The sequence below is a fragment of the Streptomyces sp. NPDC018964 genome (assembly GCF_044390325.1).
GTDB lineage: Bacteria > Actinomycetota > Actinomycetes > Streptomycetales > Streptomycetaceae > Streptomyces.
The window spans coordinates 284049-341719 of the sequence record NZ_JBIRYZ010000008.1; the positions used below are offsets into that span (position 1 = coordinate 284049).

A 57671-nucleotide genomic window follows, 5' to 3' on the forward strand; every position below is an offset into this window, starting at 1 on the left:
TTGGCGGTGAACGGGTGTCAACTACGTCTCAGTACCGTCACCGGGCGAGGCGTTCACCCCATGGTTGGCGTTTAACTCATACGAGTACAACGCAGCATGGAGGTGGCAGGGTGAACGGGCGAACCGTGCTCGAACGCTTTCCCGCAGGTGGACCGCGTGGCTCATGGCCGGCGGAGGAGTTCGCCCACGCGCGCCGCCTGGAGGGTCTGCCCGCCGAGGTTGTCATGGACCTCGCGACCGACATGTTCCTGGTGATCGTCCGGGGGGACGGCGGAGGCGGTGACGCCGCGGCGTAGCGGGGCCGGGGGTGTCCGGGGGGTGCGCGGCTACGCGGTGACGGGGCGTGACCAGGTGGGGGTCGTGCCCGTCAGACGGCACAGGGCGAGATAGAGCGGTATCGGCGGCGTGTAGGGGAGCGTGCCGGCGGGACGGTGGATCAGCCCGGGGAGGTCCCGGGCGCCGGGGGCGTCCGAGGGGCCGGGAAGGACCGCGCCGGTGGCGTACCGGGCGGGGGCCGGCCACTCCAGGGCGTAGTCGGAATCGGACGGGACCAGCCACCACCAGTGCGCCTCGTCGGCGTACACGCAGCCCACACGGGGCAGCCGGGGCATCACCAGCGGGCCGAGGCGCGCCGGTACCGCCACGGCGTCGCAGCCCATGGGAGCGGTCATGCCGTCGGGGACCGGGAGCCGGCGGGGGGCGGCGGGGGTGTGCCGTCCGCGCTGGATCCGCACCAGCGAGTCCAGGTTCAGTGCGCGGATGCCGGGTGTGCCCGTCACGCCCGGCCCCGGGGGTGGGGGACACGCTGGTGCGGGGGGAGCGACGGGGCGTGGGTCCGGTTCTCCGCCGGGCCGTGGGACTGGTCCGGTTCGTTGCCGGTGTCGTCGTCCGGGGTGCCGGGCGGGCCCGGCTTCGGACGGGCGCCCCAGCCCAGGTCGCCGGTGGGCTCCGCGGGACCGTGTCCGGTGTCACCGGTGTCCGCCGTGCGGGGGAGGTCGGCCCAGACCAGCAGTCCGGGTCCGTTCTCGTGCGCGCCCCACGAGTGACACAGGGCGTCGACGAGGAGCAGTCCCCTGCCGTGCTCGTCCTCCGGGCACTGCCGGGGGTTCGCACGCGGCTGGCCCGGCGCGCACCCCTCGTCGCGCACGGCTATGCGCACCAGCTCGCCACCGTCGTGCAGCTCGCAGACCACATGGCTGCTCGCCGTGTGCACGATGGCGTTGGTGACCAGTTCGGAGACGACGAGAGCCGCGGTGTCACAGGTGTCCTCGCACACCGACCAGCCGGTCAGCCGTGCCCTCGTCAGGCGTCTGGCCTGAGCCGGGGAACCCGGATGAGCGGCCAGTTCGAAACGGAACCGGCGCTCGGCGGCGGACCCCGAGGGGGCGGCTTCCGAGGCGGCGCCGAGGCCGATGGACCTTGCGGCGGCGTCTGTTCCTAAGGGCGCGGACGGAATCACGCTTGCCACTATCGCCCCGCCGTGAACACTTGGCAAGTGTCACTCTGAAAAATGCAGAGTGTGGTGTGACGGTCTGGACGGGCGTGGCACACTGCTCACAACAGCACCCCGCGCGGCGCCAGTTGGAATCACCGAAGATTTGTCCGGATGTGAGTTCGGGCAGAACGGGTCTTCGGGCGGTCTTCGAGTGGCGCCGCCGGGCTGTCAGCTTTTGTTCGAGTCGTGTCCGAGGGAGGTGGAGCGTGAGCGAACCCCGGTCCGCGCCGACGGTGGGGCAGGTCGTCCTCGGCCGGCGCCTGCTGGACCTGCGGGAACGCGCGGGGCTCAAGCGTGAGGAGGCGGCCCGCGTCCTCCGCGTCGCGCCCGCCACCGTCCGCCGCATGGAGATGGCCGAGGTCGCGCTCAAGATCCCCTACCTCCAGCTCCTGCTGAAGGCGTACGGCGTCTCCGACGAGGAGGCCGACGCCTTCGTGCAGCTGGCGGAGGACGCCAACCGGCCCGGCTGGTGGCAGCGCTTCCACGACATCCTGCCCGGCTGGTTCTCGATGTACGTCAGCCTGGAGGGCGCGGCCTCCCTCATCCGCAGCTACGAACCCCACTTCGTCCCCGGACTGCTCCAGACCGAGGACTACGCGCGCGGCGTGCTGCGCTCCGGGGCCGTCGGGCAGACCCGGCCCGAGGACATGGAGCGCCACGTCGACCTGCGCATGCAACGGCAGGAACTGCTCACCCGCGAGGACGCGCCCCGGGTGTGGGTCGTGATGGACGAGACCGCGCTCCGCCGCCCGGTCGGCGGCCCGGAGGTGATGCGTGCGCAGATCGACAAGTTGCTCGAGGCCACGAAGCTGTCCAATGTGACGCTGCAGATCGCGACGTTCGCCGGCGGGCCCCATCCCGGCACGTACGGGCCGTTCGTGCTGTTCCGATTCGCCATGCCCGAACTTCCGGACATGGTCTACAGCGAGTACCTGACCGGCGCCGTCTACCTGGACGCGCGCGAAGAGGTGGCGACCCACCTCGAGGTCATGGACCGCATGGCGGCGCAGGCCGCTACGGCACATCGCACGAAGGAGATCCTCCGGGATCTCCGCAAGGAGCTGTGAATGGAACTCATCAAGCCCCTGAAGTCCCCGCCCCGCCCACGGGCGCGCACCGGAAGGATCTACAACGGCATGCCCGCGCGGGAACTGGGCAGCGAGGGCTGGCACAAGCCGTGGAGCGGCGGCAACGGAGGCAACTGCCTGGAGGCGATGAAGCTCGAGGACGGCCGGATCGCCGTACGCCAGTCCACCGACCCGGACGGGCCGGCACTCATCTACACCTCCGCCGAGATGACGGCCTTCATCGAGGGAGCGAAGGCGGGAGAGGCGGATTTCCTGCTGTCCTGAGCCCTGTTGCCCGCTCCACCTTTTTGTTTCCCCCTTCTGAACGTGGCACCGACTTGATCACTAACAATTGCAGAGACTTATGGAGTCCCTCATGACCGGGCAGCACCCCGTGGAGATCGACACGAGCAGGCCGCACCCCGCGCGGATGTACGACTGGTATCTCGGAGGCAAGGACAACTACCCGGTCGACGAGGCCATGGGCAAGCAGATGCTGGCCCTCGACCCCCGGGTGCCGGTGATGGCGCGGGTGAACCGCGCGTTCATGCAGCGGGCCACGCGCTGGCTGGCCGGACAGGGGGTACGGCAGTTCCTCGACGTCGGCACCGGCATCCCGACCGAGCCCAACCTGCACCAGGTGGCTCAGCAGGTCGTGCCCGACGCCCGCGTCGTGTACTGCGACAACGACCCCATCGTGCTCGCCCACGCGGCGGCCCTGCTGCGCGGCACGGACGAGGGGGTGACCGAGTACCTCCAGGCCGATGTGCGCGAACCGGACACCATCCTGGAGGGTGCGCGGAAGATCCTCGACTTCGACCAGCCGATCGCGCTGTCGCTCATCGCGCTGCTGCACTTCGTCTCCGACGAGGACGGGGCGCACGAACTGGTCGGGCGACTGCTGGGCGCGCTGCCCCCGGGCAGCTACCTGGTCGTCACCCACGCGACGTCCGACTTCACCCCGGAGGAGTCGAAGGCGGCCACGGACAAGCTCAAGGCGGCGGGCGTCACCCTGGCGCTCCGCTCCCGCGAGGAGTTCACCCGCTTCTTCGACGGCCTGGACCTGATCGACCCCGGCGTCCAGGTCCCCCACCAGTGGCATCCGGAACTGGGCGACCCGGTCCCGGGCCAGGACGACGGCGTCATTCCGGGCTACGGCGCGGTGGCCCGCAAGTCGTGACCCGGCTGGAGTGGTGGGACCACGGGTCCTTCGTTCCGGCACCACTCCACCGGCGGCGGCCCGCCGTACCCCACGGCGGCCCGCCGTACCCCACGGCGGGCCGTCGTCGCGTGCGCCGCTCCCGCGGGCAGCCGTGCCTCCCTCCGTGTTCCAAGGGCCTGGGAGGTGCCCCGGGGTGATGGGCGTGGGCGGGCGGTGGGGTACCTTCCGCTCATGGGAGCCTCCCCGCTCAAGCGAAGCCGGGAACGGGAGAGGCACCCCGGCAAGCACCGGGCCGCGCGACCCCCACCCCCGCCGACGTGGCGCACCCCGCAAGCGCCGGCCCCACCGGCACCGGGCAGCGCGGGATCACACCCGCATCGGACGATCGTCCGGAGCGATCGGTGCCGGCAGACGGCTGGACGCACCGGTCAGATAGCCGTCGACCGCCGCCGCGACCGCCCGCCCCTCGGCGATGGCCCACACGATCAGGGACTGGCCGCGAGCGGCATCCCCGGCAGCGAAGACACCCGGCACGTTCGTGGCGAAGCACGCATCCCGCGCGACCGTGCCACGAGGCGACAGCTCCACTCCCAACCGGTCGACGAGCCCGTCCCCCCGGTCCGGCCCGGAGAACCCGAGCGCGAGCAGAACGAGATCCGCCGGCAGCACCCGCTCCGTGCCCGGCACGGTCCGGCGCCCGGCGTCCACCTCGACCAGGTGCAGCGCACACACCCGCCCGCCCCCGTCACCGGTGAAGCGCAGCGTGGACGCCGCGAACAGCCGCGCGTCCGCGTCCGCCGCCGGCGCCGTCCGCAACTCACCGGCCTCCTCGTGCGCCGCGGACAGCCGGTACAGCCTCGGGTACGTCGGCCACGGCTCGGCGTCCTCGTCGCGCTCGGAGCCCGGCCGGGCATAGATGTCGAGCTGGGTGACCGACGCGGCCCCCTCCCGCACCGCCGTACCCAGACAGTCCGCCCCCGTGTCACCGCCACCGACGATGACGACATGCCGGCCCGCGGCCGACAGCGGTGACGACTCCAGATCCCCCTCGCACACCCGGTTCGCGAGCGGCAGGTACTCCATCGCCTGGTGGATCCCCGCCAGTTCGCGCCCCGGCACGGCGAGCTCCCGCCACGCCGTCGCCCCCGTCGCGATCACCACCGCGTCGTACCGCGCCCGCAGCTCCGCCGCGTCCACATCGCGCCCGACCGTCGTGGACGTACGGAACTTCGTCCCCTCGGCCCGCATCTGCTCCACCCGCCGCTCCAGATGCCGCTTCTCCATCTTGAACTCGGGGATGCCGTACCGCATCAGCCCGCCGATCCGGTCGTCCCGCTCGTACACGGCGACCGTGTGCCCCGCCCGGGTGAGCTGCTGGGCCGCGGCCAGCCCGGCCGGGCCCGAACCGATGACCGCGACCGTCCGGCCGGAGAGCCGCTCCGGTGGCGCCGGTGGCGCGAAACCCTCCTCCCAGGCCCGGTCGGCGATGGCACACTCGACGTTCTTGATGGTGACCGCCGGCTGGTTGATGGCGAGCACACAGCCCGCCTCGCAGGGCGCCGGACACAACCGGCCGGTGAACTCCGGGAAGTTGTTGGTGGCGTGCAACCGCTCCGCCGCCGCCCGCCAGTCCTCCCGTGAGACCAGGTCGTTCCACTCGGGGATGAGATTGCCGAGCGGGCAGGCCTGGTGGCAGAACGGCACACCGCAGTCCATGCAGCGGTCGGCCTGCGCGCTGACGATGGGCAGCAGCGCCCCCGGGACGTACACCTCGTTCCAGTCGCGGACCCGTTCCTCGACGGGCCGGCGCGGCCACTCCTCGCGGGGCGTGGTCAGGAAACCCTTGGGATCGGCCATGGCCGTGGTCCTTGCGTGCGTGGGTGACAGGCCGTGCGTCGTCGGGCGGCACTCCTCGGGCCACGATACGTCCGCTCACCCGCCCCCGCAGAGCGCCGGGACAGCGCTTTCCGGGGCTTGCCGGCCGAGTTCCTCAGACGAGGGCCAGGAGGTACGCCACCGCCGCCCCGGCCGAGGCGAGCGCGCGGACGTGGTTCCACGCCGTCCACTCGCGCACGTAGACCGGCCAGTACGCGACCGCCTCCGGGCCGTCCGGTTCGAGCCGGGCCAGCGCCTCGTTGCGCGGTATGTTCGCGACCACGGTCAGCCCGGACGACCCCGCCAGATACAGGACACCGCCCACCAGCATCTCGACCGCCCCCTCGTCCGGCCACAGCACGAACGTCACCACCGTGACCACCGCGCACAGCACCGCCGTACCGAGGAACAGCAGCATGAAGGCCGGACGCACCGCGGGCACGTTGACCGCCCGCATCGCGGCCACCCCCTGCGCCGGCGGCAGCGTCGCGAGCCCTCTCATCACGAACGTCGAGAAGGCGCAGAAGACCCCGGCCGTCAGCCCGGTCCCGAGCACCCCCAGCACCGTCAGCGCGAAGTACGGCCCGTCGATCACGTCGTCACCCCCGTTTCCTGGCCGGGACCCTTCCCGGCCACCACCCTCGCCATCAGTGAACGCGCCCCTCGGCACCCCGGCCATGCCCCAGGAGCGCGGGCGCATGCGCGAACGTCCAGGGACGTCGGACGCCCCGGGCACCCCGGTCCGCCGGGCACCCCGGTCCGCCGGGAGACCCGCGCGGCCGGACGGGCCGTCGGCGCATCATGGCCGTGTGCGACTCGAAGCGATCACCTGGGACCGGCTCGGCGACCTCCTCGCCGAGCGCCTGCTGGAACTGAAGACGGCCGACGGCGGACCCTGGCCGCGGGTCGCCCTCGACGGCGCCCCCGCCGCACGTCCGGGGGATCTCGCCGAGCGGGTCGCCGAGGCGCTGCGGCTACGCGGCCGGCCCTCCCTGGTCGTCGGCACCGAGGGCTTCCTGCGGCCCGCCTCCGTCCGGCTCGAGTACGGCCACCGGGACCTGGAGTCCTACTACGGCGGCTGGTACGACACCGGTGCCCTCTGGCGAGAGGTGTTCGGCCCCCTGGAACCCGGCGGGAGCGGACGCGTCCTGCCCGACCTGTGGGACCCCGTCACCGACCGCGCCACCCGCAGCCCTTATGTCCGACTCCCGCCCGGCGGAGTGCTGTTGCTGCACGGCCCCCTTCTGCTGCGCCACTGGTTCCCCTTCGACCTGAGCGTCCACGTCCTCCTCTCCCCGGGCGCCCTGCGCCGCCGTACTCCCGAGGCCGAGCACTGGACCCTCCCCGCCTTCGAGCGCTACGAGCAGGAGACCGACCCCGCCGGCACGGCAGACGTACTGGTACGGGCCGACGACCCGCGCCATCCGGCCTGGCGGGGCTGACACAGCCGGGCGCCGCCCACGGGCCGTCCGGCGAGCACCGACGACACCAGGACCGCGGAAGGAGTCCCGAGGGCCGGTCTCAAAGCCAGCGGCTGCGCCGGAACGCCCGGTACAGCAGCAGACACGCCACGGATATCACCCCGATGACCATGCCGTAGCCGTACCGCCAGTGCAGCTCCGGCATGTGGTCGAAGTTCATGCCGTACATCCCGCAGACCATCGTCGGCACCGCCACGATCGCCGCCCAGGCGGTGATCTTGCGCATGTCCTCGTTCTGCGCGACCGTGACCTGCGCCAGATGCGCCTGGAGGATGGAGTTCAGCAGCTCGTCGAAGGCCGCTATCTGCTCCTTCGCCCGCAGCAGATGGTCCGAGACGTCACGGAAGTACGCCTGTGTCTCCGGGGCGACCACCCGGATCGGCCGGGTGGCGAGCTCCTCCAACGGCCGGCCCAACGGCACCACCGCCCGCTTCAGCTCGAGGAGTTCACGCTTGAGCTGGTAGATGCGGCCCGGATCGACCCGCGCGCCGTGCTCCGCGAACACGTCCGTCTCGACCTGGTCCATGTCGTCCTGCACCGAGTCGATGACGGTGAGGTAGTCGTCGACCACATGGTCCGCGATCGCGTGCAGCACCGTGGACGGTCCCTTGGCGAGCTGTTCGGGATCGGATTCCAGCCCTTCGCGCAGCGGTCCCAGCGAGCCGTGCCGGCCGTGCCGCACCGTGACCACGAAGTCCTCACCGAGGAACACCATGATCTCGCCGGTGTCCACCACCTCGCTGTTCGCGGTGAGTTCCTCGTGCTCGACGTAGCAGACCGTCTTGAACACGGCGAACAGCGTCTCCCCGTACCGCTCCAGCTTGGGCCGCTGATGCGCCTCGACCGCGTCCTCCACCGCCAGCGGGTGCAGGTCGAACAGCTCCGCGATACCGGCGAACTCCCGGGCGGTCGGCTCGTGCAGCCCCAGCCAGACGAAACCTTCACCGTTCTTGCGGACCTGCCGCACCGCGTCCACCAGATCGCCACGCGCGGCGGTGCGGTGACCGTCCTGGTACGTCACGCAGTTCACCACCGAGGAGCCCAGCGGGGACCGGGCCGGATGACTCAGGTCCACACGGGGCCGCCGCCGGGCCAGCCGCGCCACCCGGCGCAGTCCGCCGACCCTGCCGAGGTTCGTGACCTTCCGCAGATTCCCTGCCATGGACATCCGGCTCTCCTTGCGTGGTTCCCCCGCGCCGTCCTGCTTCCCGCGCCTTGCCGCGCCAGTCTGCCAGCACCGGACGCGTCGCGTGCGAGGCTGTGGGCAGGGAACATTCCGCTTTGTTCCCGCCTGTGGACAGGGGCAGTTCACCCCCTCGTGACACCCGTTCGTCAGGCGGGCGCGGGCGGGCGGCCCCCTATGCGTTCCACCGCCTGCGCGCCCGCCCGGCACCCCTCCTCGGCCGCCTTCTCCGGGTCGGCACCCGCGAGCAGGGCCGCCAGGAACGCGCCCGTGAACGCGTCACCGGCGCCCGTGGTGTCCCGGGGCACCGCCGGTACGGCCGGGACACGGGCGTACACCTCCCCGGACCGGGCGAGCAGCGCGCCCCCGGCACCCCGCTTGGCCACCACCAACGGGACGTGCCGGCTCAGCCGCGCCGCGGCGTCCGCGACATCGGACGCCCCCGTGAGCAGGCACGCCTCGTCGCGGCTGGGCAGCAGGACGTCCACCCCCTCGACCAGAGACAGGAACCGGTCGGCGCCCAGCCGCACGAGGAACCCCGCCGACGCCGGATCCAGGCTCACCGGCACCCCACGGGCCCGCGCCGCCTCCAACGCCACCGCGACCAGAGCCCTGCCCGGCTCGCTGAACAGCAGATAACCCGACAGGTGCAGCCGCGCCACCCCGTCCAGCAACGCGTCCGACCAGTCACCGGGGTCCAGCCGCAGTGACGCGCCGCTGTCGGTGAGGAACGTCCGCTCGGCCGCCGCGCCCTCGTCCACCAGGCAGATCACCGTCCCCGTCGGCGCCTGTCCGTCCACGACCAGAAGCGGGCGGACCCCGCAGGCGGTCAGCTCCCGCTCGTGCCAGGCCGCCGCGTCCTCGCCCACCCGCCCGAGGAGCCGCACCTCCGTACCACCGTGACGCGCCGCCCAGCAGGCCACATTGGCGCCCGCGCCGCCCGGCAGCGTCCGGATCGCCGCCGCCGTGTCCGTCCCCGGTGCGAGCGGCTCCCGGTGCCGGGCCACCACGTCCGTGACCACATCACCGACGACCAGCAGCGCCCCGCCCCGCACGGAGTCCGTCACTCCCCGGCGGCCCAGGACGCCGCGACCCACGCGGCCAGACGTACGTTGCCCCGGACCGCCGCCAGGTTCGCGGCGAGGGACGCGCCGTCGGTGCGGCGGACCAGGTGGCCGAGCAGGAACGGCGTGACCGCCTGACCCGTGACGCCCTCCGCCTCGCACGCGTGCAGCGCCTCGTCGAGCACGCGCGCGTGCAGCACGGGATCCAACTGCTCCGCCTCGGGGACGGGGTTGGCCACGATCAGCGCCGACTCGGGCCCGCCCAGCGAGTCCTGCGCCCGCATGACCTCCGCGACCTGCGCCGGAGTGTCCAGCCGCCAGTCCACGGGATGTCCCGAATCGGACAGGTAGAAGCCGGGGAAGCGGTCCGTGCCGTATCCGGCGACCGCCACCCCCAGTGTCTCCAGCCGCTGCAGGGTCGCGGGCACGTCCAGGATCGACTTCACGCCCGCGCACACCACGGTGATCCGCGTCCGCGCCAGCAGACCCAGATCGGCCGACTCGTCCTGGGTCACCGTCCACTGCCGGTGCACACCGCCGAGGCCTCCGGTCGCGAAGACCCGTATGCCCGCGAGAGCCGCCAGCAGAGCCGTGGCCGACACCGTGGTCGCCCCGCTCGCCCCGGTGGCCACCGCGAGCGGCAGATCACGATGGCCCAGCTTGCGGATGCCGTCCTCGCCCGCGACCCGCTCCAACTGCTCCTCGCCCAGGCCGATCAGGGGCCGCCCGTCCAGCACGGCGATCGTCGCCGGTACCGCGCCCTCCTGCCGTACGGCCGCCTCCAGCTCCAGCGCCACCTGGAGATTGCGCGGCCGGGGCAGTCCGTGAGCGATGATCGTGGACTCCAGGGCCACCACCGGGCGACCCGCGGCGATCGCCTCCCGTACCTCTTCGGACACCATGAGCACCACGCGTCTGCCTCCTGTCTGCCGGTTCTCCCTCATCTCTGGCGGGTCGGGAACGGGACCAAACCCCTTGCGTGCCGTCACGGACGTCGCGGAGGCTGGGAGCCATGACGGACAACACGACTCGCCTCGACCACATCGTCCTGTGGGTGGACGACCCCATCGCCGCCGCCGGTTTCTACGAGAAGGCCGTGGGCCTGGAGCCCGTCAGGCTCACCGACTACTCCGCCGGTGAGGCGCCGTTCCCCTCGGTGCGGGTGAACGAGGAGACGATCCTCGATCTCATGCCGCGGGCGAAGGCGGAACGCATGGGCATGGTTCCCGGTGCCGCCGAAAGCTCGGGGCATCCCGTCAATCATGTCTGTCTGTCCCTGCCGGCCGACGCCTTCGACACCCTCCGCGACCGCCTGGAGGAGAGCTCCGTACCGGTGTCGGACGTCTCGCGCGACTCCTTCGGGGCGCGCGGCCCGGCCAAGCGCAGCTTCTACTTCCGCGACCCGGACGGCAACGTCTTCGAGGCCCGCCACTACGACTGACCCGAGCCCCCGCGATCCGCGGGCCGTCGTGCCTCCCCGGTGCCCCGCACCCGAAAGGCACCTCGGGGCACCGGACTGGCGCGACGGCGCCCGGCGGGCGCCGCGAGCGGATCCCCGAGCCGTCAGAACAGCGGCTCGGGGAGGACGCCCTCCAGGACGAGGAGGCGGCGCTTGGTCTCCAGGCCGCCGCCGAACCCGCCGATGCCCCCGTCGCTCTCCACCACCCGGTGGCACGGCACGACCACCGGCAACGGATTCGCGCCCATCGCCATGCCCACGGCCTGGGCCGCGCCGGGCCGGCCGACCCGCCGGGCCAGATCGCCGTACCCGACGACCGAACCGAACGGCACCCCGGAGGCCAGCTCTCGCAGCACCTCACGGTTGAAGCCCGAGACCAGCGACCAGTCCAGCGGCAGCTCGAAGCCCCGCCGCTCACCCGCGAAGTACGCCTCGACCTGGCGTATCGCCTCGGTCAGCAGCGGTGAGCCGGGCTCCTCGACGGGCTCGGCACCGAGCCGCGACGCCAGCCGCTCCAGCGCACCAGCGCGCACCTCTTCGGTGGCGTGGAACACGACGTTGACCAGGCCCTCGCGGGTCGCGGCCAGCAGCAGCGGGCCGATGCCGGTGCCGACGACGGCCCACACCACCCGCTGCTCGTACTGCCCATGGCTGTCCATGCGCACCACCGTACGGCCCGCCACCGACAACGCCCCGGGAGCGCGGACGGACGCCTCAGCCGCGCACCGCGTCCCGCACCACGTCAGGCGTGTCGGTGATGATCCCGTCGACCCCGAACCCGGCGACCCGCCGGGCGGCGGCCGCGTCGTTCACGGTCCAGGTGCACACCTCCAGCGGCTTGCCGTGCGCCCCCTTGAGGGCGTGCACGGCGGCGACGTAATCGGCGGAGAGGGAGCCGTGCGAGGGATTGATCTGGTCGGTGAAGTCCACGTACGCGGGCAGGTCCGACACGGGCGGCGTCCCGAGGAAGCCCGTCTTCACCGCGGGCCGCAGATCGTGGACCGTCCGCACGCTCCGCGCGCTGAAGCTCTGCACGATCAGCCGGTTCCGCACGTGCCGGCGGTCCAGCCAGCCCTCGTTGCCCAGCACCTTGACGAGCTGCCGCTCCAGGCCGGGATACAGCTGAGGGTTCTTGATCTCCAGCAGGAGCTTCTGGCGGTGCCGCTCGACGCGGTGCAGGAACTGCTCCAGCGTCGGTACGCGCGCGCCCGCGTACGCGGAGCCGAACCAGCTGCCCGCGTCCAGCCGGGCGATCTCCGCGGCGGTGAAGTCCTTCACCTTCCACGGAGCCCGGTCGGGGAAGACCTCCTCGACGTCGGTGGTGCGCCGGAGGCTGTCGTCGTGCAGGACGACGAGTTCACCGTCCCTGGTGCGCTGGACGTCGGTCTCCACCCGGTCGACGCCGAGCGCGGCGGCCTTGTCGACGGCCTCCAGGGTGTTCTCGGGCGCGTACGCGGACGCGCCCCGGTGGGCTGTCACCAGGGGCCGCGCGGAGCTTTCCGCGGCCCGCGCGGGGGAGAGCGGGAGCAGGAGGGCGGCGGTGCTCAGGAACGCGGCGGCCGAGGCGGTGACAGCGCGTACGTGCATGGGTACTCCTCGCGTCGAGCGGTCACGGTCGGCTCAACTGTGGCAGCAGAGGGTCGACGCGGGGCGAGTGCGGGATGGACGCGGATTGAACGGGGTCGCCCGAATTCCGCACACTGATGCCACACACCTGGGGCAAGGACGTGTTTCTTTGTCGGAAAGTCGTTCGACCGTTCCGGTGGGGTCATACTCTCTGCGTCATCCCTGGCCGCCGTCACGGCGTCAGGAGGGGGGTATATCGGGACGTCACGGTACGCACGGGTCGGGAAGGGCAGCCGCGCATGCAGGGCACGGTCGACGGATTCAGCTACGGCCTGGTCACACCGCTGGTGGCCTTCCTCATGGCCGGTCTCGGCGGTGCCCTGGGCCTGCGCTGCACCGCAAGGGCCGCCAGGGCGTCCCGGTCCTGGCGCCCCGGCTGGCTCGCGCTGGGGGCCGCGACCATCGCCTCCGGCATATGGACGATGCACTTCGTCGCGATGACGGGCTTCACCGTCGCGGGCACGCCGATCCACTACGACCGGCTGATCACATTCGCGAGCCTGGCCGTCGCCGTCGTCATGGTGGGCATCGGGATCTTCATCGTCGGCTACAAGGGCGCCTCCGGGACGGCCCTGTTCACCGGGGGCACCATCACCGGCCTCGGCATCGCCTCGATGCACTATCTCGGCATGGCCGGCATGAACCTCGACGGACGCCTGGAGTACGACGTCCTCACGGTCGCCGCGTCCGTGGCCATCGCCATGGTCGCCGCCAGCGCCGCCCTGTGGGCGGCCGGACGGGAGCGGGGCCTTCGGTGGAGCGTGGGCGCCAGCGTCGTCATGGGGCTCGCGGTCACCGGGATGCACTACACCGGCATGGCCGCACTCGAGGTGCACGTCCACGGCACGGCCGAGCCCGCCGCGGGAGAGCCGGCGGCCGCCCTGCTCGGGCCGATGATGGTCGGCCCGCTCGCCTTCCTCGTCCTCGCGGGCGTCGTGGTGGTCTTCGATCCGCTGATGGTGGCCGGCGGGTCCGCCGCGCCCCCCGCCGAGCACAAGCCCGGCGTCCCCGCCCATTCCCCGGCCCACCACTCACCGGCGCGCTCGCGGCTGCGGGCCCGCGGCCCCGTGGAACACCGCTCCCGGACCCCGCAGCGCCGCTGATCCGGACCCGTTGTCAGTGGGGGGCCGTACGGTGGATGGCATGCGGCCCGTTTCCCAGATCGAACGCACGGTGGCGCCCTTCGAGGTCGTCAGTCCCTACCAGCCGAGCGGTGACCAGCCGGCGGCCATCGCCGACCTCGCCCGGCGCATCCAAGCAGGTGAGAAGGACGTCGTCCTGCTCGGCGCGACCGGCACCGGAAAGTCCGCCACCACCGCGTGGATGATCGAGAAGCTCCAGCGCCCCACCCTGGTCATGGCGCCGAACAAGACCCTGGCCGCCCAGCTGGCCAACGAGTTCCGCGAGCTGCTGCCGAACAACGCCGTCGAATACTTCGTCTCGTACTACGACTACTACCAGCCCGAGGCGTACGTCCCGCAGTCGGACACCTACATCGAGAAGGACTCCTCGATCAACGAGGAGGTCGAGCGGCTGCGCCACTCCGCGACCAACTCGCTGCTCACCCGCCGCGACGTCGTCGTGGTCGCCTCCGTCTCCTGCATCTACGGCCTGGGCACCCCGCAGGAGTACGTGGACCGCATGGTCCCCCTCCGCGTCGGCGACGAGCTCGACCGGGACGAGCTGCTGCGCCGCTTCGTGGACATCCAGTACACGCGCAACGACATGGCCTTCACCCGCGGAACCTTCCGCGTCCGCGGCGACACCATCGAGATCTTCCCGGTCTACGAGGAGCTCGCCGTGCGCATCGAGATGTTCGGCGACGAGATCGAGGCGCTGTCCACGCTCCACCCGCTCACCGGCGAGATCATCAGTGACGACCAGCAGCTGTACGTCTTCCCGGCCTCCCACTACGTCGCGGGCCCCGAGCGCCTGGAGCGCGCGGTGGGCGACATCGAGAAGGAGCTCGGCGAGCGCCTGACCGAGCTGGAGAAGCAGGGCAAGCTCCTGGAGGCCCAGCGTCTGCGCATGCGCACCACGTACGACATCGAGATGCTCCGCCAGATCGGCTCCTGTTCCGGTGTGGAGAACTACTCGATGCACTTCGACGGCCGCTCTCCCGGCTCCCCGCCGAACACCCTGCTGGACTACTTCCCTGACGACTTCCTCCTCGTCATCGACGAGTCGCACGTCACGGTCCCGCAGATCGGCGCCATGTACGAGGGCGACGCCTCCCGCAAGCGCACCCTCGTCGACCACGGCTTCCGGCTCCCCTCCGCCCTGGACAACCGGCCGCTGAAGTGGGAGGAGTTCCAGGAGCGCATCGGGCAGGCCGTCTACCTGTCGGCCACCCCCGGCCAGTACGAGCTCTCCCGCGCGGACGGATTCGTCGAGCAGATCATCCGCCCCACCGGCCTCGTCGACCCCGAGGTCGTGGTCAAGCCCACCGAGGGCCAGATCGACGACCTGGTGCACGAGATCCGCACCCGCGTGGAGAAGGACGAGCGCGTCCTGGTCACCACGCTCACCAAGAAGATGGCCGAGGACCTCACCGACTACTTCCTGGAACTCGGCATCCAGGTGCGCTACCTGCACAGCGACGTCGACACCCTGCGCCGGGTCGAGCTGCTGCGGGAGCTGCGCAGCGGCGAGTACGACGTCCTCGTCGGCATCAACCTGCTGCGCGAGGGCCTCGACCTGCCCGAGGTGTCCCTGGTGGCCATCCTCGACGCCGACAAGGAGGGTTTCCTGCGCTCGGGCACCTCCCTGATCCAGACCATCGGCCGCGCGGCGCGCAACGTCTCCGGCCAGGTCCACATGTACGCCGACAAGATCACCCCGGCGATGGAGAAGGCCATCGACGAGACCAACCGCCGCCGGGAGAAGCAGGTCGCGTACAACAAGGCGAACGGCATCGACCCGCAGCCCCTGCGCAAGAAGATCAACGACATCGTCGCCCAGATCGCCCGCGAGGACATCGACACCGAGGAACTGCTCGGCTCTGGCTACCGCCAGACCAAGAAGGACGGCGGCGGCACCAAGGCACCCGTGCCCTCCCTGGGCGCCAAGGCGGCCAAGGGCGCGAAGAGCGCCAAGGGCGCCAGGGGCAAGGCCGCCGAGACCGTGCCGACCGACCGCCCCGCCGCCGAACTCGCCGAGCAGATCGAGGAACTCACCACGCGGATGCGGGCCGCCGCGGCCGACCTCCAGTTCGAGATCGCGGCCCGGCTGCGTGACGAGGTGTCCGAGATGAAGAAGGAGTTGCGGCAGATGCAGGAGGCCGGCCTGTCCTGACGGCCGTGTACGCGATGTGTTGCAAGAACGACACAAAGTGCGGTCCTGGGTACGTCGCTGTCAGTGCCCCTGCGTAGTGTTCTGGTCAACCGCGACCGCGCGGCAACAGGGGAAGTTCGAGAGGGGAATCAGCGCGTGACCGTCAACATGACCAAGGGTCAGGCCATCAGTCTGCAGAAGAACGACGGCGGCAGCCTGACCGCGGTGCGCATGGGTCTCGGCTGGCAGGCGGCTCCCCGTCGCGGCCTGTTCGGCTCGCGCACCCGTGAGATCGACCTGGACGCCTCGGCCGTCCTGTTCGCGGACAAGCAGCCGGTCGACGTCGTCTTCTTCCGCCACCTCGTGAGCGACGACGGCTCGGTGCGCCACACCGGTGACAACCTCGTCGGCGGTGTCGGACAGGGCGGCGACGACGAGGCCATCCTCGTCGACCTCGCGCGCGTCCCGGTCCACATCGACCAGATCGTCTTCACCGTGAACTCCTTCACGGGCCAGACCTTCCAGGAGGTGCAGAACGCGTTCTGCCGCCTCGTCGACGAGACCAACGGCCAGGAGCTCGCCCGCTACACGCTGGCCGGCGGTGGCGCCTACACGGCTCAGATCATGGCGAAGGTGCACCGCACGGGCACGAACTGGACGATGACGGCCCTCGGCAACCCGGCCAACGGCCGCACCTTCCAGGACCTGATGCCGACGATCCTGCCGGTCCTCTAGGCACCGCACCCGAGGCCGGGACACGGCACGCGACACATCACACGCGACACAGGGGGACGAAGGCGATGACGGCCGAGCTGGTGCGGGGACAGAACCACCCGCTCTCCCAGTCCCGTCTGGAGATCCGGATCTCGGCCGGCACACCGGTCGTGGCCGCGGCCGCGCTCGGCGACGAGAACGGCCGGATCCACGGAGTGGAGTGGGTGGCCCACCCGGGCGCGCCCACCCAGCCCGGTCTGGAGGTGTCGCGGCAGGCGGCCGCCGACCACCGTCTCGCGGTGGACCTGGACGCCATGACGGACGCGGTCCACCGGGTCAGTGTGCTGCTCGCCCTGCCCATCCCGGGCGGTGGTCCCGTCCGGTTCGGCGCGGTGGCGGCCCCCTTCGTCGCCGTCACCGGCCTGGACGGCGGCGAGATCGCCAGCTACACCATCACGGGCCTGGAGCCCGAGTCGGCCGTCGTCGCGCTGGAGCTCTACCGGCGGCAGGGTGCCTGGAAGGTGCGCGCCGTCGGCCAGGGCTACGCGGGCGGCCTCGCCGACCTCCTCGCCGACCAGGGCCTGCCCGAGGCCGTACAGCTCGCCGGGACCATCGACGAGGCCGTCGCGCGGGGACTCACCCGCTCCGTGCAGGCGCCCCCTCCCCGCCCGGCCGACGGCGACCGCTCCCGTCAGCCGGCCGCTCCCGCGATCGGCCCCGACCAGGGCGGCACCGCACCGCAGGGCGCCCCCGGCCCCGTACCGCCGTCGTACGGCGGGCAGCCGGCCGGCGGACCGGGACAGACCGGGCCGCAGCCGTCGTACGGCGGAACCGGTGCCGCGGACCCGTCCGCCACCACCGGCGGCCCGATCGACTACAGCCACCCCGGCCGGCGGAACTCCGCCCCGCCGCCGCCCCCGCCCACCGCGCCGCCGGCGCGGCCCGGACAGCCCGCGCAGCCCGTCGCGGGGGACGCGACCGGCTGGTCCATGGAGGAGCGGCTCTACAACCAGGTCTGGGGCATGTTCGAGGACCTGGCCCGTACCGCCGCCGCCTACCGCAGCGCCGTCGACTTCGCCGAGTCCCGCATGGACAAGGAGCTGGAGCAGGCCCTGTCCGATCCGCGCAGCCGGATCGGCGGTCAGGGCGACGCCGCGCGCGAGGCCGCCCGGGCCCGGCACGCGCACCTCGTCGACCAGGCGCGAGAAGTCCTCGACCGGGACCTCGCCCAGCTCGTCGCCGAGGCCGACGTCGTCGAACCCGCGCTGCCCCCGGCCTTCGCCCGCTGGGACAACCCCGCCTGGCACGCCTACCGGGTGCCGATGGAGATACCCATGGCGCTGCGCCTGGGCGACCTGCGGCTGCCCGAGGCCGACCGGATCCGCATCCCGATGCTGCTCCGGCTGCCGCTGGAGCGCGGTCTGTGGATCGACAGCGGACGGGCCGACTCGGCCGACGGGTCGTTCACCGACTCCCACGACATGCGGCGCCTCGCCATGGAGACGGCGGTGACGCACGCGGCCCGGCTGCTCGCCGTCTACCCGGCGGGCCAGTTCACCGTGCACGTCATCGACCCGGCCGGATCCGGGGCGCAGCCGCTGGAGCCGCTGACCCGGACCGGTGTGCTGGCGGCCCCACCGGCCCAGGGCGCCGCGGGGGTGACGGAGGTGCTGGGCCGGCTCACGCAGCGGGTCGACCTGGTGCAGATGGCGCTGCGCGGAGGCGCCCCCGACGCCCTGCCGCCCGGCTTCGACACCTCCCAGCAGTTGCTGATCGTCAACGACTTCCCGCACGGCTTCGACGACCGGGCCGTGAACCAGTTGCGCTACCTCGCCGACGAGGGCCCGTCCGTCGGGGTCCATCTGATGATGGTCGCCGACCGCGAGGAGTCCGCGGGCTACGGTCCGCTCCTCGACCCGCTGTGGCGTTCGCTGCTGCGACTGACTCCCGTGCCCGATGACCATTTGGCCGACCCGTGGGTCGGACACGCCTGGACGTACGAGCCGCCGCTCGTGCCGCCGGGAAGCCAGGTCCTCCACCAGGTGCTCACCCAGGTCGCGGCGGCCCGCCGCTCATGGGGCAGGTGACCTCCCCGCACCTTTGGCCAAGTTCGCGTAAAGCTCCACCACCTGGAGCTTTGTATCTTTCTTTACCCACCTCTTTACCAATCCTTGGTGATTGGGTACTGTTGACCGCACGGAGGGGAGTACTCCCTGTCTGTGCGGCGACCCCGTCAATACGGATCAGGCCAGATCCCGGGGCGTCGGCCCGAAGGACCGTCCGGACGCGACCGAGCGCCGGCGACCCGGGTGGAAGAGACCTCCGGCAGCGACGACGCTGACATTTGCCGTGTGACGTACCTGCCGGAGGCGCAGTGGATGTTTCCCCGACCCTATGGGTCCTGACGATCGTGGGCCTGTGCGTCCTCATCGCGGCCGACTTCTTCATCGGCCGCAAACCGCATGACGTGTCCATCAAGGAAGCCGGTATCTGGACCATCGTCTGGATCGTCCTGGCCGCGCTCTTCGGACTCGGCCTGCTGATCTGGGGCGGAGGCCAGGCCGGAGGCGAGTTCTTCGCCGGCTACATCACCGAGAAGTCGCTGAGCGTCGACAACCTCTTCGTCTTCGTCCTGATCATGGCGAAGTTCGCGGTGCCGTCGCAGTACCAGCAGCGGGTGCTCCTCGTCGGTGTCCTCATAGCCCTGGTGCTGCGCGCGATCTTCATCGCCGCCGGCGCGGCGATCCTCGCCAGCTTCTCCTGGGTGTTCTACATCTTCGGCGCCTTCCTGATCTGGACCGCCTGGAAGCTCATCCAGGAGGCCAGGGCCGACGAGGAGGACGAGGAGTACGAGGAGAACAAGCTGCTCAAGGCTGCCGAGCGACGCTTCGGCGTGGCCGACCGGTACCACGGCACCAAGCTGTGGATCGAGCAGAACGGCAAGCGGGTCATGACCCCGATGCTCGTCGTCATGCTCGCCATCGGCACCACGGACATCCTGTTCGCGCTCGACTCGATCCCCGCGATCTTCGGCCTGACGCAGGACCCGTACATCGTGTTCACGGCGAACGCGTTCGCGCTGATGGGCCTCAGGCAGCTGTACTTCCTCATCGGCGGCCTGCTGAAGAAGCTGGTCCACCTCTCCTACGGCCTGTCGATCATCCTCGGCTTCATCGGCGTGAAGCTGGTGCTGCACGCACTGCACGAGTCCGGGGTACACGTCCCCGAGATCAGCATCCCGGTCTCGCTGGGTGTGATCTGCGCGGTCCTGATCGTCACCACGATCACCAGCCTGCGGGCCTCCCGCAAGCAGGCGGAGGCCGAGGCGGCAGTGGGCCGGGGAGAGGACCCCGTGAAGAACGACATCGACGTCTGACACTGTCGGACACCGGAACGCCCGGCCCGGGAGCGGAGGTCAGCACATCACCGACCACCGCTCCCGGTCCTGTCCGTTCCCACCCCGCGCCGCGTGCCGGCGCCGACCGAATGCGACTCGTACGAGGAGGCCATGCGTGACCATGATGACCCCGAGACGATCAGGATCGCGGAGCGGAGGGGCACGCCGTGAGGCGGTGACCCCCCCTACGCTCCCCGGGGTCGGCCGGTGGTCGAAGGAGCGCAGTGAGGTGCGCCACCCGTTCACGTCTGCGACGATCGCCCCATGACCGCTCGGCTCAGGTCACTCGCGGCACAGTGGACGACCCTGGTGCCGGTGTTCGCCGTGGTTCTGCTGATCCTGACCTGGGGACGCGAACTGCCCGGCTGGATCGTCGTACTGGTGACCGCGGTCCTCGCGGGATCCGTGCTGGCGGCCGTGCACCACGCCGAGGTGGTCGCGCACCGGGTCGGTGAGCCCTTCGGCTCCCTGGTCCTCGCGGTCGCCGTCACCGTCATCGAGGTGGCGCTGATCGTCACGCTGATGCTCGACGGCGGGGACAAGAGCGCGACCCTCGCCAGGGACACCGTGTTCGCGGCCGTGATGATCACCGTCAACGGCATTCTCGGACTGAGCCTGCTGGTGGGCTCACTGCGCCACGGCACGGCGGTGTTCAATTCGGAAGGCACCGGCGCGGCCCTCGCCACGGTCGCGACACTGGCGACCCTCAGCCTGGTGCTGCCGACGTTCACCACGAGCAAGCCGGGCCCGGAGTTCTCCACCGTGCAGCTCACGTTCGCGGCGCTCTCCTCACTGACCCTCTACGCCTTGTTCGTGGCGACCCAGACCGTCAGACACCGCGACTACTTCCTGCCGATCGTCAAGCAGAGCGAGACGGCCACCACCGAGCAGGAGCACGCCGAGGCGCCCTCCACGCGCACCGCCCTGATCAGTCTCGGGCTGCTGGGCCTGGCCCTGGTCGGCGTGGTCGGGCTGGCCAAGGGAGTCTCACCCACGATCGAGTCCGGAGTGGAGGCCGCCGGGCTGCCCCACTCCGTCGTCGGTGTGATCATCGCCCTGCTGGTCCTCCTCCCGGAGACCATCGCCGCGGTGCGCGCCGCGCGCCGCAACCAGGTGCAGACCAGCATGAACCTCGCGCTCGGCTCGGCGATGGCCAGCATCGGCCTGACCATCCCCGCCGTCGCGCTCGCCTCCCTCTGGCTCCCCGGTCCGCTCGTCCTCGGGCTCGGCAACACCCACCTGGTGCTGCTCGCCCTGACCATGGTGGTGGGTGCGCTGACCGTGGTCCCCGGGCGGGCCACACCACTGCAGGGAGGCGTGCACCTGGTGCTGCTCGCGGCCTATCTGGAGCTGGCGGTCAACCCCTAGCGGGGAGCATGACCTGTGATGTCCGTCCGGCGGCGGGGGACGCGCTCTCTCCAGGGCTCGTGGCCGTCCGGAGACCTGGTTCTCCGGGCGGCCCACGAGCAATGCCGGGAAGCGTCCGAGGCACGGCCGCGCGGTCGCCCGGTGCGGGCCGGGGCGGAGCTCAACGGCCATGCGCCGCACCGTGATAAACCGGGTCCGAGCAGCGGTTCCGGCGAGGACCGCCCCACCCCGACGGACCGGAGGAACCGTGCCCCGCAACCTGGCTGACGCCCCCATCATGATCCTCAACGGCCCCAACCTGAACCTGCTGGGACAGCGCCAGCCGGAGATCTACGGCTCCGACACGCTCGCCGACGTGGAGGCGATGTGCACCGAGGCGGCGGCGGCACGGGGCGGCACGGTGGATCTGCGCCAGTCCAACCACGAGGGCCGGCTGGTGGACTGGATCCACGAGGCGCGGCTGAACCACTGCGGGATCGTCATCAACCCCGGCGCCTACTCGCACACCTCCGTCGCCATCCTGGACGCCCTCCAGGCCTGTGACGGCCTGCCCGTGATGGAGGTCCACATCTCCAACATCCACCGGCGCGAGTCCTTCCGGCACCACTCCTACGTCTCCCTGCGCGCCGACGGGGTCATCGCGGGATGCGGGGTGCAGGGGTACGTGTTCGCGGTGGAGCGGATCGCGGCGCTGGCCGGACCCGGAGTGGCCGAGGCGTAAGCCCCGTCTCACCAGCCCCGCGCGCGCCACTCCGGCAGATGCGGGCGTTCCGCGCCCAGAGTGGTGTCGTCGCCGTGCCCGGGATAGACCCAGGTCTCGTCCGGGAGGACATCGAAGATCTTGGTCTCGACGTCATGGATCAGACTGGCGAACGCCTTCGGGTCCTTGTGGGTGTTGCCCACACCGCCCGGGAACAGGCAGTCCCCGGTGAACACATGCGGATGCCCGTGGGGATCGTCGTAGACCAGGGCGATCGAGCCGGGCGTGTGCCCGACCAGGTGGCGGGCGGTGAGCTCCACCCGGCCCACGCGGATGGTGTCGCCGTCGTCGACCGGCACGTCGGTCGGCACCGGGATGCCCTCGGCGTCCTCCCGGCCCGCGTGGGTGCGGGCGCCGGTGGCGGCGACGACCTCGGCGAGCGCCTGCCAGTGGTCGCCGTGCCGGTGGGTGGTGACGACGGACGCGATGCCGTCGTCACCGATCGTCCCCAGCAGGGTCCTCGCGTCGTTGGCCGCGTCGATCAGCAACTGCTCGTCGGTGGCCCGGCACCGCAGCAGATAGGTGTTGTTGTCCATGGGGCCGACCGCGACCTTGGTGATCATCAGGTCCTTGAGTTCGTGCACGTCGGCTGGGCCGCCGACCGTCACCCGCCCGCTGTACGTCATGACCGTCAGCCTATAGCGGGAACCCGCGCCGGACAGGTGCTACAGCGGGGGAAGCGACGGAAGATCGCCGCCCTTGACCGTCAGGGCGGCGCCGTCCCGGCGGCCGGAGAGCCAGCCGAGCAGGTCGGCCGCCCTCCCCTCGACCACGACCGGGCCACCGGCCTCCTCGCCGCCGGTCGTCCAGGTCCTGCCGTCCACGGTGGCGAGGGCGGTCGACGGTACGTCCGGGTGGCCGGCGAACCGCGCCGCGAGGAAGTCGATCTCCCGCTCCGTGAAGTCCGGCGGAAGGTCCTCCAGCTCGTAACCGATCCCGAGGTCCACATGGTGCAGCTCCACCTCGATCCACCGGCGGAACGGCACCCGCTCCGCCCGGTCCGTGATCCCGTTGCGCAGCTGCACCGTGCGTGACCAGTCCGCCGGGGCCGCGCCCGCCGAGCGGAAGCGCTCCCCGCTCTCCCGCAGGTCGGCGAGGTGCACGTCGAGGGAGCGCGGCGCGTCCCGCTCGATGTCGGCGTCCCGGGCCTCGTCGGAGGCGTACATGGGGCGGCCCTCGAAGACGTTCACCAGGGCGTCCGCGTTGCGGGCCAGGTGGGCCAGGACGTGGCCGCGGGTCCAGCCGGGCAGCCGTGACGACTGGGTCACAGCCGCGTTGTCCAGTGCGGCGACCGCGGTGAGCAGCCGGTCGGTCGCTGCTTGTACAGACGCCAGGTCATCAGCGTGATCAATCATGGTGCTGACCCTAGCCCCGTCACACCTTCGGGTGAAGGTGGCGAAGCCGTACCCTAAATCGAATGCACGTGCTATATGGTCGTGTTCGGCGTCGGGCATGCTGGAGAGCCGGGGTTTGTTGACAACCCGTGAATCCGAACCGGCGTTGTCAGTGGCTCCCCCTAGTCTGAGGAAGACGGGGGCCCCGCCCCTGTCACTTCTCTCAAGAAAGGTGCGGACCGGCGTGGCCGACCGTCTCATCGTCCGTGGAGCCCGCGAGCACAACCTCAAGAACGTCTCGCTCGATCTCCCGCGCGACTCGCTCATCGTCTTCACGGGCCTGTCGGGGTCGGGCAAGTCCTCGCTGGCCTTCGACACGATCTTCGCCGAAGGACAGCGGCGCTACGTGGAGTCGCTCTCCTCGTACGCCCGGCAGTTCCTCGGCCAGATGGACAAGCCGGACGTCGACTTCATCGAAGGTCTGTCCCCGGCGGTCTCCATCGACCAGAAGTCGACCTCCCGCAACCCGCGCTCCACGGTCGGCACCATCACCGAGGTCTACGACTACCTGCGCCTGCTCTTCGCGCGCATCGGCAAGCCGCACTGTCCCGAGTGCTCCCGGCCGATCTCGCGCCAGTCGCCGCAGGCCATCGTCGACAAGGTCCTGGAACTGCCCGAGGGCAGCCGCTTCCAGGTGCTCTCCCCGCTGGTGCGCGAGCGCAAGGGCGAGTTCGTCGACCTCTTCTCCGAGCTCCAGACCAAGGGCTACTCCCGCGCCCGGGTGGACGGCGAGACGATCCAGCTCTCCAGCCCTCCCACGCTGAAGAAGCAGGAGAAGCACACCATCGAGGTGGTCGTCGACCGCCTCACGGTCAAGGACGGCGCCAAGCGCCGCCTCACCGACTCCGTCGAGACCGCCCTCGGCCTGTCCGGAGGCATGGTCGTGCTCGACTTCGTCGACCTCCCCGAGGACGACCCCGAGCGCGAGCGCATGTACTCCGAGCACCTGTACTGCCCGTACGACGACTTGTCCTTCGAGGAACTGGAGCCGCGCTCCTTCTCCTTCAACTCACCCTTCGGCGCCTGCCCCGAGTGCACCGGCATCGGCACGCGCATGGAGGTCGACCCCGAGCTGATCGTCCCCGACCCGGACAAGAGCCTCGACGAGGGCGCCATCCACCCGTGGTCGCACGGCCACACCAAGGACTACTTCGGCCGTCTGATCGGCGCCCTCGCGGACGCGCTGGGCTTCCGCACCGACATCCCGTTCGCCGGCCTGCCGCAGCGCGCCAAGAAGGCCCTGCTGCACGGCCACAAGACCCAGGTCGAGGTCCGCTACCGCAACCGCTACGGCCGCGAGCGCCGGTACACCACGGCCTTCGAGGGCGCCGTCCCCTTCGTCAAGCGCCGGCACAGCGAGGCCGAGAGCGACGCCAGCCGCGAGCGCTTCGAGGGCTACATGCGCGAGGTGCCCTGCCCCGCCTGTGAGGGCACCCGGCTCAAGCCGGTCGTCCTCGCCGTCACGGTCATGGGCAAGTCCATCGCCGAGGTCTCCGGGATGTCCATCAGCGACTGCGCGGACTTCCTGGGCGAGCTGAAGCTCACCGCCCGCGACAAGAAGATCGCCGAGCGGGTGCTCAAGGAGGTCAACGAGCGGCTGCGGTTCCTGGTCGACGTCGGCCTGGACTACCTCTCGCTCAACCGCGCGGCGGGCACGCTCTCCGGCGGCGAGGCACAGCGCATCCGCCTGGCCACCCAGATCGGCTCCGGACTCGTCGGCGTGCTCTACGTCCTCGACGAGCCCTCCATCGGCCTGCACCAGCGGGACAACCACCGGCTGATCGAGACCCTGGTCCGGCTGCGCGACATGGGCAACACGCTCATCGTCGTCGAGCACGACGAGGACACCATCAAGGTCGCCGACTGGATCGTCGACATCGGCCCCGGCGCCGGTGAGCACGGCGGCAAGGTGGTGCACAGCGGCTCCCTCAAGGAGCTCCTCGCCAACGCCGAGTCGCAGACCGGCCAGTACCTGTCCGGCAAGAAGGCCATCCCGCTGCCCGACGTCCGCCGCCCGCACGACCCCTCGCGCCGGCTCACGGTGCACGGCGCCCGCGAGAACAACCTGCGGGACATCGACGTGTCCTTCCCGCTGGGCGTCTTCACCGCGGTCACCGGTGTCTCCGGCTCCGGCAAGTCCACCCTGGTCAACGACATCCTGTACACCCACCTCGCCCGTGAGCTGAACGGCGCGCGCAGCGTCCCCGGCCGGCACACGCGCGTGGACGGCGACGACCTCGTCGACAAGGTCGTCCACGTCGACCAGTCGCCCATCGGCCGCACCCCGCGCTCCAACCCGGCGACGTACACGGGTGTCTTCGACCACGTCCGCAAGCTGTTCGCCGAGACCACCGAGGCGAAGGTCCGCGGCTACATGCCGGGCCGCTTCTCCTTCAACGTCAAGGGCGGCCGCTGCGAGAACTGCGCGGGCGACGGCACCATCAAGATCGAGATGAACTTCCTCCCGGACGTGTACGTCCCGTGCGAGGTCTGCCACGGCGCCCGTTACAACCGGGAGACCCTGGAGGTCCACTACAAGGGCAAGTCCATCGCCGACGTCCTGAACATGCCGATCGAAGAGGCCATGCACTTCTTCGAGGCGGTCCCGGCCATCTCCCGCCACCTGCGGACGCTCAACGACGTCGGTCTCGGCTACGTCCGCCTCGGCCAGTCCGCGACCACCCTGTCCGGCGGAGAGGCGCAGCGCGTGAAGCTCGCCAGCGAGCTGCAGAAGCGCTCCACCGGCCGCACGGTCTACGTCCTGGACGAGCCGACCACCGGTCTGCACTTCGAGGACATCAGCAAGCTGTTGAAGGTCCTGTCCGGCCTGGTCGAGAAGGGCAACACGGTCATCGTCATCGAGCACAACCTCGATGTGATCAAGACCGCCGACTGGGTCATCGACATGGGGCCCGAGGGCGGTTCCGGCGGTGGCCTGGTGGTCGCGGAGGGCACCCCGGAGCAGGTCGCCGGCGTACCGGCCAGCCACACCGGCAAGTTTTTGCGCGACATCCTGGGGGCGGAGCGGATCAGCGACGCCGCGCAGGCCCCGGCCCCGCGCAAGGCGGCGAAGAAGACGGTCGCGGCCAAGACCGGCACGAGGAGGACGGCCACCAAGAAGATCGACGGTACGGCCCCCGCGAAGACACCCGCCAAGAAGACGGCCACCAAGGCCGCCGCGAAGAGGACGACGCGGGCGCCCAAGGCCTGACCGGCCCGCACCCGTACGCGCCGTGCCGCACGGAACCCCCGTGCGGCACGGCGCGTACGCGCGTCAGACGGCCTCCGGCTCCAGTTCACGGGCGTACGGCGGCTCCGCGCCCGCGCGTGAGCAGGTGACCGCCGCCGCGCGCGCCGCGAAGCCGAGCAGGTCCGTCCAGCCCTCGTCGCCCAGCGCGGCCACCCCCGCGTCACTGAGCGCGTCCCGCACCGCCAGGCCGTGCAGCAGCGCCGCGTTCACCGTGTCACCGGCGCCGATCGTGTCCACCACCTCGACCCGCTCACCCGGCACGGAATACTCGCCGCCGTCACGGGTGAACGCGGTCAGCCCGTCACCGCCCCGGGTGACCACGACCGCCGCCGGACCGGCCGCCAGCCACTCCTTCGGGGACCCGCCGAGCCACTCGGCGTCCTCCGCGGACAGCTTCAGCAGCGACACCGACGGCAGCCAGCTGTGGAACCGGGCCCGGTAGGCGTCGGCGTCGGGGATGAGACCCGCCCGGATGTTGGGGTCCAACGCCGTGAAGACGCCCTGCGCGCGGGCGGTGCGCATCAGCTCCTCGTACGCGCTCGCACCCGGCTCCAGCACGAGGGAGCAGGTCCCGAAGGACACCGCGCGGGTGCCGGCCGGCAAGGCGCCGGGGGCCGTGAACAGGCGGTCCGCCGTCCCCTCCACGTAGAAGGTGTACGCCGCGGAGCCGTCCGCGCCGACGGTGGCGACGGCCAGCGTCGTCGGCTCGTCACCGCGCTGCACCGACGACAGGTCCACACCGGTCTCCCGCAGCCGGTCCAGCAGCGCCGTACCGAAGGCGTCGCGCGACACCCGGGAGCAGAACGCGGTGGGGGAGCCGAGGCGGCCCAGTGCCACCGCCGTGTTGAACGGGCCGCCGCCGAGCGCCGGCGTCAGCGGCGCGAGCGCGCCCGCGCCGCGCGGTACCAGGTCGATCAGTGCCTCACCGGCCACGACGATCACGAGGGGTTCCCTTCTCCGAAGGTCTCCGAAGGACCGGGCTTCACGACCCGCCGGCTTCGCACAGCCGTACGCCACGTGCCGCCTCTCGGGTGGGGACCGTATCCCATTCGCCGGACGTGCGTAAACGCCTGCCGGGCCACCTCGCGACAGCCCCCGCCCTTAGCCGGAACGATCACTCCCGGTATCGTCCCCGATGTCCACCCGCGCATCGTCGTCCCACCCGTGGAGCCCTCATGCCCGCCCGCCGCCCCGCCGTGACCCGCCGCACCGTCCTGCGAGGCGCGGCCCTGACGCCCGTGGCCGGACTGGGCCTCACCGCGTGCGGGAGCACCGAGGAGGGCGCCGCCCCGCTGACCGGCCCCGTCGAGCTGGGCCCCGAGGGCGAGGTCGCCGAGGGCGGCGCGAAGCTGTACCGGGACCACAACGTCGTGGTCAGCCGGAGCGGGGACGGCACCCTCAAGGCGTACGACACCGTCTGCACCCACGCGGGATGCCCCATCAACAAGCTCGAGGGCACGAAGCTGGTCTGCCCCTGCCACGGCAGCGAGTTCGACGCCACCACCGGCAAGGTGCTGCGCGAGCCGGCCGTGGCCCCCCTGAAGACGCTGGCCGTCGAGGTGAAGAACGGCACGCTGGTCGTCAGGCCGCAGACCTGACCGGGATCACTCCCAGTCCCAGGCGATCCCCACGTAACCCGACCGCACGCGCGGTTCCACCAGGTGCACCGAGCGGTGCCGCCCGCTGAGCACCAGCTCCTGGTGGCCGCCGCGCGGTGCCGCCGCCGAGTGCTGGGTGAACCGGTGGCAGCGCACCGGGAGCGTCCCGGAGCCGAAGCACACCTGGAGCGCGTACTGGCCGCCGGGGGACTCCACCCCGCGCACGTACTCGTGCGAGACGCCCGCCGTGCCGTCCTCGACGGCGTAGCGGAAGAGGAAGGTGTCACCGGCCCGCAGCCGGGTGTCGAAGAGCAGCTCGGCCGCGAGCACCCCGCTGTCGTGGTGCCGGCGCACGCGCCCGGTACGGCAGTTCTCCAGCGCCCGCACGGTCATCCGCTCCGGCACGGCGCCGGGGTCGCCGTGGTGGACGGCCACATAGCGGTCGACGCCGTCCCGGTGGGCGCGCACGATGTGGTGCGACTCGCGCTCCGCCAGTTCGCGGCGCGCCCCGATCCGTATCCGTTCGTGGTGCCCCAGGGTGTGCAGTCCGCCGTCGCGCGGGGCGCCGGACTCGGCCAGCAGCCGTTCCCGTACGTCCGAGGCCTCGACCAGGGAGCGGTAGGACCGCCCCGGGGAGTGCCGGTCCGCCGCGTGCTCGTCCGGCTGGGCGAGCAGCCGGATCAGCGACTCCTCCGGCAACTGCAGGATCTCCTCCAGCGCCCGTACGGCGCGCAGCGATTCCGGGCGCTGCGGGCGGCGGGCGCCCTGCTGCCAGTAGCTCAGACTGGTGACGCCGACCTTCACGCCGTGGCGCGACAGATGGTGCTGCACACGCTGCAACGGCAGCCCCCGCGCGGCGATCGCCGCGCGCAGGGCGACGTGGAAGGGGCCGCCGCGCAGGGCCGAGTCCAGTTCCGCGGTGACGGGGTCCGCGTGCGGTGTGGCGTGCGGCATGCAGGGGCCTTTCTGTGAAGTCCGCGACGGCTGGTCAGACCGTCGCGCGGGCACCCCGGAGCCGCCCCCGCCGGCGTGGCGGAGTCCTTGCGTCCGTACGCCGTCGTTCAGGTCCCGGAGTTCCCCCGCATTGAAGCGTGTTGACCAAGCCCCGACAACACCTGACGCCCGACAGCGGCGCATCCCGGCCGCGTCGGCCCCACGGCCCGCCGGTTCCGTCCCGGTCCGTCGGCCCTACGACGCGCCGCCCCCGTCCCGGTCCCCCAGCCGCGACCGCAGGCGCTTCGCGCGCACGATGTCGGGATCGCGCGGGTCGAGGGAGTCGAGGAGGCCGGACGCCTCGTCCGCGTACCGGCGGGTCCGGGCCGTCCGTCGTGGTTTCTCGATCCGCGTCCGTCGCATCCGACCAGCCCTCCGACTCGTGACCGCCCTCGTGGCCGTCCGCCGATCATCCGAGGGACGGAACCCCCACCTTCCCGCTTCCCGCACGCCGTAACCCATCCGGCCCCGGCCGGGCCCCGCCGTCCACAGGCCCGCCGCGGTGTCGGTCCCCGCCAGTAGGGTGTGAGACATGGCCGACCCCTCCAGCTACCGCCCCAAACCGGGTGAGATCCCCGACTCGCCGGGGGTCTACCGGTTCCGCGACGAGCACCGCCGGGTGATCTACGTCGGAAAGGCGAAGAGCCTGCGCCAGCGCCTGGCGAACTACTTCCAGGACCTGGCCGGGCTGCACCCGCGCACCCGCTCCATGGTCACCACGGCCGCGTCCGTGGAGTGGACGGTGGTGTCCACGGAGGTCGAGGCGCTCCAGCTAGAGTACTCCTGGATCAAGGAGTACGACCCCCGGTTCAACGTCAAGTACCGCGACGACAAGAGCTACCCGTACCTCGCGGTGACGATGAACGAGGAGTTCCCGCGCGTCCAGGTGATGCGCGGTCACAAGAAGAAGGGCGTGCGGTACTTCGGTCCGTACACGCACGCGTGGGCGATCCGCGACACCGTGGACCTGCTGCTGCGCGTCTTCCCGGTGCGCACCTGCTCGGCCGGGGTCTTCAAGAACGCCGCCCGCACCGGCCGCCCCTGTCTGCTCGGCTACATCGGCAAGTGCTCGGCACCGTGCGTGGGCCGCGTCTCCGCCGAGGACCACCGCGCGCTGGCCGAGGAGTTCTCCGACTTCATGGCCGGCCGCACGGGCGCCCACCTGCGCCGTCTGGAGCAGCGGATGACGGAGGCGGCCGAGGAGATGGAGTACGAGCGGGCCGCCCGCCTGCGCGACGACATCGGGGCGCTGAAGAAGGCCATGGAGAAGAGCGCGGTCGTGCTCGCCGACGCGACCGACGCCGACCTGATCGCGGTCGCCGAGGACGAGCTGGAGGCGGCCGTCCAGATCTTCCACGTGCGCGGCGGACGCGTGCGCGGCCAGCGCGGCTGGGTCACCGACAAGGTCGAGGAGATCACCACCGGCGCCCTCGTCGAGCACGCGCTGCAGCAGCTCTACGGCGAGGAGACCGGCGACGCGGTCCCCCGGGAGGTCCTGGTCCCCGCCCTGCCCGACCCGGTGGAGCCGGTCCAGCAGTGGCTGACGGAGCGGCGTGGCTCCGGTGTCTCCCTGCGCGTCCCGCAGCGCGGCGACAAGAGGGCCCTGATGGAGACCGTGGAGCGCAACGCCCAGCAGGCGCTCGTGCTGCACAAGACCAAGCGCGCCTCCGACCTGACCACGCGCTCGCGCGCGCTGGAGGAGATCGCCGACGCCCTGGAGCTGGACAGCGCCCCGCTCAGGATCGAGTGCTACGACATCTCGCACCTCCAGGGCGACGACGTGGTGGCCTCCATGGTCGTCTTCGAGGACGGACTGGCCCGCAAGAGCGAGTACCGCCGCTTCCAGATCAAAGGTCGTGTCGGAGACACGCAACTCTGGCACGGTGCGGGACAGGACGACGTCCGTTCCATGCACGAGGTGATCACCCGCCGCTTCCGCCGCTACCTCGCGGAGAAGGAGCGCACGGGGGAGTGGACCGACGGCGAGGACCCCGGCGCCGAAGGGCCCCCCGGAGGCCTCGCCGAGCCGCCCGCCAACACCCTCACGGAGGACGACGGCCGGCCCAGGCGCTTCGCCTACCCGCCGCAGCTCGTCGTCGTCGACGGCGGCGCGCCGCAGGTCGCGGCGGCCCGGCGGGCGCTGGACGAGCTGGGCATCGACGACATCGCCGTGTGCGGCCTCGCCAAGCGTCTGGAGGAGGTCTGGCTGCCGGACGAGACCGACCCGGTGGTGCTGCCGCGCACCAGTGAGGGCCTCTACCTGCTCCAGCGGGTCCGCGACGAGGCCCACCGGTTCGCGATCACCTACCAGCGCGCCAAGCGCGCCAAGCGCTTCCGGGCCGGCCCGCTGGACGACGTGCCCGGCCTCGGCGAGACCCGCAAGCAGGCACTGATCAAGCACTTCGGTTCGGTGAAGAGGCTGCGATCGGCGACAATCGACCAGATCTGCGAGGTTCCGGGCATAGGCCGCAAGACGGCCGAGACGATCGTCGCGGCGTTCGCCCGGGCGGCACCCGCCGCCCCGGCCGTGAACACGGCGACGGGCGAGATCATGGACGACACGGACCAGATCATGGATGACAGGGGAGAACCCGGGCAGGCGACGGATTCTCCCGGGGAGCCCGTGTCCACGGGCGCCCCGGACGGACGACGGGGGCAGGAACGATGACCGAGCACGAGACGGGGCCCGCGCCGGAGCGGGACCGGACCCAGCAGGAGACGGGCGGGGAAGGCGCCGGCCCGGCCGCCGCCCGCCAGGACGACGGAGCACAGGTGAGTACGGGCAAGGAAAAGGCCGGGGTGCCCGAGGTGGCCATCCCCGAGCTGGTGATCATCTCCGGCATGTCCGGGGCCGGCCGCTCGACGGCCGCGAAGTGTCTGGAGGACCTCGGCTGGTTCGTCGTGGACAACCTGCCGCCCGCTCTGATCCCCACCATGGTGGAGCTCGGCGCGCGCTCCCAGGGCAACGTGGCGCGGATCGCGGTCGTCGTCGACGTCCGCGGCCGGCGCTTCTTCGACAACCTCCGCGAGTCCCTCGCCGACCTCGACGGGCGGGGCGTCACCCGGCGGACCGTCTTCCTGGAGTCCTCCGACGACGCCCTGGTGCGCCGCTTCGAGTCGGTGCGCCGCCCGCACCCCCTCCAGGGCGACGGCCGCATCGTCGACGGCATCGACGCCGAACGGGAGCTGCTGCGCGAGCTGCGCGGCGACGCCGACCTGGTGATCGACACCTCCAGCCTCAACGTGCACGAGCTGCGCGCCAAGATGGACGCCCAGTTCGCCGGCGAGGAGGAGCCCGAGCTGCGGGCCACCGTCATGTCCTTCGGCTTCAAGTACGGCCTGCCGGTCGACGCCGACCTGGTCGTGGACATGCGGTTCCTGCCCAACCCGCACTGGGTGCCCGAGCTGCGCCCGTACACCGGACTCAACGAGGAGGTGGCGTCGTACGTCTTCAACCAGCCCGGCGCCAAGGAGTTCCTCGACCGGTACGCCGAGCTGCTGCGGCTGGTCGCCGCGGGCTACCGTCGTGAGGGCAAGCGCTATGTGACCATCGCGGTCGGCTGCACCGGCGGCAAGCACCGGTCGGTCGCCATGTCGGAGAAGCTCGCCGCCCGGCTCGCCGCCGAGGGCGTGGAGACGGTGGTGGTCCACCGGGACATGGGACGGGAATGACACGACGTACTCCGCGGCTGAGCCGGCTGCGCAGAGCGGTCCCCGAGGGACGCGCGAGCCGGCCGGCCGAGACCCGTGGCGCGAGACCGCGCCGCCGGGGTGCCCAGCCCAAGGTCGTCGCCCTCGGCGGCGGCATGGGCCTGTCCGCCTCGCTCGCCGCGCTGCGCCGGATCACCGGCGACCTCACCGCCGTCGTCACCGTGGCCGACGACGGCGGCTCCAGCGGGCGCCTGCGCGACGAGCTGGGCGTGCTGCCGCCCGGTGACCTGCGCAAGGCCCTGGCCGCGCTGTGCGGCGACGACGACTGGGGCCAGACCTGGGCCCGCGTCATCCAGCACCGCTTCCAGTCCCAGGGCGACCTGCACGAGCACGCGGTCGGCAATCTGCTGATCGTCGCCCTGTGGGAGCAGCTCGGCGACCACGTCCAGGCCCTCGACCTGGTGGGCCGGCTGCTCGGCGCGCACGGGCGGGTGCTGCCCATGTCCGCCGTGCCGCTGGAGCTCCAGGCCCGGGTCCTGGGCCACGACCCCGAGCGGCCCGACGAGATCGGCACCGTCCGCGGCCAGGCCACCGTCGCCCTCACCCCGGGCGAGGTACAGTCCGTGCACCTGGTGCCGAACGACCCGCCCGCCGTCCCCGAGGCGGTCGCGGCGGTCCTCGACGCCGACTGGGTGGTGCTCGGCCCCGGCTCCTGGTTCTCCTCGGTCATCCCGCACCTGCTCGTGCCGGAACTGCTGGACGCCCTCATCGAGACCAAGGCGCGCCGGGTACTCTCCCTTAACCTCGCGCCGCAGCCAGGAGAAACCGAGGGCTTCTCCCCGCAGCGTCATTTGGAGGTTTTGGGACGACACGCCCCTAAACTCGCCCTGGACGTGGTGCTGGCCGACGAGGCCGCCGTGCCCGACCGCGACTCCCTGACCGACGCCGCCCGGCGGTTCGGCGCCGCGGTCGAGCTGGCCCCGGTGGCCAGGCCCGACGGAAGCCCCCGGCACGACCCGGAGCTGTTGGCCGCCGCGTACGACCGTATTTTTCGGATGCATGGAAGGATCGGCCCATGGCGATGACGGCAGCGGTGAAGGACGAGATCTCCCGGCTCCCCGTCACCCGGACCTGCTGCAGGAAGGCGGAGGTCTCCGCCGTTCTGCGGTTCGCCGGCGGCCTCCACCTGGTGAGCGGGCGCATCGTGATCGAGGCGGAGCTGGACACCGCGATGGCGGCCCGCCGCCTCAAGCGGGACATCCTGGAGATCTTCGGCCACAGCTCCGAACTGATCGTGATGGCCCCGGGCGGGCTGCGCCGCGGCTCGCGCTACGTCGTCCGGGTGGTCGCGGGCGGTGACCAGCTGGCCCGCCAGACCGGCCTGGTGGACGGCCGCGGCCGTCCGATCCGCGGTCTGCCCCCGCAGGTGGTCTCCGGGGCCACCTGTGACGCCGAGGCGGCCTGGCGCGGCGCCTTCCTGGCCCACGGCTCCCTCACCGAGCCCGGCCGCTCCTCCTCCCTGGAGGTGACCTGCCCCGGTCCCGAGGCCGCGCTCGCCCTGGTCGGCGCCGCCCGCAGGCTGTCGATCGCCGCCAAGGCGCGCGAGGTGCGCGGCGTGGACCGGGTCGTGGTCCGCGACGGCGACGCGATCGGCGCGCTGCTCACCCGGCTCGGCGCGCACGAGTCGGTGCTGGCCTGGGAGGAGCGCCGGATGCGCCGCGAGGTGCGCGCCACGGCGAACCGGCTGGCCAACTTCGACGACGCCAACCTCCGCCGCTCCGCCCGCGCGGCCGTGGCGGCCGGTGCCCGCGTCCAGCGCGCCCTGGAGATCCTCGCCGACGACGTCCCCGAGCACCTCGCTGCGGCCGGCCGGCTGCGCATGGAGCACAAGCAGGCCTCCCTGGAGGAGCTGGGCGCGCTCGCCGATCCGCCGCTCACCAAGGACGCCGTGGCCGGCCGGATCCGCCGGTTGCTGGCGATGGCCGACAAGCGCGCCGCCGACCTCGGCATCCCCGGCACGGAGGCCAACCTCGGCGAGGAGCTGGACGACAAGCTCATGGTCTGACGGACGCTCAGGCGACCGGCGTCGGCGCCCGTTCGGGTGGCCGGCGCCGGTTCTCACGTGGCGTGGCGGCACCCTTGACTCGATCATGATGTGTCATGAGCCTGGCATCTGTTCGCCGCTGTGGCGGACCACTTCCAGGGGGGCTCATGAGACACAGAGCGAGAACGATCCTCGCTGTCGGCACGCTCCTGATCGGCGGAGCGAGCCTCGCACCCATCGCCCAGGCACAACCCGGAAACCCCGCGGCCTCCGACACCGACGAGGTCAAGGTCTTCCGCGCCGACGTCACCAAGGAGCAGGTTCCCCTGCTCCTCGCGGCGGGGCAGGACGGCCACGAACTCGGTGAGCGGGTGCCCGACAAGGGCACGGCCACCGTGGAGGTCTACCTCACCGAGGGACAGGCCGGAAAACTGGAGGAACAGGGCGTCGACCTCACCGAGCACACGCTCTCCGCCCGGGCGGAGGACCGTGTCGAGGACGCCGCCGAGGGCGTGTTCCGCCCGTACAGCGGAGAGGGCGGTCTGCGCGAGGAGATCCTGCGCACCGCGCGGGAGAACCCCGACCTCACCAAGGTCGTCTCCATCGGCAAGACGGTCAGGGGACAGGACATCCTCGCCCTGAAACTCACCAAGAAGGCCAAGAAGACGAAGGACGGGTCGAAACCGGCCGTCCTCTACCTGTCCAACCAGCACGCGCGCGAGTGGATCACGCCGGAGATGACCCGGCGGCTGATGCACCACTACCTGGACTCGTACCGCACCGACAAGCGGATCAAGAGGATCGTCGACACCACCGAACTGTGGTTCGTCCTCTCCGTCAACCCCGACGGCTATGACCACACCTTCGCCGACGAGGACAACCGCCTCTGGCGCAAGAACCTGCGGGACGTCAACGGCGACGGCGCCATCGGCACCGGCGACGGCGTCGACCTCAACCGCAACTTCCCCTACAAGTGGGGCTACGACGACGAGGGCTCGTCCCCCAACCCCACCAGCCAGACCTACCGCGGCGCGAGCCCCGGCTCCGAGCCCGAGACCAAGGCCGTCGACGCCTTCGAGAAGCGGATCGGTTTCACCTACGGCATCAACTACCACTCCGCGGCCGAACTCCTCCTCTACGGGGTCGGCTGGCAGGTGGCCACGCCGACCCCCGACGACGTCCTCTACGAGGCCCTCGCCGGCACGCCCGACAACTCCGCGATCCCCGGCTACCACCCGCAGCTCTCCTCCGAGCTGTACACCACCAACGGCGAGGCCGACGGCCACGCGGCCAACGTCAACGGCATGGCGATGTTCACCCCCGAGATGTCGACCTGCCAGACCGCGTCCCAGACCGACCCCGACGACGAGTGGGACGCCGGTGACTGCCAGTCGATCTTCAACTTCCCCGACGACGAGAAGCTGATCCAGCAGGAGTTCGCGAAGAACATCCCGTTCGCGCTCTCCGTCGCCGAGACCGCCGCCCACCCCGACCGGCCGTCCTCCTCGGTCGGCCTGGAGGCCGCGGACTTCACCCCGGCGTCCTTCGGCACGTCGTACGCGCGCGGCGCCGACCAGGAGGTCTCCGTCGTCGTCCGCAAGGCCGTGCGAGACAAGGAGCTGAAGTACCGCGTCAACGGCGGCCGTACGCACGACGTGGACCTCAGGCCCTGGAAGGGCGGGGAGCGGTACGGCGGTGAGGACGACCTCTACTTCGACGGGTACCGGGCGAAGGTGAGGCACGGCGGGCCCGGCGACAAGGTCGAGGTGTGGTTCACCGGGGAGGGTCGCGGGGGCGAGGACGTCTCCAGCGAGCACTTCACCTACACCGTCGCCGAACGGCCCCGCGCGGACGTGCTCGTCGTCGCCGAGGAGGGCGCGAAGAGCACGCAGACCCGGAAGTACGTCGACGCGCTGAAGGCCAACGGCCGCCGCGCGGCGGTCTGGGACGTCGCCGAGCAGGGAGCCCCGGACGCGCTCGGCGTGCTGAACCACTTCGACACGGTCGTCCACCACACCGGCGCCGCCACCCCGGGCATCGCCACCCAGCTCCAGCTGCGGGCCTTCCTCAACGAGGGCGGCCGGCTGATCGAGGCGGGCGAGCAGGCCGGCGGCAGCGTCGACCTCGGCGGCGGCACCCTGTCCGACGACTTCAGCCAGTACTACCTGGGCGCCTACTCCCGCACCTCCACCCCCGGGGCCACGGCGTTCACCGGCTCCGGCGGCCTGGACGGCTTCACCGGCCCGCTCGGCGACACGCCCGGCAACCCGCTGGACGAGGCCGGCACCTACGGGATCACCTCCGACGAGCTGCCCGCCGAGCAGTACCCGCAGTTCGCGAGCGCCGGCGCCGGAGGGTTCCCCGACACGGTCAACCCGTACGGGCCCTACGCCGGCTCCTTCATGGCCGCCGCCGTGCACACCGACGACGGCTACAAGCGCCTCACCCGCACCATCGACCTCACCGGCACCGCCGCGGCCGACCGGCCCACCCTGCGCACCCAGCTGCTGTGGGACACCGAACCGGGCTACGACCACGTCGTCGTCGAGGCGCACACCGCCGGCGCCGACGACTGGACGACCCTGCCCGAGGCGGGCGGCGCGACCCGCACCACCGTGCCGAGCGAGTGCGCCGCCGGGTTCTACATGGGCGAGCACCCCTGGCTGGAGCACTACCTGACCCTGGGCGACGACGGCTGCGCCACGACCGGCACCACCGGCTCCTGGAACAGCCTCACCGGTTCCTCCAGCGGCTGGCGGCAGGTGGAGTTCGACCTGAGCGCCTACGCCGGGAAGACGGTCGAGATCTCCCTCGCCTACGTCACCGACCCGGGCAGCGGCGGCCACGGCGTCCTCGCCGACGAGGCCTCGCTCGTGACCGGTGGCACCGCGGCCGGCACCGAGGGCTTCGAGAGCTCGCTCGGCGCCTGGACGGTGCCCGGACCGCCCGCGGGCAGCCCGGCCGTCCTGAAGGACTGGACGCGCACCGGAGCGCTGTTCCAGACCTACGGAGCGGTCACCACCGGCGACACCGTGCTGCTGGGCTTCGGCCTGGAGCACCTCACCTCCGCGGCCGACCGGACCGCACTGCTGGGGAAGGCCCTGGCCGCCCTGGACGGGTGACACCTCGCGTCAACGCGTACTGACGATCCGTGACGAGATCGAGTGACGTCGGAGCGTCGGACGGGGCGGTCCGCACCCTACTCACGGGTACGGGCCGCTCCGCCGGGTATGGGGCAACTCGATGTCACGGCCGGAGCCCCGGAGATGTAGGGTCGGCAGTGGTCGGGGACATCCCAAACACAGCTCGCCGGCACATCGGGCCGGCGTACCAACGAGGAGATCGGTTCGTGACGATCCGCGTAGGCATCAACGGCTTTGGCCGCATCGGTCGCAACTACTTCCGCGCGCTGCTGGAGCAGGGTGCGGACATCGAGATCGTGGCTGTCAACGACCTGGGTGACACCGCGACCACCGCCCACCTGCTGAAGTACGACACCATCCTCGGCCGCCTCAAGCAGGAGGTCTCGCACACCGAGGACACCATCACCGTCGACGGCAAGACGATCAAGGTGCTCTCCGAGCGCAACCCCGCCGACATCCCGTGGGGCGAGCTGGGCGTCGACATCGTCATCGAGTCGACCGGCATCTTCACCAAGAAGGAAGACGCCGAGAAGCACATCGCCGGCGGCGCCAAGAAGGTCATCATCTCCGCCCCGGCGAAGAACGAGGACATCACCCTCGTCATGGGCGTCAACCACGAGCAGTACGACCCGGCCAACCACCACGTCATCTCCAACGCCTCCTGCACCACCAACTGTGTGGCGCCGATGGCGAAGGTGCTCGACGAGAACTTCGGCATCGTCAAGGGTCTGATGACCACGGTGCACGCGTACACGAACGACCAGCGCATCCTGGACTTCCCGCACAAGGACCTGCGCCGCGCCCGTGCCGCCGCCGAGAACATCATCCCGACCACCACCGGTGCCGCCAAGGCCACCGCCCTGGTGCTCCCGCAGCTCAAGGGCAAGCTGGACGGCATGGCCATGCGCGTCCCGGTCCCGACCGGCTCGGTCACCGACCTGGTCGTCGAGCTCTCCCGCGAGGTCACCAAGGAAGAGGTCAACGCCGCCTTCCAGAAGGCCGCCGAGGGCGAGCTGAAGGGCTACCTCGAGTACACCGAGGACGAGATCGTCTCCTCCGACATCGTCAACGCCCCGGCGTCCTGCACCTTCGACTCCTCCCTGACCATGGTCCAGGAGGGCAAGAGCGTGAAGGTCATCGGCTGGTACGACAACGAGTGGGGCTACAGCAACCGCCTCGTCGACCTGACGGTCTTCGTGGGCAACCAGCTCTGATCGCGGAGCGGGCAGCCTGATATGAGTGCAGGGCTCGGCCGGTGCGGCAACGCGCTGTCCGAGCCCTGACGCACGTATCGGAACGGCCGCCCGCTTTCGATCACGAGCGAACACGAGCGAACACGTCGCTGGGCACGTCGCTCCAGCCAGCTCTAGCCAGGGAGCCCCCATGAAGACGATCGACGAACTCCTCTCCGAAGGCGTCGCGGGCAAGCGGGTCTTCGTCCGCGCCGACCTCAACGTGCCGCTGGACGGCACGACCATCACCGACGACGGCCGCATCCGCGCCGTGCTGCCCACCGTCAAGGCCCTCGCCGAGGCGGGCGCCCGCGTGGTCGTCGCCTCCCACCTGGGCCGCCCCAAGGGCGCCCCGGACCCCGCCTTCTCGCTCGCCCCGGCCGCCGCGCGCCTCGGTGAACTCCTCGGCGCCGACGTCGCGTTCGCGACCGACACGGTCGGCGAGTCCGCGACCGCCACCGTCGCCGGCCTGGCCGACGGACAGGTCGCGGTCATCGAGAACCTGCGCTTCAACGCCGGTGAGACGTCCAAGGACGACGCCGAGCGCGCCGCCTTCGCCGACCGGCTCGCCGCCCTCGCCGACCTGTACGTGGGCGACGGCTTCGGCGCGGTGCACCGCAAGCACGCCTCGGTCTTCGACCTCCCGGCGCGGCTGCCGCACTACGCCGGCCACCTCATCGCCACCGAGGTCGGCGTCCTGAAGAAGCTCACCGACGACGTCCGGCGGCCCTATGTCGTCGCCCTCGGCGGCGCCAAGGTCTCCGACAAGCTCGCCGTCATCGACGAGCTGCTCGGCAAGGCCGACCGCATCCTCATCGGCGGCGGCATGGCCTACACCTTCCTCAAGGCCCAGGGCCACGAGATCGGCACGTCGCTGGTGCAGGAGGACCAGATCCCGGCCGTCCTGGAGTACCTGGAGCGCGCCGAGAAGAACGGCGTCGAGCTGGTGCTGCCGGTCGACACGCTGGTCGCCGCCGAGTTCCCCGACATGAAGACCAAGGCGCCGTCCCACCCCGCCAACGTCGCCGCGGACGCCATCCCGGCCGGCCACATGGGCCTGGACATCGGTCCCGAGACCCGCAAGCTGTACGCCTCGAAGCTCGCCGACGCCGCCACCGTCTTCTGGAACGGCCCCATGGGCGTCTTCGAGCACCCCGATTACGCCGAGGGCACCAAGGCGGTCGCCCAGGCCCTCATCGACTCCCCGGGCTTCACCGTGGTCGGCGGCGGCGACTCCGCCGCGGCCGTCCGCATCCTGGGCTTCGACGAGCAGGCATTCGGCCACATCTCGACCGGCGGCGGCGCCTCCCTCGAATACCTCGAGGGCAAGACGCTCCCCGGCCTCGCCGCACTGGAGGACTGACCCCGATGACCACCCGCACGCCGCTGATGGCGGGCAACTGGAAGATGAACCTCAACCACCTGGAGGCCATCGCCCACGTCCAGAAGCTCGCCTTCGCCCTCGCCGACAAGGACTACGAGGCCGTCGACGTCGCCGTCCTGCCGCCCTTCACCGACCTGCGCTCCGTGCAGACCCTGGTCGACGGCGACAAGCTGAGGATCACGTACGGCGCCCAGGACATCTCGGCGCACGACGGCGGCGCCTACACCGGCGAGATCTCCGGCCCGATGCTGGCCAAGCTGAAGTGCACCTACGTCGCCGTCGGGCACTCGGAGCGGCGCCAGTACCACGCCGAGACCGACGAGATCGTGAACGCCAAGGTGAAGGCCGCCTACAAGCACGGCATCACCCCCATCCTCTGCGTCGGCGAGGAGCTGGAGGTCCGCGAGGCGGGCAACCACGTCTCCCACACCCTCGCCCAGGTCGAGGGCGGTCTGAAGGACCTCCCGGCCGAGCAGGCCGAGACGGTCGTGATCGCCTACGAGCCGGTGTGGGCCATCGGCACCGGCAAGGTCTGCGGCGCCGAGGACGCCCAGGAGGTCTGCGCGGCCATCCGGGGCAAGCTCGCCGAGCTGTACAGCCAGGAGCTGGCCGACAAGGTCCGCATCCAGTACGGCGGCTCCGTCAAGTCCGGCAACGTCGCCGAGATCATGGCGCAGGCCGACATCGACGGCGCCCTGGTCGGCGGCGCCTCGCTGGACGCCGACGAGTTCGTCAAGATCGTTCGTTTCCGCGACCAGTGAGTATGCGCTAGCAGCGATCCGTCGTACCCTTGCGGGGTCCAGCACCGTGCTGGGCCCCGCGTCGTCCATCCGAATCCGAGGAAGTTGGTCCAGCCGTGGTTATGGGGTTCTCCATCGCCCTGATCGTCTTCAGCCTGCTGCTGATGCTGCTGGTGCTGATGCACAAGGGGAAGGGCGGCGGTCTCTCCGACATGTTCGGTGGCGGCATGCAGTCCTCCGTCGGCGGCTCCTCGGTCGCCGAGCGCAACCTCGACCGGATCACCCTCGTGGTCGGTCTGCTCTGGTTCGCGTGCATCGTCGTGCTCGGCATCACCATGAAGATGAACAACTGATCCGAGAGCGCGTCGCGCACCCATTTCCCAAGCATTCCGCACGTAAGGCCCCATGTTGGGTACGCGCAGCTGAGCGCGGCCTATCATGGGGCCTACGTCTGGATACGGGGCCGGTAACTCCCCACACTGGACGTGCGTTGGGCCTTACGTAGACTGAGGCGCTCGCAGCGAAGCGGAACGCCGACTCGCTTCGCGGCACCATCACGCAGGGAGTTACGACCGTGGCAAGTGGCAACGCGATCCGGGGAAGCCGGGTCGGGGCGGGCCCGATGGGCGAGGCCGAACGCGGCGAGTCCGCGCCCCGGCTGCGCATCTCCTTCTGGTGCTCCAACGGGCACGAGACACAGCCGAGCTTCGCGAGCGACGCGCAGGTGCCCGACACCTGGGACTGCCCCCGCTGCGGGTTCCCGGCCGGGCAGGACCGCGACAACCCGCCGGACCCGCCGCGCACCGAGCCCTACAAGACGCACCTCGCCTACGTGCGGGAGCGGCGCAGCGACGCGGACGGCGAGGCGATCCTCGCGGAAGCCCTCGCGAAGCTGCGGGGCGAGATCTGAGCGCCCCACGGGGCGGTACGGCGTCCACGGCGCCGTCGTGGCCGGTCGCGCCCGCGCGGCGGTAGCCGCACGTCGGTACGGTCCCGCGCCCTTTCGGAGCGCTGCCGAACCGTTTCGGATTCCTTTCGTCTTCCTCTTCCGTTCTGTTCACCGCTGATCAATTAGGTTGGTCGCAGCGGGGCCATCCAAGGAAGAAGGCTGAAGTCCGAGATGAACGCAGACGGTCGTACCAGGCTCAACCAGATGCCCGAGTGGACCGCACTGGCCAAGCACCGTGAGGAGCTCGGCGAGGTGCGGCTGCGCGAGCTGTTCGCCGCCGACCCCGGCCGCGGCACCGGGTACGCCCTCCGGGTCGGTGACCTGTACGTCGACTACTCCAAGCACCTGGTCACCGACGACACCCTGCGGCTGCTGAGGGAACTGGCCGCCGCCACCGACGTGTTCGGGCTGCGCGACGCCATGTTCCGCGGCGAGAAGATCAACACCACCGAGGACCGGGCCGTCCTGCACACCGCGCTCCGGGCCGCCCCGGACGCGGTCGTCGAGGTCGACGGGGAGAACGTCGTCCCGGCCGTGCACGCCGTCCTCGACAGGATGGCCGACTTCGCCGACCGCGTCCGCTCCGGCGCGTGGACGGGCCACACCGGCAAGCGCATCCGCACCGTCGTCAACGTCGGCATCGGCGGCTCCGACCTGGGCCCCGCCATGGCGTACGAGGCGCTGCGCGCCTTCACCGACCGCGACCTCACCGTCCGCTTCGTGTCCAACGTGGACGGCGCCGACCTGCACGAGGCCACCCGCGACCTGGACCCGGCCGAGACGCTGTTCGTCATCGCGTCCAAGACCTTCACCACCATCGAGACGGTCACCAACGCCACCTCCGCGCGCACCTGGCTGCTGAACGCCCTCGAGGACGAGGCCGCCGTCGCCAAGCACTTCGTCGCCCTGTCGACGAACGCCCAGAAGGTCGCCGAGTTCGGCATCGACACGGCCAACATGTTCGAGTTCTGGGACTGGGTCGGCGGACGCTACTCCTACGACTCCGCCATCGGCCTGTCGCTGATGATCGCCATCGGCCCGGACCGCTTCCGGGAGATGCTCGACGGGTTCCGGATCGTCGACGAGCACTTCCGCACCGCCCCCGCCGAGGCCAACGCCCCGCTGCTGATGGGCCTGCTGGGCGTCTGGTACAACAACTTCCACGACGCGCAGTCGCACGCGGTGCTGCCGTACTCGCACTACCTGTCGAAGTTCACCGCCTACCTCCAGCAGCTCGACATGGAGTCCAACGGCAAGTACGTCGGCCGGGACGGGCGCGAGGTCGACTGGCAGACGGGGCCGGTGGTGTGGGGCACGCCCGGCACCAACGGGCAGCACGCCTACTACCAGTTGATCCACCAGGGGACGAAGCTGATCCCGGCGGACTTCATCGGCTTCGCCGAGCCCGTCGCCGAGCTGAGCGACGAACTGGGGGCCCAGCACGACCTGTTGATGGCCAACTTCTTCGCCCAGACCCAGGCCCTGGCCTTCGGCAAGACCCCGGACGAGGTGCGCGCCGAAGGGGTGCCGGAGGAACTGGTCCCGCACAAGACGTTCAAGGGCGACCACCCGACGACCACGATCCTCGCGCGGGAGCTCACACCGTCCGTGCTCGGCCAGCTCGTCGCGCTCTACGAGCACAAGGTGTTCGTGCAGGGCGCGATCTGGAACATCGACTCCTTCGACCAGTGGGGCGTCGAACTCGGCAAGGTCCTCGCCAAGCGCGTCGAGCCCGCCCTCACCGAGGGCGCCGACGTGCCGGACCTGGACGCCTCCACCAAGGCCCTGGTCACCACCTACCGGGAGCTGCGCGGCCGGCAGTGAGCACGGTGCGGGAAGCGGGCGGCGGGACACCGTCCGCTTCCCGCGGAATCCCCCGCGATCATCACGGCGAACGCTCGGGGGAGCACAAGGTGGCACATACGTCCGGGAGTTGGACCGGCGGCACGCTGAGGGCCCGTACCTTCCTGAAACCCCACCACGTCGCCGGGGCGGTGTTCCACCCCGCGTGGATCCCGCAGCCGCTCGACCCGTCCATCGAGCGGCTCAAGCGCTTCAGGGTCATCGCCGGAGCGGTCGCCTCCGTCGGCGTCTACACCGTCCTGGAGGGCGGTTTCGAGATCACGGAGCTGCTGGAGAACGCGCTGACCGCCTCGGCGGTGCTGCTGTTGCTCACCCCGCTGACGGTCGGCGTGATGCTCTTCGTCTGGCGGCGCACCGGCACCGTGCGCCGGCTTCGGGTGCCGCTGCTCAACTCCCTCAAGCCGCTCCTGCTGTTCATCGGCTGCGTGGTGGCGACGGTGGTGCTGGTGCAGTGGACGAACGACTCGAACAGCATGCTCGTGACCATGGGCGTCGGCCTGACGATGATGTGGATGGCCGTCTTCCTGGTCTCCGGGGCCGTCCGGGTCTCCAGCAACTTCTTCGGCACGGCCGCCGTGCACCGCGCTCTGCCGGCGCTGCTCGCCACGGTGACCAGTTGGCTGACGGCGCTCCCGGACCTCGTCACCGGCGATCTGCACGGGCTGAGCCTCACCCTGGGCATCGTCTTCATCCTGGGCGCCCCGGTGACCGTGACGGCGATCGCCTGGGCGGAGACGGTCCGGTTGAAGCGGCGCTACGGCATCCGGCTGGGCGCCCATCCGGCGAGCCTGCCGCCGATGCCTTCAGCCATGCCGCCGACGGGACCGCCCCGCGTACCGCCGCAGGGGAACCCCTACGTCCGCGGCGGTGGCTGACCGGCTGACGCCGCGTCACACGGGGGTTGTTTCGCCCCCGCCGCCCCTTCCCGTCCCGAAACTGGGGCTCCGCCCCAGACCCCGCTCCTCAAACGCCGGAGGGGCTGAGATTTAGCCCCTCTGGGGGTACCCCCTCTGGGGGAGTTTGAGGAGCGGGGGTCCGGGGGCAGCGCCCCCGGGATGGGACGGGTAAGGGCGGCGGGGGCGAAAAAGCAAGTGGCCGTACGCGCCCCTGCCGCTCACGCCACCGCGCTCAGGGTGTCCGCCAGGCGCCGTCGGGCCGCTCGCGCCGCCGGGAGCGCGGCGAGGGCCGCGGCCCCCAGCACCGCCGCCGCGCCGAGCGGCACGAGCAGCGCGGGGGAGGGCAGCTGGGCGATACCGGCGCCGATGCCGCTCGACCTCCCCTGGGCGTCGATCAGCCAGCGCGCCAGCGGCAGCCCCAGGGCCATGGCGAGGAGCACGGCCGCCAGAGCCGTACCGGCCGTGGCGGTGACCGTGACGGCGGTGATCTGCCGGGGGGTCAGACCGACGGCCTTGAGCGCCAGCAGATCGCGTTCACCCTCACGGACCGTGCCGCCGATCGCCGTCAGCAGCTCGATCAGCCCGATCAGCGCGAGGACCACGACCAGGCCGAGGACCACCGCGCGCAGCGGGGACAGCCCGTCGGCCGGGTTGGCCACGGTGTGCACGTCCAGGTGGCCGCGGCCCGCCGCCGTCAGCCGCTCGGCGACCGCGGCCGGGTCCGCGCCGGGGTCCAGCCGGAGCTGGTAAAGGGCCGGCCGCAGGTCCGGGTCGTTGGCGCGGAGGGTGTCCAGCGAGGTGGAGACGGTCCGGCCGGCGTTCTCCGGTTCGATGCTGCGGCCGACGATGTGCAGGATCTGCGGCCGGTCGCCGACGGTCATCCGCACCCAGTCGCCCACCCGCACGTGCAGCAGGTCGAGCAGTCCCTGACCGGCCACCGCCTCGTCCGGCCCGCGCGCGGGCCGCCCCTCGGCCAGCGTGAACGGGTACGGCTCCGCACGGGTGCCGAGGCCGCGCAGGGCGATGGTGGCGGTCTGGCCGGGAACCAGCGCGGCCACCTCCACACCCGGATAGGCGGCGGCGACCTGAGGATCGCGCTCCAGCAGCGCGCGGGTCTCCCGGTCGCCCAGCGAGGCGTCCGCGCGGACACTGAGCGCCGTGGGCAGCCCCATCCGCTCCGGACTGCTGTGGAACCGGTCGATGGTGGTCCACGCGCTCAGCGCCACCACGATCAGCAGCAGCGGCAGCGCCAGCCTGCCCACCGCGCCCAGCGAACGCGACCGGCGGGTGAACGCCTTGTGCCAGCCCAGGACCAGCGCCGGCGGCACCCGCGCCCCCAGCGCCCGCCGCGCCGCACCGGTCAGCCGCCCGGCCGGGGGCGCCACCGGGCGCGGCACCGGCACCGGCGGCACCCGTCCCGCCCGCCAGGCGGCCAGCCCGGTGGTCGCGCCGATGAACAGCACCGCCCCTGCCGGTACGGCGAACAGCGCCGCGGTGTGTCCGGGCAGCCCCTGCCACACGTCGACCGCGTCCCCGAGCCGCCCCGGTACCGCGCCGCCCAGCGCCTCGGTGAGCGCGGCGGCGGCCACGGCACCGAGCAGGGCGTAACCGAGGTGCTGGATCAGGAAGACGCGGACGACCTGGCCGGGCGTGAAGCCGATCGCCTTGAGGATCGAGATGTCCCGCAGGTGCCCCCGGATCCGGGTGGCGATCGCCCCGTGCACGGCGAACCCGGCGGCGGCCAGCGCGCCCAGACCGAACAGGCCGAGCACCTGACCCAGCAGCCGGTTGTCGCCCTGTGCCTCGGCGCGCGCCTGCTGCCAGGTGGCCACCTCGCCGATCGCCTCGGCGCCCAGCTCGGTCACCGCCCGCTGCACGGCGTACCCGGTGTCGCCCGGGTCGGTCAGCCGCAGCCCGACCACGCGGCCGCCCGGTTCCGGCACCGCCGACGGCAGCGCCCACACCAGGCCCGCCCGCTCACCCGGCCGGTAGCGCGGCTCGGCGCTGTCGGCGACGCCCACCACGGTCAGTTCCCGCGCGGTGCCGGGCACGGTGAGGGTGTCACCGGGGGCGGTCAGCAGCGCCCGCGCGAGCCGTCTCTCCAGGACCACGCCGTCGGGGGTCGCCGGGTCCAGCCAGTGCCCCGAGGTGATCAACGGGCGGCCCACCTCGGGCGCCCCGGAGGTGCCGCGCAGCTCCACGGAGGCCCGGCCGCCCGCCGAGGCGAGGGTGAGCGAGGCCGTCGGGTAGGGGCCGGCGACGGACTCCACGCCGTCCAGCCCGGCCAGCCTCCCCGCGTCGGCGGAGGCGGTGGTGTGCAGCGTGACGTGCGCGCCGCGCGCCTGCGTGAAGACCCGCTGCCAGGGGTTGGTGGCGTACCCGAACAGGGCCGTGGCCAGCAGCAGCGACGCGACGATGCCCGCGGTGGCCAGCACCAGGAACAGCGCCTCGCCGCGGTGCGTGCGCAGATCGGAGTGCGCCCAGCGCAGGGTGGCTCGCACGGGCGCTCAGCCCCTCGGCGCGGGTCGGTCGTGGACGCGCATGTCAGTCCTTGAGCTCCAGCACACCGGACGCCCCCGTCCGGCGCGGCGGGACGCCGCCGTCGAGCGCGGCGTCATCGGCGATCCGGCCGTCGAAGAAGCTGATCACCCGGTCCGCCGCGCTCGCCAGCCGCGCGTCGTGCGTGACCAGCAGGATCGTCTGCCCGCGCGCGTGGAAGCGGGACAGCAGCCGCATCACCTCGCGGGTGCCCTTGCTGTCCAGGCTGCCCGCGGGCTCGTCGGCCAGCAGCAGCGGCGGATGGTTGACCAGCGCCCGGGCCAGCGCGACCCGCTGCTGCTCACCGCCGGACAGCTCGCCCGGCATGCTGCGCTCCTTGCCCTCGAGCCCCAGCTCGGCCAGGAGTTCCTCCCGCCCGGCGCGGGCCTTCTTCGGCGGCACCCCGGCGAGCAGCGCGGGCAGCTCGACGTTGTCGGCGACCGACAGGTCGGACACCAGGTTGAAGAACTGGAAGACGATCCCGATCCGCTTGCGGCGCTCCACCGCCCAGCGGGCCTCCCCGTAGCCGTCGGTGCACGTGCCGTCCAGCCAGATGCTGCCCGCGTCGGGCCGCTGGAGCCCGCCGAGCAGGTGCAGCAGCGTCGACTTGCCCGCACCGGACGGGCCGGTGATCGCCACGAACTCGCCGCGCGCCACCCGCAGGTCGACCCCGCGCACGGCGTGCGCCGGGGCGCCCTCGCCGTGGTGCGTCTTGACCAGGCCCTCGGCGCGCAGCACTTCAGCGGTGCGCTCGCTCACTGAAGCTCCTCCAGCTCCTCCTGGCACCGCTCCAGCCAGTCGAGGTCGGCCTGCAGGTGCAGCATGGCGCCCTCGATCAGCAGGTGGGAGATGCGGTTGTCCCGGTCCTCGGCGGCGGCCAGCTTCGACAACTGCCGCATGGTGTTCAGGTACTGGCGCCGCTGCCGGTTGATCAGCGCGATCCGGTCGGCGAGACCGGTCTGCGGGGCCAGGGCCAGTTTCATGAAGAACTCGTCCCGCACCCGCGGCTCGTCCGTCGTCTCCTCGTACCAGGCGCGCAGCGCCTCCCGCCCGGCGTCGGTGAGGTGGTAGACCTTCTTGTTGGGCCGGCTCGACTGCTCGACGTCCTCGCCCTCGATCAGTCCCGACTTCTCGAGGCGGCCGAGGGTGACGTAGATCTGGCCGACGTTCGGCTGAGGGTACGCGGAGCCCAGCAGTTGCTCAAGGCCCTGCTTGAGCTCGTAGCCGTGGGCCGGGCCACGGGCGAGCAGTGCCAGGAGGGACAGCCGCACTCGCGCTCTCCTCCTCGCGTCCTGGGGGGCAATGTGCCGCGGCCCCTAGTATCGCGCATACCTAACGGGTATACATGGCCTTGACCCCCGGACGACGATGCCCGGGTGCCGGTGTACAGGGAGGAACCTATGCGGTGGATCCATGCCGCGGGTAGGGGCCTCCTTGTCCTGATCGTCGTCCTGACCGGTCACGTCGCCTCCGGGGCGCGGGCCGGGGAGGCAGGCGGGGACGGCCGCGGACCGCTCACCCTGGCCACCGCCGGCGACCTCACCGGCTACCTGGGCTCCGTGCTGGAGGGCTGGAACCGCACCCACCCCGGCGAGGAGGTCACCCTCGTCGAGCTGCCCGACTCCGCCGACGAGACCCGCGCGCAGATGATCACCGACCTGCGCGGCGGCGAGCGCGGCCGGTTCGACGTGCTCAACATCGACGTCAGCTGGACCTCGGAGTTCGCCGCCGCCGGCTGGATCCGTCCGCTGCCCCGCGACCGCTTCCCGCTCGACACCTTCCTGCCCCGGGTCGTGGACACGGCGACCTACGACGGACGCCTGTACGCCGTCCCGTACGTCACCAACGCCGGACTGCTCCTCTACCGCGCGGACGTCCTCGCCGAGGCGGGCGTCCCGCCGCCGCGCACCTGGGCCGAACTGGAGCGGGCCGCGAAGACCCTCGCCCCGGAGCACGGTCTCGACGGCTACGCCGGCCAGTTCCTGCCCTACGAGGGCCTCACCGTCAACGCGGCCGAGGCCGTCTACTCGGCGGGCGGCACCGTCCTCGGCGACGAGGGCGAACGCGTCACCGTGAACTCGCGGGCGGCCCGGGACGGCATCGGCTTCCTCGCCCGCGGGGTCCGCGAGGGCTGGATCCCCCGGGAGGCGCTGGCGTACAAGGAGGAGGAGTCCAAACAGGCCTTCCAGGACGGCAGGCTGCTCTTCCTGCGCAACTGGCCCTACGCCTACGTCGCCGCCTCAGCCCCGGGCTCGAAGGTGGCCGGCAAGGTCGGTGCCGTACCGCTGCCGGGGCCGGACGGCCCGGGCACCAGCGTCCTCGGCGGCTCCAACCTGGCCGTCGCCGGCCACGCCCGGCACCCCGACTCCGCCGCGCGCCTGATCGCGTACCTCACCGGCGAGCACGCTCAGCGCCAGGTCCTCACCCGCGGCGCGCTGCCGCCCGTACGGGCCGACCTGTACGACGATCCGGAACTGGTCCGGCGGTTCCCGTACCTGCCGACCCTGCGCGAGAGCGTGCTCGCCGCCGCTCCGCGCCCCAAGAGCCCGCACTACGACCAGGTGAGCCTGGTGGTGCAGGCGGTGGTGCACGACGCGATGAGCGGGCGGCAGACGCCCGGGGCCGCGGTGCGCCGACTGGCGGCCGAGCTCGCCGCCGTCTCCTCACGATAGAACCCCTCCTAGTTACATGTTAGGTAACGCGGACGTCTCGAATGTGTCCGTTGTGCCCACGTGAGCACCTGTTTGCGCCGACCAACTCCACGGTAGCTCGTACACATTCATTGACACCCTCGCGACTCCGCTACCTAACATGCATGCATAACGAGCACTCCTCACAGACAGGTCAATGGGGTGAACAGGCACCACTGGTGGCGTGACGCGGTGATCTACCAGGTCTACGTCCGCAGCTTTCTGGACAGCACCGGCGACGGCATCGGCGATCTCGCCGGCGTCAGGGCGGGGCTGCCCTACCTGAAGAAACTCGGCGTGGACGGGATCTGGCTGAGCCCCTTCTACCCCTCGCCGCAGCACGACCACGGCTACGACGTGGCCGACTACACCGGCGTCGACCCGGTCTTCGGCGACCTCGCCGAGTTCGACCTGCTGGTCGACGCCACCCGGCGGCTCGGCATCAAGGTGCTGCTGGACATCGTCCCCAACCACTGCTCCAGCGAGCACCCCTGGTTCCGCGCGGCCCTCGCCGCCGGCCCCGGCAGCCCCGAACGGGCCCGCTTCCACTTCGCCGACGGCCGGGGCCCCGACGGCGCCGAGCCGCCCAACAACTGGCACGCCATGTTCGGCGGCCCCGCCTGGACCCGGGTCACCGAGCCGGACGGCCGGCCCGGCCAGTGGTACCTGCACATGTTCACGCCCGAACAGCCCGACTGGAACTGGCGCGAGCCCGGGGTCGCCGCCGAGTTCGACCGAATCCTCCGCTTCTGGCTGGACCGGGGCGTCGACGGCTTCCGCATCGACGTCGCCGCCGGTCTCTTCAAACACCCCGAACTGCCCGACTCCCCGGACCCGGAGGCCGACGCCCGCACCCGCGACTCGGTCAACCCGCTCGCCTGGAACCAGCCCGAGGTGCACGAGGTGTGGCGGCACTGGCGCGCGGTGTGCGAGGAGTACACCGCCCGCGACGGCCGCGAACGCCTCCTGGTCGGCGAGGTCTCCGTCCCCACCGCCCGCGAACACGCCCGCTACGTCCGCCCGGACGAACTCCACCAGGCCTTCTTCTTCGACCTCCTCGGCGCCCCCTGGGACGCCGACGCCTTCCGCAAGGTCGTCTCCGAGGCCATGCAGGACATCGCGGGCACCGGCTCCACCGTCACCTGGGTCCTCAACAACCACGACCAGGTCCGTACCGTCACCCGCTACGGCGAACCCACCCCGGAGGGCAGCGGACTCGGCCCCGCCCGCGCCCGCGCCGCCGCCCTGCTGATGCTGGCACTGCCCGGCGCCGCGTACATCTACCAGGGCGAGGAACTGGGCCTGCCCGAGGTCGTCGACCTGCCCGACGACGTGCTCACCGACCCGATCTTCCGCCGCACCGGCAGCCGCGCCCGGATACGCGACGGCTGCCGGGTGCCGCTGCCCTGGTCCGGACAGGCCTCACCGTTCGGCTTCACCTCCGGCGCCGAGGGCGTACGGCCCTGGCTGCCGCAGCCCGAGTGGTTCGCCGAGCACGCCACCGACCGGGCGCTGGCCGACACCCGCTCCTTCTGGCACCTGTACCGCGACGGCCTGCAACTGCGCGCCTCCCTCACCCAGTTGGGCGAGGGCACGCTCCGCTGGCTGGACACCCAGCCCGGCGTCCTCGCCTTCGCCCGCGACGACCTGGTCTGCGCCGTCAACTTCGGCACCGCCCCCGTACCCGCCCCGGTCGCCGGCGCCCCGCTGCTCGCCAGCGGTCCCTGCCCGCCCGGGACGCTGCCCGGCTCCACCACCGCCTGGTGGATCGACGGCTCCTGAACACCCGCACCGACCGAACTTCCGCACCGACCGAACACCCGCACCGACCGAATTTCCGTACCGACAAAGGGACATCGACGATGATGCGACGACGTACCACCCTGCTCACCGGATGCACCGCCCTGGTCCTCGCGCTCGGCGCGACCGCCTGCGGCAGCGGCGAACCCGTCGCGGCCGGCGGCGGCGACCAGGCGCTCAGCGGCCAGACCGTCACCGTCGCCGGCGTCTGGTCCGGCAGCGAGCAGGAGAACTTCCAGAAGGTGCTCGACGCCTTCACCGAGAAGACCGGCGCCAAGACCGCCTTCGTCTCCACCGGCGACAACGTCTCCACCGTCGTCGGCAGCAAGATCGAGGGCGGCAACGCCCCCGACGTCGTCATGGTCCCGCAGGTCGGCGTGCTCAAGCAGTTCGCCGGCAACGGCTGGCTCAAGCCCCTCGACAAGAAGACGCAGGCCAACATCGACAGCAACTTCGCCGAGGTGTGGCAGGACTACGGCAGCGTCGACGGCACCCTGTACGGCCTGTACTTCAAGGCCGCCCACAAGTCGACCGTCTGGTACAGCCCCGAGGCCCTCGAACAGGCCGGCGTCACCCCGCCGAAGACGTACGACGCCATGCTGGAGAACGGACGGACGATCTCCGACTCCGGTCTCGCCGCGTTCTCGGTCGCCGGACAGGACGGCTGGACCCTCACCGACTGGTTCGAGAACGTCTACCTCTCCCAGGCCGGACCCGAGAAGTACGACGCCCTCGCCGCCCACGAGATCAAGTGGACCGACCCGACCGTCGTCGAGGCGCTCACCACCCTCGGCAAGCTGTTCAAGGACGAGCAGCTCGTCGCGGGCGGCCGGAAGCAGGCCCTCAACACCGACTTCCCCGGCTCGGTGGAGAAGGTCTTCGGCCCGAAGGCCGAGGCCGCGATGGTCTACGAGGGCGACTTCGTCGCCGGTGTCGCCAAGGACCAGTTCGGCAGGAGCATCGGCACCGACGCGAACTTCTTCCCCTTCCCGCCGGTCGGCGACGGCAAGGCCCCCGTGGTCAGCGGCGGTGACGCGGCGGTCGTCCTCAAGGACGGCAAGAACAGCGAGGCCGGCATGGCACTCGTGGAGTACCTCTCCACCCCCGAGGCCGCCGCCGTGTGGGCCGAGGCGGGCGGCTTCCTCTCCCCGAACAAGAACCTCGACCTCACCTCCTACGGCGACGACGTCACCCGCGCCACCGCCGAGTCCTTGGTCCAGGCGGGCGACTCGGTCCGCTTCGACATGTCCGACCAGGCCCCCGCGGCCTTCGGCGGCACCAAGGGCACCGGCGAGTGGAAGATCCTCCAGGACTTCCTGCGCGACCCGGCCGACCCGGAGAAGACCGCCGCCGAGCTCGAGAAGGCCGCGGCCAAGGCGTACGGGAACTGACCGCCATGACCGACACACTGGTGAAAGAGGCGAGCCCACCGGCATCCGCGCACCCCGCCGGCGCGGGCGGCCGACGCCTGCGCCGTCGGGGCCGCGTCATCGCCCTGCTGTTCGTGTTCCCCGCCCTGCTCCTGCTGGGCGCCCTGGTCCTGTACCCGGTGCTGTTCTCCGTCGGCCGCAGCTTCTTCGACGCCTCCGGCAACGAGTTCGTGGGCGGCGAGAACTACGCCGAGATGTTCCGCGACCCGGTCACCCTCAAGGCCATCCGGAACACCGCGATCTGGGTCGTCGTCGCACCGACGCTGCTGACCGCACTCGGGCTGATCCTGGCCGTCCTGGTGGAGAAGGTCCGCTGGGCCACCGCCTTCAAGCTGCTGCTGTTCATGCCGATGGCCGTGTCGTTCCTCGCCGCCGGCATCATCTTCCGGCTCGCCTACGACGACGACCCGGACAAGGGCGTGCTCAACGCGGCCGTCGTCTCCGTCCACGACGCCTTCAAGGGCTCCTCGTCCTATCCGACCGCCCGTGCGCGGGACGGCGAGACGCTGACCGAGGAGGACGACGGGTCGTACGTCACCGGGGCTCAGGTGTCGCCCGGGGACACGGCGGCGGTGCTGGGACTGGTGGGGGTGGCGCCCAAGGACCTGCCCGGGGACGCCGAACCCGCGGCCGGCGCCGCGGCCGCAAAGGCCGGTTCCGACGAGGTGCGCGGTGTCGTGTACCTCGACTTCACACCCGGCGGGGGAGGAAAGCCGGGAGTGGTCGACGGCGAGGAGAGCGGACTGCCCGGCGTCACGGTCGAGGCGGTGCGCGACGGGAAGACGGTCGCCAGTACGACCACCGCCGCCGACGGCTCGTTCGGCTTCGACGGGCTCGACGGCGGGTCGTACGCGCTGAGGCTTCCCGCGTCGAACTTCGCCGCGCCCTACGACGGCATCTCCTGGCTCGGCCCCACGCTCGTCACCCCGGCGATCATCGGAGCGTACCTGTGGATCTGGACCGGGTTCGCGATGGTGCTCATCGGGGCGGGGCTGTCCACCCTGCCCAGGGACGCGCTGGAGGCCGCCCGGATGGACGGGGCCAACGAGTGGCAGATCTTCCGGCGGATCACCGTCCCGCTGCTCGCGCCGGTGCTCACCGTGGTGTTCGTGACGCTGGTGATCAACGTGATGAAGGTCTTCGACCTCGTCTACATCATCGCGCCAGGACCCGTGCAGGAGGACGCGACCGTGCTCGCGACGCAGATGTGGCTGGTGTCGTTCGGCGGCGGCAACAACCAGGGCCTCGGCAGCGCGCTGGGCGTGCTGCTGCTGCTCCTGGTGGTCCCGGCCATGGTGTTCAACGTCCGCCGTTTCCGGAGGAGTCAGCGATGAGTGCGGTGCGGCGTGTGCTGAGCAGCGTGGTGGTGCAGGCGTTCCTGGTGCTGATCGGGCTGGTGTGGATGACCCCGCTGGCCGGGCTGTTCCTGTCCTCGCTGCGGTCCGCGGAGGACACGGCGGAGGGAGGCTGGTGGACCGTGTTCACCAGCCCGGGGGAGCTGTCCTTCCAGAACTACTCGGAGCTGCTGGGGAATTCGGGGATCACGCAGGCGTTCTGGAACACCGTGCTGATCTCGGTGCCGACCACGGTGCTGGTGGTGGTCGTCGCCGCGCTGGCCGGATACGCCTTCGCGTGGCTGGACTTCCCCGGGCGTGAGCCCGTCTTCCTGGTCGTCGTCGCGCTGTTGGTCGTGCCCGTGCAGATCGGGTTGCTGCCGGTGGCGAAACTCTTCGGGCAGCTCGGGCTGTTCGGGACCATTCCGGGTGTCGTGCTGTTCCACGTCGCCTACGGGCTGCCGTTCGCGGTGTTCCTGCTGCGGAACTACTTCGCGGAGATGCCGAAGGAGATGCTGGAGGCCGCCCGGATGGACGGGGGGAGCGAGTGGCGGATCTTCACCCGGCTGGTGCTGCCGGTGGGGCGGCCGGCGATCGCCAGCCTCGCGATCTTCCAGTTCCTGTGGGTGTGGAACGACATGCTGGTCGCGCTGCTGTTCGCGGACAGTTCCGCGCAGCCGCTGACGGTGCAGCTTCAGTCGCAGATCCGGCAGTTCGGCAGCAACATCGATGTGCTGGCGCCGGGGGCGTTCTTGTCGCTGGTGGTGCCGGTCGTCGTGTTCTTCGCGTTCCAGCGGCACTTCGTGCAGGGGGTCATGGCGGGGTCCGTCAAGTAGGTTCCTTCGCCCCCGCCGCCCCTTCCCATTCCCGTCCTCCGGGGGCAGCGCCCCAGTTTCGGGACGGGAAGGGGCGGCGGGGGCGAGTCAAACGGCTCGTTCCCCACCGCCGGACCCGCCTACGCCGACGCCGCCGGATACAGCTCCCGCGGCAGCCGTGACGCCGCCGCCCTGTCCAGCAGCCACAGGGTGCGGCTGCGGCCGTACGCGCCCGCCGCCGGAGCCTGGATCTCACCCGCACCCGCCAGGGCGATCTCCGCCGCCTCCGCCTTGTCCTCGCCGGCCGCCAGCAGCCAGACCTCCCGGGCCGCCCGGATCGCGGGGAGGGTCAGGGTGACCCTCGTCGGCGGGGGCTTCGGGGCGCCGTGGACGCCCACCACCGTGCGTTCCGTCTCCCGGACCGCCGGGAGTTCCGGAAACAGGGACGCCACGTGCGTGTCCGGGCCGACCCCCAGCATCAGGACGTCGAAGGCGGGGACGGACGCGTGGTTCTCCGGGACCGCGGCCGCGGCCAGTTCCTCCGCGTAGGCCGCCGCCGCCGCGTCCACGTCCGCGCCGTGCGGGCCGTCCGACGCGGGCATGGCGTGCACGCGCTTCGGGTCCAGCGGCACCGCGTCCAGCAGCGCCTCACGGGCCTGGGTGACATTGCGCTCCGGGTCGCCCTCCGGCAGGAAGCGTTCGTCGCCCCACCACAGGTCGAGCCGGGCCCAGTCGATCGCGTCCCGAGCCGGGGCGGCCGCCAGCGCGGCCAGCAGGCCGTTGCCGTTGCGGCCGCCGGTCAGGACCACGGACGCCGCACCCCGCGAGGCCTGCGCGTCCACGATCCTCGTGATCAGCCGGGCCGCCGCGGCCTGCGCCATCAGCTCCTTGTCCCGGTGCACGACCAGCTGCGGTGCCGTACTCACTTCGCCGCCGCCTTCTTCACCGGGGCCTGCGCCGTCGCCTCGGCCGCGGGAGCTTTCGCAGCCGACTCGACGGGAGCCGGGACCGCTTCCCGTTCTCCTTTGGCCGGAGCGTCACCCTCACCCGACGACTTCAGGCGATCCACGCCGTAGCGCAGCGCCGAGGCGTACGTGTCGTCCGGGTCCAGGCGGCGCAGCTCCTCCGCGATCAGCTCCGCCGTGTCGCGGCGCTTCAGTGCCACCGCACGCTTCGGCTGACCCTGGATGGACAGCGTCGCCAGCGAACCGTCGGCACGGTCCAGCACGATCGGCCCGCAGTCGGTGTCCATGCGGACCGCCGTGAGCCCAGGCCCGGCGGAGCGGGAGCGCCTGACGGGGACGTCCAGCCGGTCCGCGAGCCACATCGCCAGCAGCTCGCAGCTCGGGTTGAACTCCTCGCCCTCCACCTCGACGCCCTGCACCTCGCAGGCGATCTGGTCCAGCGCCGCCGCCAGCATCGAACGCCAGGGCGTGATGCGGGTCCACGACAGGTCCGTGTCGCCGGGGGTGTAGGCGGCGGCGCGGGCCGCGAGCTCCTCCACCGGCTTCTCGCAGGCGTAGGTGTCGGTCACCCTGCGCTGGGCCAGCGCGCCCAGCGGGTCCTTCGCCGGGTCCAGCGGGGCGTTGACCGGCCACCACACCACCACCGGGGCGTCCGGCAGCAGCAGCGGCAGCACCACCGACTGGGCGTGGTCGACGACCTCGCCGTACAGGCGCAGCACGACGGTCTCGCCGGTGCCGGCGTCCGCCCCCACCCGCACCTCGGCGTCGAGGCGGGACTGGGTGCGGTCACGGGGGGAGCGGGAGACGCGCTTGACGACCACCAGCGTGCGCGAGGGGTGCTCGCGCGAGGCGTCGCCGGCCGCCTTCAGCGCGTCGTAGGCGTTTTCCTCGTCCGTGACGATGACCAGCGTGAGCACCATGCCGACGGCCGGGGTGCCGATGGCCCGGCGGGCCTGCACCAACGCCTTGTTGATCTTGCTGGCCGTGGTGTCCGTGAGGTCTGTCTTCATGGCCGGCGCCAGCTCCGTCCGTCTCGCT

General features: G+C 71.6%; 52 protein-coding genes (1 of these 52 only partly in view). 32 read left to right on the forward strand and 20 right to left on the reverse strand.

Annotated features, from left to right (window positions below; genetic code table 11):
- The first annotated feature begins 110 nt into the window (after positions 1–110).
- A complete protein-coding gene (locus ACH5AO_RS16530) occupies positions 111–296 on the forward strand; it encodes a hypothetical protein (protein ID WP_398925088.1) in 186 nt (61 codons plus the stop codon).
- A 30-nt stretch (positions 297–326) separates the two neighbouring features.
- On the opposite strand, the gene ACH5AO_RS16535 is transcribed toward ACH5AO_RS16530, so the two are convergent.
- Both ACH5AO_RS16535 and ACH5AO_RS16540 read right to left on the reverse strand, forming a co-directional pair.
- Positions 327–779, reverse strand: a complete 453-nt coding sequence (locus tag ACH5AO_RS16535; RefSeq protein WP_398925090.1) for a hypothetical protein — start codon at positions 777–779, stop codon at positions 327–329.
- Positions 776–1468 (reverse strand): ATP-binding protein, encoded by a 693-nt coding sequence (locus ACH5AO_RS16540; protein ID WP_398925092.1) that lies wholly within the window; start codon positions 1466–1468, stop codon positions 776–778. The genes ACH5AO_RS16535 and ACH5AO_RS16540 overlap by 4 nt, the downstream gene beginning before the upstream one ends.
- Before the next feature lie 233 nt (positions 1469–1701).
- Between ACH5AO_RS16540 and ACH5AO_RS16545 the strand changes: the two genes are divergently transcribed.
- The 3 genes from ACH5AO_RS16545 (at position 1702) to ACH5AO_RS16555 (ending at position 3742) form a co-directional block, all read left to right on the forward strand.
- Entirely contained in the window at positions 1702–2562 is an 861-nt protein-coding gene (locus tag ACH5AO_RS16545; protein WP_398925094.1) for a helix-turn-helix domain-containing protein, read from the forward strand.
- Positions 2563–2847, forward strand: a complete 285-nt coding sequence (locus ACH5AO_RS16550; RefSeq protein ID WP_398925096.1) for a DUF397 domain-containing protein — start codon at positions 2563–2565, stop codon at positions 2845–2847.
- A 91-nt stretch (positions 2848–2938) separates the two neighbouring features.
- A complete protein-coding gene (locus tag ACH5AO_RS16555; RefSeq protein WP_398925098.1) occupies positions 2939–3742 on the forward strand; it encodes an SAM-dependent methyltransferase in 804 nt (267 codons plus the stop codon).
- A gap of 348 nt (positions 3743–4090) precedes the next feature.
- Here the strand turns inward: ACH5AO_RS16555 and ACH5AO_RS16560 are convergent, their stop codons facing one another.
- Positions 4091–5581, reverse strand: a complete 1491-nt coding sequence (locus tag ACH5AO_RS16560; protein ID WP_398925100.1) for a glutamate synthase subunit beta — start codon at positions 5579–5581, stop codon at positions 4091–4093.
- 133 nt (positions 5582–5714) lie between these two features.
- Complete coding sequence (locus tag ACH5AO_RS16565; RefSeq protein ID WP_398925102.1) at positions 5715–6194, reverse strand: DUF1772 domain-containing protein; 480 nt, start codon at positions 6192–6194, stop codon at positions 5715–5717.
- A 214-nt stretch (positions 6195–6408) separates the two neighbouring features.
- On the opposite strand from ACH5AO_RS16565, the gene ACH5AO_RS16570 reads away from it, so the two are divergent.
- Positions 6409–7041, forward strand: a complete 633-nt coding sequence (locus ACH5AO_RS16570) for a uridine kinase (protein WP_398925104.1) — start codon at positions 6409–6411, stop codon at positions 7039–7041.
- A gap of 79 nt (positions 7042–7120) precedes the next feature.
- Here ACH5AO_RS16570 and ACH5AO_RS16575 read toward each other — a convergent pair whose 3' ends face one another.
- The 3 genes from ACH5AO_RS16575 to ACH5AO_RS16585 form a co-directional block, all read right to left on the reverse strand.
- On the reverse strand, positions 7121–8248 hold the full coding sequence (locus ACH5AO_RS16575) for a magnesium and cobalt transport protein CorA (RefSeq protein WP_398925106.1): 1128 nt from the start codon (positions 8246–8248) through the stop codon (positions 7121–7123).
- 164 nt (positions 8249–8412) lie between these two features.
- A complete protein-coding gene (locus tag ACH5AO_RS16580) occupies positions 8413–9345 on the reverse strand; it encodes a carbohydrate kinase family protein (RefSeq protein WP_398925251.1) in 933 nt (310 codons plus the stop codon).
- The gene (locus ACH5AO_RS16585; protein WP_398925108.1) at positions 9327–10238 is read right to left on the reverse strand and encodes a pseudouridine-5'-phosphate glycosidase; all 912 of its coding nucleotides are present in this window, start codon (positions 10236–10238) and stop codon (positions 9327–9329) included. Before ACH5AO_RS16585 ends, ACH5AO_RS16580 begins: the two co-directional genes overlap by 19 nt.
- Before the next feature lie 101 nt (positions 10239–10339).
- Between ACH5AO_RS16585 and ACH5AO_RS16590 the strand changes: the two genes are divergently transcribed.
- Positions 10340–10768 (forward strand): VOC family protein, encoded by a 429-nt coding sequence (locus ACH5AO_RS16590; RefSeq protein WP_398925110.1) that lies wholly within the window; start codon positions 10340–10342, stop codon positions 10766–10768.
- 122 nt (positions 10769–10890) lie between these two features.
- On the opposite strand, the gene ACH5AO_RS16595 is transcribed toward ACH5AO_RS16590, so the two are convergent.
- Positions 10891–11445 carry a methylated-DNA--[protein]-cysteine S-methyltransferase gene (locus tag ACH5AO_RS16595; protein WP_398925112.1) on the reverse strand — a complete coding sequence of 185 codons (555 nt, stop codon included), beginning with the start codon at positions 11443–11445 and terminating at the stop codon, positions 10891–10893.
- A 55-nt stretch (positions 11446–11500) separates the two neighbouring features.
- Positions 11501–12373: a glycerophosphodiester phosphodiesterase gene (locus tag ACH5AO_RS16600; RefSeq protein ID WP_398925114.1), complete on the reverse strand. Its 873-nt coding sequence runs from the start codon at positions 12371–12373 to the stop codon at positions 11501–11503.
- A gap of 278 nt (positions 12374–12651) precedes the next feature.
- Here ACH5AO_RS16600 and ACH5AO_RS16605 point away from each other — a divergent pair, with 278 nt between their 5' ends.
- The 7 genes from ACH5AO_RS16605 (at position 12652) to aroQ (ending at position 21885) form a co-directional block, all read left to right on the forward strand.
- Complete coding sequence (locus tag ACH5AO_RS16605) at positions 12652–13515, forward strand: MHYT domain-containing protein (RefSeq protein WP_398925116.1); 864 nt, start codon at positions 12652–12654, stop codon at positions 13513–13515.
- A 40-nt stretch (positions 13516–13555) separates the two neighbouring features.
- Positions 13556–15706, forward strand: a complete 2151-nt coding sequence (gene uvrB, locus ACH5AO_RS16610) for an excinuclease ABC subunit UvrB (protein WP_398925118.1) — start codon at positions 13556–13558, stop codon at positions 15704–15706.
- A gap of 135 nt (positions 15707–15841) precedes the next feature.
- The gene (locus ACH5AO_RS16615; RefSeq protein WP_398925120.1) at positions 15842–16420 is read left to right on the forward strand and encodes a TerD family protein; all 579 of its coding nucleotides are present in this window, start codon (positions 15842–15844) and stop codon (positions 16418–16420) included.
- 65 nt (positions 16421–16485) lie between these two features.
- Positions 16486–18486 carry a TerD family protein gene (locus ACH5AO_RS16620; RefSeq protein ID WP_398925122.1) on the forward strand — a complete coding sequence of 667 codons (2001 nt, stop codon included), beginning with the start codon at positions 16486–16488 and terminating at the stop codon, positions 18484–18486.
- Between the two features lie 287 nt (positions 18487–18773).
- Entirely contained in the window at positions 18774–19775 is a 1002-nt protein-coding gene (locus tag ACH5AO_RS16625; protein WP_398925124.1) for a TerC/Alx family metal homeostasis membrane protein, read from the forward strand.
- A 285-nt stretch (positions 19776–20060) separates the two neighbouring features.
- Entirely contained in the window at positions 20061–21164 is a 1104-nt protein-coding gene (locus ACH5AO_RS16630; RefSeq protein ID WP_398925126.1) for a calcium:proton antiporter, read from the forward strand.
- A gap of 247 nt (positions 21165–21411) precedes the next feature.
- Complete coding sequence (gene aroQ, locus ACH5AO_RS16635) at positions 21412–21885, forward strand: type II 3-dehydroquinate dehydratase (RefSeq protein ID WP_398925128.1); 474 nt, start codon at positions 21412–21414, stop codon at positions 21883–21885.
- An 8-nt stretch (positions 21886–21893) separates the two neighbouring features.
- On the opposite strand, the gene ACH5AO_RS16640 is transcribed toward aroQ, so the two are convergent.
- Both ACH5AO_RS16640 and ACH5AO_RS16645 read right to left on the reverse strand, forming a co-directional pair.
- Entirely contained in the window at positions 21894–22550 is a 657-nt protein-coding gene (locus tag ACH5AO_RS16640) for an MBL fold metallo-hydrolase (RefSeq protein ID WP_398925130.1), read from the reverse strand.
- 39 nt (positions 22551–22589) lie between these two features.
- Positions 22590–23279 (reverse strand): maleylpyruvate isomerase family mycothiol-dependent enzyme, encoded by a 690-nt coding sequence (locus tag ACH5AO_RS16645; RefSeq protein ID WP_398925132.1) that lies wholly within the window; start codon positions 23277–23279, stop codon positions 22590–22592.
- Between the two features lie 223 nt (positions 23280–23502).
- Between ACH5AO_RS16645 and uvrA the strand changes: the two genes are divergently transcribed.
- Complete coding sequence (gene uvrA / locus ACH5AO_RS16650) at positions 23503–26529, forward strand: excinuclease ABC subunit UvrA (protein ID WP_398925134.1); 3027 nt, start codon at positions 23503–23505, stop codon at positions 26527–26529.
- A gap of 63 nt (positions 26530–26592) precedes the next feature.
- On the opposite strand, the gene ACH5AO_RS16655 is transcribed toward uvrA, so the two are convergent.
- Complete coding sequence (locus tag ACH5AO_RS16655) at positions 26593–27510, reverse strand: carbohydrate kinase (RefSeq protein WP_398925136.1); 918 nt, start codon at positions 27508–27510, stop codon at positions 26593–26595.
- A gap of 233 nt (positions 27511–27743) precedes the next feature.
- Here ACH5AO_RS16655 and ACH5AO_RS16660 point away from each other — a divergent pair, with 233 nt between their 5' ends.
- A complete protein-coding gene (locus ACH5AO_RS16660) occupies positions 27744–28166 on the forward strand; it encodes a Rieske (2Fe-2S) protein (RefSeq protein ID WP_398925138.1) in 423 nt (140 codons plus the stop codon).
- A 6-nt stretch (positions 28167–28172) separates the two neighbouring features.
- On the opposite strand, the gene ACH5AO_RS16665 is transcribed toward ACH5AO_RS16660, so the two are convergent.
- Together ACH5AO_RS16665 and ACH5AO_RS16670 are read right to left on the reverse strand one after the other, a co-directional pair.
- Positions 28173–29120 (reverse strand): hypothetical protein, encoded by a 948-nt coding sequence (locus tag ACH5AO_RS16665; RefSeq protein WP_398925140.1) that lies wholly within the window; start codon positions 29118–29120, stop codon positions 28173–28175.
- A 234-nt stretch (positions 29121–29354) separates the two neighbouring features.
- Positions 29355–29522: a hypothetical protein gene (locus tag ACH5AO_RS16670; protein WP_398925142.1), complete on the reverse strand. Its 168-nt coding sequence runs from the start codon at positions 29520–29522 to the stop codon at positions 29355–29357.
- Between the two features lie 169 nt (positions 29523–29691).
- On the opposite strand from ACH5AO_RS16670, the gene uvrC reads away from it, so the two are divergent.
- The 12 genes from uvrC to ACH5AO_RS16730 all read left to right on the forward strand — a co-directional run bounded on the left by uvrC (position 29692) and on the right by ACH5AO_RS16730 (position 45040).
- A complete protein-coding gene (gene uvrC / locus ACH5AO_RS16675; RefSeq protein ID WP_398925144.1) occupies positions 29692–31827 on the forward strand; it encodes an excinuclease ABC subunit UvrC in 2136 nt (711 codons plus the stop codon).
- Complete coding sequence (gene rapZ, locus ACH5AO_RS16680) at positions 31824–32831, forward strand: RNase adapter RapZ (RefSeq protein ID WP_398925146.1); 1008 nt, start codon at positions 31824–31826, stop codon at positions 32829–32831. The genes uvrC and rapZ overlap by 4 nt, the downstream gene beginning before the upstream one ends.
- Positions 32828–33895 carry a uridine diphosphate-N-acetylglucosamine-binding protein YvcK gene (gene yvcK / locus ACH5AO_RS16685; protein WP_398925148.1) on the forward strand — a complete coding sequence of 356 codons (1068 nt, stop codon included), beginning with the start codon at positions 32828–32830 and terminating at the stop codon, positions 33893–33895. Before rapZ ends, yvcK begins: the two co-directional genes overlap by 4 nt.
- A complete protein-coding gene (gene whiA / locus ACH5AO_RS16690) occupies positions 33886–34875 on the forward strand; it encodes a DNA-binding protein WhiA (RefSeq protein ID WP_030858707.1) in 990 nt (329 codons plus the stop codon). The genes yvcK and whiA overlap by 10 nt, the downstream gene beginning before the upstream one ends.
- Before the next feature lie 146 nt (positions 34876–35021).
- Complete coding sequence (locus ACH5AO_RS16695) at positions 35022–37976, forward strand: M14 family zinc carboxypeptidase (RefSeq protein WP_398925150.1); 2955 nt, start codon at positions 35022–35024, stop codon at positions 37974–37976.
- Between the two features lie 227 nt (positions 37977–38203).
- A complete protein-coding gene (gene gap, locus ACH5AO_RS16700; RefSeq protein WP_398925153.1) occupies positions 38204–39211 on the forward strand; it encodes a type I glyceraldehyde-3-phosphate dehydrogenase in 1008 nt (335 codons plus the stop codon).
- Positions 39212–39380: 169 nt separating this feature from the next.
- The gene (locus ACH5AO_RS16705; RefSeq protein WP_398925156.1) at positions 39381–40592 is read left to right on the forward strand and encodes a phosphoglycerate kinase; all 1212 of its coding nucleotides are present in this window, start codon (positions 39381–39383) and stop codon (positions 40590–40592) included.
- Between the two features lie 5 nt (positions 40593–40597).
- A complete protein-coding gene (gene tpiA / locus ACH5AO_RS16710) occupies positions 40598–41374 on the forward strand; it encodes a triose-phosphate isomerase (RefSeq protein WP_030858699.1) in 777 nt (258 codons plus the stop codon).
- Between the two features lie 101 nt (positions 41375–41475).
- Positions 41476–41706, forward strand: coding sequence for a preprotein translocase subunit SecG (secG, locus tag ACH5AO_RS16715; protein ID WP_030224637.1), 231 nt, complete (start codon positions 41476–41478; stop codon positions 41704–41706).
- A 221-nt stretch (positions 41707–41927) separates the two neighbouring features.
- Positions 41928–42263 (forward strand): RNA polymerase-binding protein RbpA, encoded by a 336-nt coding sequence (locus tag ACH5AO_RS16720; RefSeq protein WP_003957010.1) that lies wholly within the window; start codon positions 41928–41930, stop codon positions 42261–42263.
- Between the two features lie 210 nt (positions 42264–42473).
- The gene (gene pgi, locus ACH5AO_RS16725) at positions 42474–44126 is read left to right on the forward strand and encodes a glucose-6-phosphate isomerase (RefSeq protein WP_398925159.1); all 1653 of its coding nucleotides are present in this window, start codon (positions 42474–42476) and stop codon (positions 44124–44126) included.
- Between the two features lie 89 nt (positions 44127–44215).
- The gene (locus tag ACH5AO_RS16730) at positions 44216–45040 is read left to right on the forward strand and encodes a hypothetical protein (protein ID WP_398925161.1); all 825 of its coding nucleotides are present in this window, start codon (positions 44216–44218) and stop codon (positions 45038–45040) included.
- Between the two features lie 239 nt (positions 45041–45279).
- On the opposite strand, the gene ACH5AO_RS16735 is transcribed toward ACH5AO_RS16730, so the two are convergent.
- From ACH5AO_RS16735 to ACH5AO_RS16745, 3 genes are read right to left on the reverse strand one after another with little or no spacing between them, the layout of a single operon-like run.
- Positions 45280–47562: an FtsX-like permease family protein gene (locus tag ACH5AO_RS16735; protein ID WP_398925163.1), complete on the reverse strand. Its 2283-nt coding sequence runs from the start codon at positions 47560–47562 to the stop codon at positions 45280–45282.
- A 43-nt stretch (positions 47563–47605) separates the two neighbouring features.
- Positions 47606–48358, reverse strand: a complete 753-nt coding sequence (locus ACH5AO_RS16740) for an ABC transporter ATP-binding protein (RefSeq protein ID WP_398925165.1) — start codon at positions 48356–48358, stop codon at positions 47606–47608.
- Positions 48355–48870: a PadR family transcriptional regulator gene (locus ACH5AO_RS16745; protein WP_398925167.1), complete on the reverse strand. Its 516-nt coding sequence runs from the start codon at positions 48868–48870 to the stop codon at positions 48355–48357. Before ACH5AO_RS16745 ends, ACH5AO_RS16740 begins: the two co-directional genes overlap by 4 nt.
- A gap of 129 nt (positions 48871–48999) precedes the next feature.
- On the opposite strand from ACH5AO_RS16745, the gene ACH5AO_RS16750 reads away from it, so the two are divergent.
- The 5 genes from ACH5AO_RS16750 to ACH5AO_RS16770 all read left to right on the forward strand — a co-directional run bounded on the left by ACH5AO_RS16750 (position 49000) and on the right by ACH5AO_RS16770 (position 55689).
- Positions 49000–50271: an ABC transporter substrate-binding protein gene (locus tag ACH5AO_RS16750; RefSeq protein ID WP_398925169.1), complete on the forward strand. Its 1272-nt coding sequence runs from the start codon at positions 49000–49002 to the stop codon at positions 50269–50271.
- 180 nt (positions 50272–50451) lie between these two features.
- Positions 50452–52071: a glycoside hydrolase family 13 protein gene (locus ACH5AO_RS16755; protein WP_398925171.1), complete on the forward strand. Its 1620-nt coding sequence runs from the start codon at positions 50452–50454 to the stop codon at positions 52069–52071.
- A gap of 80 nt (positions 52072–52151) precedes the next feature.
- Entirely contained in the window at positions 52152–53480 is a 1329-nt protein-coding gene (locus ACH5AO_RS16760; protein ID WP_398925173.1) for an ABC transporter substrate-binding protein, read from the forward strand.
- Between the two features lie 5 nt (positions 53481–53485).
- The gene (locus ACH5AO_RS16765) at positions 53486–54853 is read left to right on the forward strand and encodes an ABC transporter permease subunit (RefSeq protein ID WP_398925175.1); all 1368 of its coding nucleotides are present in this window, start codon (positions 53486–53488) and stop codon (positions 54851–54853) included.
- Positions 54850–55689 carry a carbohydrate ABC transporter permease gene (locus ACH5AO_RS16770; RefSeq protein WP_398925178.1) on the forward strand — a complete coding sequence of 280 codons (840 nt, stop codon included), beginning with the start codon at positions 54850–54852 and terminating at the stop codon, positions 55687–55689. The genes ACH5AO_RS16765 and ACH5AO_RS16770 overlap by 4 nt, the downstream gene beginning before the upstream one ends.
- Before the next feature lie 119 nt (positions 55690–55808).
- Here ACH5AO_RS16770 and pgl read toward each other — a convergent pair whose 3' ends face one another.
- The 3 genes in view from pgl to zwf are tightly spaced (each overlapping or abutting the next) and all read right to left on the reverse strand, a layout consistent with a single transcriptional unit that may run on beyond the window.
- A complete protein-coding gene (pgl, locus tag ACH5AO_RS16775) occupies positions 55809–56594 on the reverse strand; it encodes a 6-phosphogluconolactonase (protein ID WP_398925180.1) in 786 nt (261 codons plus the stop codon).
- Positions 56591–57643, reverse strand: coding sequence for a glucose-6-phosphate dehydrogenase assembly protein OpcA (gene opcA / locus ACH5AO_RS16780; RefSeq protein ID WP_398925182.1), 1053 nt, complete (start codon positions 57641–57643; stop codon positions 56591–56593). Before opcA ends, pgl begins: the two co-directional genes overlap by 4 nt.
- On the reverse strand, positions 57640–57671 hold the 3' portion of the coding sequence (gene zwf, locus ACH5AO_RS16785; protein ID WP_398925184.1) for a glucose-6-phosphate dehydrogenase. 1492 nt of this gene lie beyond the right edge of the window; only the last 32 of its 1524 coding nucleotides appear in the window; the start codon falls outside the window, past its right edge; it ends in the stop codon at positions 57640–57642. Before zwf ends, opcA begins: the two co-directional genes overlap by 4 nt.

Bases quoted from the DNA above. Each gene is read 5' to 3' on its own strand.
- ACH5AO_RS16550 (WP_398925096.1), top strand. From the start codon at position 2,563: ATGGAACTCATCAAGCCCCTGAAGTCCCCGCCCCGCCCACGGGCGCGC.
- ACH5AO_RS16555 (WP_398925098.1), top strand. From the start codon at position 2,939: ATGACCGGGCAGCACCCCGTGGAGATCGACACGAGCAGGCCGCACCCC.
- ACH5AO_RS16560 (WP_398925100.1), bottom strand. From the start codon at position 5,581: ATGGCCGATCCCAAGGGTTTCCTGACCACGCCCCGCGAGGAGTGGCCG.
- ACH5AO_RS16575 (WP_398925106.1), bottom strand. From the start codon at position 8,248: ATGTCCATGGCAGGGAATCTGCGGAAGGTCACGAACCTCGGCAGGGTC.
- ACH5AO_RS16590 (WP_398925110.1), top strand. From the start codon at position 10,340: ATGACGGACAACACGACTCGCCTCGACCACATCGTCCTGTGGGTGGAC.
- ACH5AO_RS16595 (WP_398925112.1), bottom strand. From the start codon at position 11,445: ATGGACAGCCATGGGCAGTACGAGCAGCGGGTGGTGTGGGCCGTCGTC.
- ACH5AO_RS16600 (WP_398925114.1), bottom strand. From the start codon at position 12,373: ATGCACGTACGCGCTGTCACCGCCTCGGCCGCCGCGTTCCTGAGCACC.
- ACH5AO_RS16605 (WP_398925116.1), top strand. From the start codon at position 12,652: ATGCAGGGCACGGTCGACGGATTCAGCTACGGCCTGGTCACACCGCTG.
- uvrB (WP_398925118.1), top strand. From the start codon at position 13,556: ATGCGGCCCGTTTCCCAGATCGAACGCACGGTGGCGCCCTTCGAGGTC.
- ACH5AO_RS16620 (WP_398925122.1), top strand. From the start codon at position 16,486: ATGACGGCCGAGCTGGTGCGGGGACAGAACCACCCGCTCTCCCAGTCC.
- ACH5AO_RS16630 (WP_398925126.1), top strand. From the start codon at position 20,061: ATGACCGCTCGGCTCAGGTCACTCGCGGCACAGTGGACGACCCTGGTG.
- ACH5AO_RS16640 (WP_398925130.1), bottom strand. From the start codon at position 22,550: ATGACGTACAGCGGGCGGGTGACGGTCGGCGGCCCAGCCGACGTGCAC.
- ACH5AO_RS16645 (WP_398925132.1), bottom strand. From the start codon at position 23,279: ATGATTGATCACGCTGATGACCTGGCGTCTGTACAAGCAGCGACCGAC.
- ACH5AO_RS16660 (WP_398925138.1), top strand. From the start codon at position 27,744: ATGCCCGCCCGCCGCCCCGCCGTGACCCGCCGCACCGTCCTGCGAGGC.
- ACH5AO_RS16665 (WP_398925140.1), bottom strand. From the start codon at position 29,120: ATGCCGCACGCCACACCGCACGCGGACCCCGTCACCGCGGAACTGGAC.
- ACH5AO_RS16670 (WP_398925142.1), bottom strand. From the start codon at position 29,522: ATGCGACGGACGCGGATCGAGAAACCACGACGGACGGCCCGGACCCGC.
- uvrC (WP_398925144.1), top strand. From the start codon at position 29,692: ATGGCCGACCCCTCCAGCTACCGCCCCAAACCGGGTGAGATCCCCGAC.
- rapZ (WP_398925146.1), top strand. From the start codon at position 31,824: ATGACCGAGCACGAGACGGGGCCCGCGCCGGAGCGGGACCGGACCCAG.
- yvcK (WP_398925148.1), top strand. From the start codon at position 32,828: ATGACACGACGTACTCCGCGGCTGAGCCGGCTGCGCAGAGCGGTCCCC.
- whiA (WP_030858707.1), top strand. From the start codon at position 33,886: ATGGCGATGACGGCAGCGGTGAAGGACGAGATCTCCCGGCTCCCCGTC.
- ACH5AO_RS16695 (WP_398925150.1), top strand. From the start codon at position 35,022: ATGAGACACAGAGCGAGAACGATCCTCGCTGTCGGCACGCTCCTGATC.
- ACH5AO_RS16705 (WP_398925156.1), top strand. From the start codon at position 39,381: ATGAAGACGATCGACGAACTCCTCTCCGAAGGCGTCGCGGGCAAGCGG.
- tpiA (WP_030858699.1), top strand. From the start codon at position 40,598: ATGACCACCCGCACGCCGCTGATGGCGGGCAACTGGAAGATGAACCTC.
- secG (WP_030224637.1), top strand. From the start codon at position 41,476: ATGGGGTTCTCCATCGCCCTGATCGTCTTCAGCCTGCTGCTGATGCTG.
- pgi (WP_398925159.1), top strand. From the start codon at position 42,474: ATGAACGCAGACGGTCGTACCAGGCTCAACCAGATGCCCGAGTGGACC.
- ACH5AO_RS16750 (WP_398925169.1), top strand. From the start codon at position 49,000: ATGCGGTGGATCCATGCCGCGGGTAGGGGCCTCCTTGTCCTGATCGTC.
- ACH5AO_RS16760 (WP_398925173.1), top strand. From the start codon at position 52,152: ATGATGCGACGACGTACCACCCTGCTCACCGGATGCACCGCCCTGGTC.
- ACH5AO_RS16765 (WP_398925175.1), top strand. From the start codon at position 53,486: ATGACCGACACACTGGTGAAAGAGGCGAGCCCACCGGCATCCGCGCAC.
- ACH5AO_RS16770 (WP_398925178.1), top strand. From the start codon at position 54,850: ATGAGTGCGGTGCGGCGTGTGCTGAGCAGCGTGGTGGTGCAGGCGTTC.
- opcA (WP_398925182.1), bottom strand. From the start codon at position 57,643: ATGAAGACAGACCTCACGGACACCACGGCCAGCAAGATCAACAAGGCG.